This window comes from Nocardia seriolae NBRC 15557 (genome assembly GCF_007990715.1).
In the GTDB taxonomy this organism is placed as follows: Bacteria; Actinomycetota; Actinomycetes; order Mycobacteriales; family Mycobacteriaceae; genus Nocardia; species Nocardia seriolae.
On the sequence record NZ_BJWY01000008.1, the window covers coordinates 1 to 56,464 of the forward strand.

53 protein-coding genes, 1 tRNA gene and 2 pseudogenes (1 of these 56 cut by a window edge) are annotated in these 56,464 nt (G+C 67.3%); 36 read left to right on the top strand and 20 right to left on the bottom strand.

All coding sequences use genetic code 11. The features are described from left to right. Nucleotides 1–492: 492 nt before the first annotated feature. Nucleotides 493–1,371 (bottom strand): helix-turn-helix domain-containing protein, encoded by an 879-nt coding sequence (locus NS2_RS04000; protein ID WP_033091669.1) that lies wholly within the window; start codon nt 1,369–1,371, stop codon nt 493–495. 285 nt (nt 1,372–1,656) lie between these two features. On the opposite strand from NS2_RS04000, the gene cysD reads away from it, so the two are divergent. From cysD to NS2_RS04025, 5 genes and pseudogenes are all read left to right on the top strand, one after another. After that, complete coding sequence (gene cysD / locus NS2_RS04005; protein WP_036547746.1) at nt 1,657–2,562, top strand: sulfate adenylyltransferase subunit CysD; 906 nt, start codon at nt 1,657–1,659, stop codon at nt 2,560–2,562. Further along, on the top strand, nt 2,562–4,424 hold the full coding sequence (gene cysC, locus NS2_RS04010; protein WP_036547749.1) for an adenylyl-sulfate kinase: 1,863 nt from the start codon (nt 2,562–2,564) through the stop codon (nt 4,422–4,424). The genes cysD and cysC overlap by 1 nt, the downstream gene beginning before the upstream one ends. Then, nucleotides 4,424–5,619: pseudogene (locus NS2_RS04015) on the top strand (hypothetical protein). The gene cysC and the pseudogene NS2_RS04015 overlap by 1 nt, the downstream one beginning before the upstream one ends. Then, entirely contained in the window at nt 5,616–6,461 is an 846-nt protein-coding gene (locus NS2_RS04020; protein WP_082062709.1) for an SDR family oxidoreductase, read from the top strand. The pseudogene NS2_RS04015 and the gene NS2_RS04020 overlap by 4 nt, the downstream one beginning before the upstream one ends. 19 nt (nt 6,462–6,480) lie before the next feature. Further along, nucleotides 6,481–7,614, top strand: a pseudogene (locus NS2_RS04025) (sulfotransferase family protein). A 365-nt stretch (nt 7,615–7,979) separates the two neighbouring features. Here the strand turns inward: NS2_RS04025 and NS2_RS04030 are convergent. After that, nucleotides 7,980–8,234, bottom strand: coding sequence for a hypothetical protein (locus NS2_RS04030; protein WP_143161380.1), 255 nt, complete (start codon nt 8,232–8,234; stop codon nt 7,980–7,982). 118 nt (nt 8,235–8,352) lie between these two features. Beyond that, on the bottom strand, nt 8,353–9,099 hold the full coding sequence (locus NS2_RS04035; protein WP_033085851.1) for a GntR family transcriptional regulator: 747 nt from the start codon (nt 9,097–9,099) through the stop codon (nt 8,353–8,355). A 71-nt stretch (nt 9,100–9,170) separates the two neighbouring features. Here NS2_RS04035 and NS2_RS04040 point away from each other — a divergent pair, with 71 nt between their 5' ends. After that, on the top strand, nt 9,171–10,259 hold the full coding sequence (locus NS2_RS04040) for a DUF1152 domain-containing protein (protein WP_081985649.1): 1,089 nt from the start codon (nt 9,171–9,173) through the stop codon (nt 10,257–10,259). 57 nt (nt 10,260–10,316) lie between these two features. On the opposite strand, the gene NS2_RS04045 is transcribed toward NS2_RS04040, so the two are convergent. The 4 genes from NS2_RS04045 to NS2_RS04060 all read right to left on the bottom strand — a co-directional run bounded on the left by NS2_RS04045 (nt 10,317) and on the right by NS2_RS04060 (nt 14,939). Then, nucleotides 10,317–10,685: a hypothetical protein gene (locus NS2_RS04045; RefSeq protein ID WP_147207076.1), complete on the bottom strand. Its 369-nt coding sequence runs from the start codon at nt 10,683–10,685 to the stop codon at nt 10,317–10,319. A 10-nt stretch (nt 10,686–10,695) separates the two neighbouring features. Further along, entirely contained in the window at nt 10,696–13,176 is a 2,481-nt protein-coding gene (locus tag NS2_RS04050; protein ID WP_096490478.1) for a hypothetical protein, read from the bottom strand. Nucleotides 13,177–13,976: 800 nt separating this feature from the next. Then, entirely contained in the window at nt 13,977–14,489 is a 513-nt protein-coding gene (locus NS2_RS04055) for a hypothetical protein (RefSeq protein WP_143161379.1), read from the bottom strand. A 30-nt stretch (nt 14,490–14,519) separates the two neighbouring features. Beyond that, complete coding sequence (locus NS2_RS04060) at nt 14,520–14,939, bottom strand: pyridoxamine 5'-phosphate oxidase family protein (protein WP_172416790.1); 420 nt, start codon at nt 14,937–14,939, stop codon at nt 14,520–14,522. 177 nt (nt 14,940–15,116) lie between these two features. On the opposite strand from NS2_RS04060, the gene NS2_RS04065 reads away from it, so the two are divergent. From NS2_RS04065 to NS2_RS04075, 3 genes are all read left to right on the top strand, one after another. Continuing rightward, the gene (locus tag NS2_RS04065; RefSeq protein ID WP_033085846.1) at nt 15,117–16,472 is read left to right on the top strand and encodes a TIGR03118 family protein; all 1,356 of its coding nucleotides are present in this window, start codon (nt 15,117–15,119) and stop codon (nt 16,470–16,472) included. A gap of 165 nt (nt 16,473–16,637) precedes the next feature. Beyond that, on the top strand, nt 16,638–17,174 hold the full coding sequence (locus NS2_RS04070) for an HAD family hydrolase (protein WP_033085845.1): 537 nt from the start codon (nt 16,638–16,640) through the stop codon (nt 17,172–17,174). Nucleotides 17,175–17,445: 271 nt separating this feature from the next. Next, complete coding sequence (locus tag NS2_RS04075) at nt 17,446–18,048, top strand: dihydrofolate reductase family protein (protein ID WP_033085844.1); 603 nt, start codon at nt 17,446–17,448, stop codon at nt 18,046–18,048. Here the strand turns inward: NS2_RS04075 and NS2_RS04080 are convergent. After that, on the bottom strand, nt 18,045–18,722 hold the full coding sequence (locus tag NS2_RS04080) for a TetR/AcrR family transcriptional regulator (RefSeq protein WP_033085843.1): 678 nt from the start codon (nt 18,720–18,722) through the stop codon (nt 18,045–18,047). The two genes, NS2_RS04075 and NS2_RS04080, sit on opposite strands and share 4 nt — an antisense overlap. 247 nt (nt 18,723–18,969) lie before the next feature. Between NS2_RS04080 and NS2_RS04085 the strand changes: the two genes are divergently transcribed. From NS2_RS04085 to NS2_RS04105, 5 genes are all read left to right on the top strand, one after another. Further along, entirely contained in the window at nt 18,970–20,013 is a 1,044-nt protein-coding gene (locus NS2_RS04085) for an acyl-CoA dehydrogenase family protein (protein WP_231993006.1), read from the top strand. A gap of 29 nt (nt 20,014–20,042) precedes the next feature. Continuing rightward, the gene (fabG, locus tag NS2_RS04090; RefSeq protein WP_033085842.1) at nt 20,043–20,792 is read left to right on the top strand and encodes a 3-oxoacyl-ACP reductase FabG; all 750 of its coding nucleotides are present in this window, start codon (nt 20,043–20,045) and stop codon (nt 20,790–20,792) included. Nucleotides 20,793–20,861: 69 nt separating this feature from the next. Next, entirely contained in the window at nt 20,862–22,019 is a 1,158-nt protein-coding gene (locus tag NS2_RS04095) for an acyl-CoA dehydrogenase family protein (protein ID WP_033085841.1), read from the top strand. A 25-nt stretch (nt 22,020–22,044) separates the two neighbouring features. Next, complete coding sequence (locus NS2_RS04100) at nt 22,045–23,529, top strand: long-chain-fatty-acid--CoA ligase (protein WP_147207077.1); 1,485 nt, start codon at nt 22,045–22,047, stop codon at nt 23,527–23,529. 17 nt (nt 23,530–23,546) lie between these two features. Then, nucleotides 23,547–23,999: a MaoC family dehydratase gene (locus NS2_RS04105; RefSeq protein WP_033085839.1), complete on the top strand. Its 453-nt coding sequence runs from the start codon at nt 23,547–23,549 to the stop codon at nt 23,997–23,999. An 87-nt stretch (nt 24,000–24,086) separates the two neighbouring features. On the opposite strand, the gene NS2_RS04110 is transcribed toward NS2_RS04105, so the two are convergent. Then, a complete protein-coding gene (locus tag NS2_RS04110; RefSeq protein WP_081985648.1) occupies nt 24,087–24,941 on the bottom strand; it encodes a YdcF family protein in 855 nt (284 codons plus the stop codon). 224 nt (nt 24,942–25,165) lie between these two features. On the opposite strand from NS2_RS04110, the gene NS2_RS04115 reads away from it, so the two are divergent. The 3 genes from NS2_RS04115 (at nt 25,166) to NS2_RS04125 (ending at nt 26,219) form a co-directional block, all read left to right on the top strand. Then, on the top strand, nt 25,166–25,633 hold the full coding sequence (locus NS2_RS04115; protein WP_033085837.1) for a carboxymuconolactone decarboxylase family protein: 468 nt from the start codon (nt 25,166–25,168) through the stop codon (nt 25,631–25,633). A 113-nt stretch (nt 25,634–25,746) separates the two neighbouring features. Beyond that, a tRNA-Asp gene (locus NS2_RS04120) sits at nt 25,747–25,821 on the top strand. A 122-nt stretch (nt 25,822–25,943) separates the two neighbouring features. Next, on the top strand, nt 25,944–26,219 hold the full coding sequence (locus NS2_RS04125; protein ID WP_033085836.1) for an Lrp/AsnC family transcriptional regulator: 276 nt from the start codon (nt 25,944–25,946) through the stop codon (nt 26,217–26,219). Between the two features lie 9 nt (nt 26,220–26,228). Here NS2_RS04125 and NS2_RS04130 read toward each other — a convergent pair whose 3' ends face one another. Beyond that, nucleotides 26,229–26,537: a hypothetical protein gene (locus NS2_RS04130; protein ID WP_033085835.1), complete on the bottom strand. Its 309-nt coding sequence runs from the start codon at nt 26,535–26,537 to the stop codon at nt 26,229–26,231. Nucleotides 26,538–26,597: 60 nt separating this feature from the next. Here NS2_RS04130 and trpF point away from each other — a divergent pair, with 60 nt between their 5' ends. Beyond that, nucleotides 26,598–27,137 carry a phosphoribosylanthranilate isomerase gene (gene trpF, locus NS2_RS04135; protein WP_052085991.1) on the top strand — a complete coding sequence of 180 codons (540 nt, stop codon included), beginning with the start codon at nt 26,598–26,600 and terminating at the stop codon, nt 27,135–27,137. Here the strand turns inward: trpF and trpD are convergent. Together trpD and NS2_RS04145 are read right to left on the bottom strand one after the other, a co-directional pair. Continuing rightward, the gene (trpD, locus tag NS2_RS04140) at nt 27,134–28,189 is read right to left on the bottom strand and encodes an anthranilate phosphoribosyltransferase (RefSeq protein WP_033085834.1); all 1,056 of its coding nucleotides are present in this window, start codon (nt 28,187–28,189) and stop codon (nt 27,134–27,136) included. The genes trpF and trpD overlap by 4 nt on opposite strands. 68 nt (nt 28,190–28,257) lie before the next feature. Then, a complete protein-coding gene (locus NS2_RS04145) occupies nt 28,258–28,671 on the bottom strand; it encodes a hypothetical protein (protein WP_071811997.1) in 414 nt (137 codons plus the stop codon). A gap of 170 nt (nt 28,672–28,841) precedes the next feature. Here NS2_RS04145 and ctaE point away from each other — a divergent pair, with 170 nt between their 5' ends. The 4 genes from ctaE to qcrB all read left to right on the top strand — a co-directional run bounded on the left by ctaE (nt 28,842) and on the right by qcrB (nt 33,236). Continuing rightward, nucleotides 28,842–29,453, top strand: a complete 612-nt coding sequence (ctaE, locus tag NS2_RS04150; RefSeq protein WP_033085832.1) for an aa3-type cytochrome oxidase subunit III — start codon at nt 28,842–28,844, stop codon at nt 29,451–29,453. Between the two features lie 81 nt (nt 29,454–29,534). After that, a complete protein-coding gene (gene qcrC, locus NS2_RS04155) occupies nt 29,535–30,395 on the top strand; it encodes a cytochrome bc1 complex diheme cytochrome c subunit (protein WP_045436685.1) in 861 nt (286 codons plus the stop codon). Between the two features lie 73 nt (nt 30,396–30,468). Continuing rightward, complete coding sequence (qcrA, locus tag NS2_RS04160) at nt 30,469–31,617, top strand: cytochrome bc1 complex Rieske iron-sulfur subunit (protein WP_033085831.1); 1,149 nt, start codon at nt 30,469–30,471, stop codon at nt 31,615–31,617. Further along, nucleotides 31,614–33,236 carry a cytochrome bc1 complex cytochrome b subunit gene (gene qcrB / locus NS2_RS04165; protein WP_033085830.1) on the top strand — a complete coding sequence of 541 codons (1,623 nt, stop codon included), beginning with the start codon at nt 31,614–31,616 and terminating at the stop codon, nt 33,234–33,236. Before qcrA ends, qcrB begins: the two co-directional genes overlap by 4 nt. A gap of 58 nt (nt 33,237–33,294) precedes the next feature. On the opposite strand, the gene NS2_RS04170 is transcribed toward qcrB, so the two are convergent. Then, nucleotides 33,295–34,416: an oxygenase MpaB family protein gene (locus NS2_RS04170; protein WP_033085829.1), complete on the bottom strand. Its 1,122-nt coding sequence runs from the start codon at nt 34,414–34,416 to the stop codon at nt 33,295–33,297. 65 nt (nt 34,417–34,481) lie between these two features. Between NS2_RS04170 and NS2_RS04175 the strand changes: the two genes are divergently transcribed. Beyond that, the gene (locus NS2_RS04175; RefSeq protein WP_036551731.1) at nt 34,482–34,784 is read left to right on the top strand and encodes a helix-turn-helix transcriptional regulator; all 303 of its coding nucleotides are present in this window, start codon (nt 34,482–34,484) and stop codon (nt 34,782–34,784) included. Here NS2_RS04175 and NS2_RS04180 read toward each other — a convergent pair. After that, nucleotides 34,781–35,407, bottom strand: coding sequence for a class I SAM-dependent methyltransferase (locus NS2_RS04180; RefSeq protein WP_033085872.1), 627 nt, complete (start codon nt 35,405–35,407; stop codon nt 34,781–34,783). The two genes, NS2_RS04175 and NS2_RS04180, sit on opposite strands and share 4 nt — an antisense overlap. Nucleotides 35,408–35,433: 26 nt before the next feature. Next, nucleotides 35,434–37,182: a DEDD exonuclease domain-containing protein gene (locus NS2_RS04185; protein WP_033085827.1), complete on the bottom strand. Its 1,749-nt coding sequence runs from the start codon at nt 37,180–37,182 to the stop codon at nt 35,434–35,436. Nucleotides 37,183–38,255: 1,073 nt separating this feature from the next. Here NS2_RS04185 and NS2_RS38700 point away from each other — a divergent pair. From NS2_RS38700 to NS2_RS04205, 4 genes are all read left to right on the top strand, one after another. Further along, nucleotides 38,256–38,567: a C40 family peptidase gene (locus NS2_RS38700; protein ID WP_083608365.1), complete on the top strand. Its 312-nt coding sequence runs from the start codon at nt 38,256–38,258 to the stop codon at nt 38,565–38,567. 229 nt (nt 38,568–38,796) lie between these two features. Then, nucleotides 38,797–39,801, top strand: a complete 1,005-nt coding sequence (locus tag NS2_RS04195; protein WP_045436706.1) for an NlpC/P60 family protein — start codon at nt 38,797–38,799, stop codon at nt 39,799–39,801. 33 nt (nt 39,802–39,834) lie between these two features. Further along, on the top strand, nt 39,835–40,845 hold the full coding sequence (locus tag NS2_RS04200; RefSeq protein ID WP_033085826.1) for a hypothetical protein: 1,011 nt from the start codon (nt 39,835–39,837) through the stop codon (nt 40,843–40,845). An 88-nt stretch (nt 40,846–40,933) separates the two neighbouring features. Further along, a complete protein-coding gene (locus tag NS2_RS04205; RefSeq protein WP_033085825.1) occupies nt 40,934–41,323 on the top strand; it encodes a PPOX class F420-dependent oxidoreductase in 390 nt (129 codons plus the stop codon). A gap of 13 nt (nt 41,324–41,336) precedes the next feature. Here NS2_RS04205 and NS2_RS04210 read toward each other — a convergent pair whose 3' ends face one another. Continuing rightward, nucleotides 41,337–42,956, bottom strand: coding sequence for a WD40 repeat domain-containing protein (locus tag NS2_RS04210; RefSeq protein WP_143161378.1), 1,620 nt, complete (start codon nt 42,954–42,956; stop codon nt 41,337–41,339). A gap of 255 nt (nt 42,957–43,211) precedes the next feature. Here NS2_RS04210 and NS2_RS04215 point away from each other — a divergent pair, with 255 nt between their 5' ends. The 7 genes from NS2_RS04215 (at nt 43,212) to NS2_RS04250 (ending at nt 49,646) form a co-directional block, all read left to right on the top strand. After that, a complete protein-coding gene (locus tag NS2_RS04215; protein ID WP_033085823.1) occupies nt 43,212–44,366 on the top strand; it encodes a glycosyltransferase family 4 protein in 1,155 nt (384 codons plus the stop codon). Nucleotides 44,367–44,462: 96 nt separating this feature from the next. Further along, nucleotides 44,463–44,855: a polyketide cyclase / dehydrase and lipid transport gene (locus NS2_RS04220; protein WP_033085822.1), complete on the top strand. Its 393-nt coding sequence runs from the start codon at nt 44,463–44,465 to the stop codon at nt 44,853–44,855. Nucleotides 44,856–44,890: 35 nt separating this feature from the next. Next, nucleotides 44,891–45,328, top strand: coding sequence for an SRPBCC family protein (locus NS2_RS04225; RefSeq protein WP_033085821.1), 438 nt, complete (start codon nt 44,891–44,893; stop codon nt 45,326–45,328). 41 nt (nt 45,329–45,369) lie between these two features. Further along, a complete protein-coding gene (locus NS2_RS04235) occupies nt 45,370–46,764 on the top strand; it encodes an ArsA family ATPase (RefSeq protein WP_261772260.1) in 1,395 nt (464 codons plus the stop codon). Continuing rightward, nucleotides 46,761–47,756, top strand: a complete 996-nt coding sequence (locus NS2_RS37135; protein ID WP_228102718.1) for a hypothetical protein — start codon at nt 46,761–46,763, stop codon at nt 47,754–47,756. Before NS2_RS04235 ends, NS2_RS37135 begins: the two co-directional genes overlap by 4 nt. Continuing rightward, a complete protein-coding gene (locus NS2_RS04245) occupies nt 47,753–48,757 on the top strand; it encodes an ROK family glucokinase (protein WP_033085819.1) in 1,005 nt (334 codons plus the stop codon). Before NS2_RS37135 ends, NS2_RS04245 begins: the two co-directional genes overlap by 4 nt. Nucleotides 48,758–48,920: 163 nt before the next feature. Then, nucleotides 48,921–49,646 (top strand): lysophospholipid acyltransferase family protein, encoded by a 726-nt coding sequence (locus NS2_RS04250; protein WP_033085818.1) that lies wholly within the window; start codon nt 48,921–48,923, stop codon nt 49,644–49,646. 71 nt (nt 49,647–49,717) lie between these two features. On the opposite strand, the gene NS2_RS04255 is transcribed toward NS2_RS04250, so the two are convergent. Further along, nucleotides 49,718–50,215 (bottom strand): polyadenylate-specific 3'-exoribonuclease AS, encoded by a 498-nt coding sequence (locus NS2_RS04255; RefSeq protein ID WP_033085817.1) that lies wholly within the window; start codon nt 50,213–50,215, stop codon nt 49,718–49,720. 127 nt (nt 50,216–50,342) lie between these two features. On the opposite strand from NS2_RS04255, the gene NS2_RS04260 reads away from it, so the two are divergent. Further along, a complete protein-coding gene (locus NS2_RS04260; protein ID WP_033085869.1) occupies nt 50,343–51,731 on the top strand; it encodes a class II 3-deoxy-7-phosphoheptulonate synthase in 1,389 nt (462 codons plus the stop codon). A gap of 219 nt (nt 51,732–51,950) precedes the next feature. Here NS2_RS04260 and NS2_RS04265 read toward each other — a convergent pair whose 3' ends face one another. Further along, the gene (locus NS2_RS04265; RefSeq protein WP_033085816.1) at nt 51,951–53,960 is read right to left on the bottom strand and encodes a Stk1 family PASTA domain-containing Ser/Thr kinase; all 2,010 of its coding nucleotides are present in this window, start codon (nt 53,958–53,960) and stop codon (nt 51,951–51,953) included. Nucleotides 53,961–54,067: 107 nt separating this feature from the next. On the opposite strand from NS2_RS04265, the gene NS2_RS04270 reads away from it, so the two are divergent. Then, complete coding sequence (locus NS2_RS04270; RefSeq protein WP_033085868.1) at nt 54,068–54,436, top strand: Rv2175c family DNA-binding protein; 369 nt, start codon at nt 54,068–54,070, stop codon at nt 54,434–54,436. 22 nt (nt 54,437–54,458) lie between these two features. Here NS2_RS04270 and NS2_RS04275 read toward each other — a convergent pair whose 3' ends face one another. Together NS2_RS04275 and NS2_RS04280 are read right to left on the bottom strand one after the other, a co-directional pair. Next, nucleotides 54,459–55,379: a phytoene/squalene synthase family protein gene (locus tag NS2_RS04275; protein WP_033085867.1), complete on the bottom strand. Its 921-nt coding sequence runs from the start codon at nt 55,377–55,379 to the stop codon at nt 54,459–54,461. A gap of 8 nt (nt 55,380–55,387) precedes the next feature. Continuing rightward, a protein-coding gene (locus tag NS2_RS04280) for an alpha-(1->6)-mannopyranosyltransferase A (protein WP_045436675.1) crosses the window boundary here: on the bottom strand, nt 55,388–56,464 show its 3' portion. It continues 570 nt past the right edge of the window; 1,077 of the gene's 1,647 nt are visible here — the last part of the coding sequence; its start codon lies off the right edge, out of view; it ends in the stop codon at nt 55,388–55,390.

Consider the following 56,464-nt stretch of genomic DNA (forward strand, 5'->3'; position numbering starts at 1 on the left):
AGTACTAACGGATCTGGATATCGCCTTCGTCACCGAGCAGCACGGCCGATGGCAGGTCTGTGAAGTCGCTAGGGGCAACGGGGCCTTCGGTCCATTGCCGGGCCCCTTCAAGTAAGGGTTCGCCACATCGACTGCTCGGTCATCGGTGCGGCGGACACTGCGACGGCTCATCGGGGTAGTGCCATTCGAAGGATGCTGAAACCGGCAGATCGGCGCGTTTCAAAGCTGAGATAGCCTGGGCGCATCGACCTTCCGGGGATGCGGTCGACTCGGCGTGGGGGCAGGAACGTTGAGGTGGGCGGGTGGGTGGTGGTGCCGAAGATCCTGGCTGAGGTCGTCGGGGCGGCGATGCTCGGGCTGATGGTTCTCACCTTGCCCGCGTTGGTGCTTTCGCCTGGACGCCGCTGGTGGTGGCGGATGTGGCGGGGGTCGGTGCGGGAGGTGGCGGCTGCCTCGCTGGGGATGGGTGAAGGCTTGCCGGGGATGGGCGGGTCAGCCGCGCAGGGTGGCGGTTACCGCGGTGGCGGCGGTGATGGTGGCGGTGGCCAGGTCGCGGAGGCCGGAGGCGGAGAGGTTGGTGTCGGGGCAGGTGACGATGGAGGCGATGACCGAGCCCTCGGGGGAGAAGATGGGGGCGGCGATGGAGACGACGGCGTTGTGGTCGGTCAGTTCGTCGGGGAGGTAGTCGATGGTGATGAGGTCGGCGATCATTGCCGAGAGGCGGTGGCGCAGCGGGTCGGTGACGGGGGAGCGGCGCAGGCCCGCCAGGGCCTCGAGCATGGGCGCTGATTCGTCGGCGAGGCGTTCGACGGAGTAGCCGCGGTCGCGGATGGCGTCGAGGACCGCGGTGAGGCGGGGGCGGTGCAGGGGGTCGGCGGCGGCCAGCCAGGCGGCGCGCTCGGATTCCGGTGCCCAGGCGATGAATTCGCGGCACACCGGCGGGGCGAAGGGCATGCGGCGGGCGGGGCGGATCCAGGGGACCGAGGGGGTGCCGATGACCTCGGTGATGACGATGGCGTCGATCCCGGCGTGGCCACTCGCGGGCTTTGCGGAGGTGGCGGGCAGTGGACCTCCCGAATGCTCCAATTCGGCGAGAAATACCGGGACGCGCTGTGTGCCGGCGAGGGATTCCATGGGCTCGCGGGCCAGGCGGCGCAGCGGGAAAGCGGTGTCGGCGCGACGAGCGACGGTCAGCAAACCCAGTCCGAGACTGTAGTTTCCGTCGCCGTCGCGCACGGTCCAGCCGTCCGTGGTGAGCTGGGTCAGGACCGCATGCGCGGTGGCGCGGGACATGCCGGTGGCGCGGACGATGCGCGCCAGGGAGAGCCGCTCGCCGGGGTGGCGGGAGAGCAGTTCGACGGCCGCGACCACGCGATGGGTGGGCGGCGAGGCGGGGGCTGGAGCTGGTTCGGCCGCCGTACCCGGTTCGGAAGCGACTGGGGCGGTGGTGGATTCAGGCAACTCGATCCCTGCTGGTGTCGGTCCCGGCGGCGCGGGAGGGTCGCGCCCGATCGTATCGGTCGGCGCACAGGTATTGACGGTCACCCGGGTACCGACCTATCGTCGGTGTCACATTATCGAACAATAGCGGCGAATATTCGACACCGCAAGTCTCGGGTGCGGAACGGATCGACGCGACGGACGGGTTGAGAAGAGATGCGCGCGGGATATGAGCTGTCGCACCTGAACGCCTTGGAGGCGGAATCGGTGCACATCATCCGGGAGGTGGCGGCCACCTTCGAGCGGCCGGTGCTGCTGTTCTCCGGTGGTAAGGATTCGGCGGTCATGCTGGAGCTGGCGCGGCGGGCGTTCTGGCCCGCGCCGCTGCCGTTCCCGTTGCTGCACATCGATACCGGGCGCAATTTCGACGAGGTCATCGACTTCCGGGATCGGACCGTGGCGCGGCTGGGCGCGCAGCTGCTGGTCGGCAGCGTGCAGGACGATATCGACGCGGGCCGGGTGACCGAGCGGGCGGGCGAGACCCGAAACCGGTTGCAGACCACCACCCTGCTGCGCACCATCCGCGAGCACCGCTTCGACGCGGTGTTCGGCGGGGCGCGCCGCGATGAGGAGAAGGCGCGCGCCAAGGAGCGGGTCTTCAGCTTCCGCGACGAGTACGGCGCGTGGGATCCGCGGGCGCAGCGGCCGGAGGTGTGGAACCTCTACAACGGCCGCCACGCCAAGGGCGAGCACATCCGGGTGTTCCCGCTGTCCAACTGGACCGAACTCGACATCTGGGAGTACATCGACCAGGCCGAGGTGGAGCTGCCGCCTCTGTACTACGCGCACCGCCGCACCGTCGTCGAGCGCGACGGAATGCTGCTGGCGGACAACAGGTTCCTGAGCTTCGGCGCGGAGGAGCGGAAGTTCGAGGCCACCGTGCGCTTCCGCACCCTCGGCGACGCCGACTGCACCGGCTGCGTGGAATCCGCGGCCGCCAACCCGTCCGAGGTGATCGCCGAGACCGCGGTCACCCGCCTCACCGAGCGCGGCGCCACCCGCGCCGACGACCGAATCTCCGAGTCCGGCATGGAAGATCGCAAGCGAGAGGGTTACTTCTGATGCGCCGCAACCTCTTACGGCTCGCCACCGCCGGCAGTGTCGACGACGGCAAGTCGACGCTGATCGGGCGGCTGCTGTTCGATTCCAAGAGCCTGTTCAGCGATCAGCTCGACGCCATCGAGCGCGCGAGTCTTTCGCGCGGCGGCGATGGCCCGGACCTGTCGCTGGTGACCGACGGCCTGCGGGCCGAGCGGGAGCAGGGCATCACCATCGATGTCGCCTACCGGTACTTCACCACGCCGCGACGGAAATTCATCATCGCCGACACCCCGGGGCATGTGCAGTACACCCGGAACATGGTGACCGGCGCGTCCACCGCGGACCTGGCGCTCATCCTGGTCGATGCCCGCAAGGGTGTGTCCGAGCAGACCCGCCGCCACGCCTTCCTGTCCTCGCTGCTGGGCGTCGGGCACCTGGTGTTGTGCGTGAACAAGATGGACCTGGTCGACTGGTCTGAGCAGCGGTTCGAGGAAATCCGCTCGGAATTCGCGGATTTCGCCACCAAGCTCGATGTCGGCGACCTCAGCTTCATCCCGGTCTCGGCGCTGCACGGCGACAATGTGGTGGACCCCTCGGCGCACACCGCCGACTGGTATCCGGGCCCGCCGCTGCTGCGCCACCTCGAAGAGGTGCACGTGGCCTCCGACCGCAATCTCATCGACAACCGGCTGCCCGTGCAGTACGTCATCCGCCCGCACGGCGAGAACCAGCGCAGCTACGCGGGCACGGTGGCGGGCGGCATCTTCAAGCCGGGCGACGAGGTCGTGGTGCTGCCCTCGGGCCGCACCAGCCGGGTGAATCAGATCTGGGCCCCGGGCGGCGGCAAGGTGGACGAGGCGTTCACCGGCATGGCCGTCTCGCTCACCCTCGACGACGAAATCGATATCGGCCGTGGCGATATGCTCGCTCGCCCCGGCAACCAGCCGCACACCGATCGTGAACTCGACGCCATGGTGTGCTGGTTCTCCGACGACACCGAACTGCGCGCCGGGAACTCCTATTCCATCCGCACCGCCACCCAGACCTCCAAGGTCGAGGTGAGCGAGCTGGACTACCGGCTCGACGTGAACACCCTGCACCGGCAGTCCGACGCGGATTGCCTGGGGCTCAACGACATCGGACGCGTGACGCTGAAGAGCCGCCAGGCGCTGCTGTTCGACCCGTACCGGGAGAACCGCGCCACGGGCAGCTTCATCCTCATCGACGAGGCCACCAATCAGACGGTGGCCGCGGGCATGATCACCGGACGCTCCACGGGCGCACCGCGAGTCGAGCACAAGGCGTCGAATGTGGTGTGGCACAGCTCCGCCGTGGAGCGCGGGCAGCGGCTCAGCACCGGCGCGACCGTCTGGCTGACCGGGCTGTCCGGGTCCGGAAAGTCCACCATCGCAGTGGAATTGGAGCGGCAGCTGATCGAATCCGGGCAGCCCGCCTACCTGCTCGACGGCGACAATCTGCGCCACGGGCTGAACAAGAACCTGGGCTTCACCGACGAGGACCGGCGCGAGAACATCCGTCGCGTCTCCGAGGTGGCGGCGCTGTTCGCGGACGCGGGCGTGGTCGCCATCGTCTCGCTCATCAGCCCGTTCCGTGCCGAGCGGCGTGAAGCGCGAAAGCTGCACGACACCAGGAACCTGCGGTTCCGCGAGATCTTCGTCGACACCCCCCTCGAGGAGTGCGAGCTGCGCGACCCGAAGGGCCTGTACCGCAAGGCTCGCGCCGGGGAGCTGCGCGAATTCACCGGCATCAGCTCGCCCTACGAGCGGCCGGAATTCGCCGACCTGACCATCACCCCCTCGGACGGGACGCCGTCCGAGATCGCCCGTCGAATTCGAGAAACCCTAGGAACAACGGATATCTGATGACCGACATCGAGAAGGCTGAGCTGCCGCTCACCGACCCGTTCATCGCGGCGGTGACCGAGGCCGAGAAGCTCATCGCCGCAGCGGATTTCATCCGCGACCCGCACGACCTCGCCGAAGGTTACGACTATCTGCAGGGCAGCATTGCCGCGGTGTTGCAGCTGTCGCGGGCGCACGGCACCTCGCACCCGTACTTCGTGTCCTCCACCGGCCCGTACACCAAGATGGGCCTGGACAATCCGGACACGCTCTACTACCACGCCACCATCGAGCCGGGCGCGGAATACCTGCTCACCGGCGTGCGCGGCAGCACCGTGGACCTGAGTTTCCAGGTGCTCAAGGGCGATTACACCGCCACCGATGTCCCGAACGGTGACGACGCGTTCGACGACCGGCGGCTCGAGATCAATGCCGACGGCAGCTACCAGCTGCCGTCGGGCCGCCCAAGGAGAACCCGGGGCCGAACTACTTCGTGCTCGGCGAGGGCGCGTCGATGCTGGCCGTGCGCGAGGTGTACGGCGACTGGAATGCCGAGCGCAAGGGCAGCATTCGCATCGAGCGGGTGGACACCATCGGCACGCCGCCGGTCGAGGCCGGGACCGAGCAGCTGCGCAAGCGCTACCGGGCGGCCGGGCGGATGCTGCTGACCCGGGTGCACACGTGGTTCAACTTCCCCAAGTGGTTCTACCTGAACCTGCCGGTCAACACGCTGACCGAACCCCGGCTCACCCCGGGCGGATTGAGCACCCAGTACTCGTCGGTCGGGCATTTCGAGCTCGACGACGATCAGGCGCTGATCATCACCGTGCCGAAATCCGATGCGCCGTATCAGGGTTTCCAGCTGGGTAGCCGCTGGTACATCTCCCTCGATTACGTCAACCACCAGACCTCGCTGAATCATCGGCAGGCGCAGGTGGATCCGGACGGCATGATCCGCATGGTCGTGTCGGCGCGAAACCCGGGCGTCACCAACTGGATCGAGACCACCGGGCGCAAGCTGGGCATCCTCCAGTTCCGCTGGCAGCGCGTGGGCCGGGAGATCACCCCCGCGGACGGCCCGACCATCGAACTGGTGCCTTTCGACAAAGTGGCTGAACGCCTGCCCAACTACGAACACAATCGAATCGACGAGGCCGGATGGCGCGAGCGAATCGCCGCCCGCCAGCGCGCCTTCGCGGAAAGGATGCTCGGATGAGTATCGACAACTCTGGTAACTCTCAGGGGCAAGCCCCTGAAACCCCCAACCGGCTCCGGACGGGTCTGCTGGCGGGCAAGGTCGTGGTTGTCAGCGGCATCGGGCCGGGCCTGGGTCGTTCGATCGCACTCGAGGCCGCCGCGGCTGGGGCGAATGTCGTGTTGGCGGCGCGCACGGAATCCCGCCTCAAAGAAGTTGCCGAGGAGATCGCGGCCGAGGGGGGCGCGAAAACGCTGTGCGTGGCAACCGATATCACCGATGACGCCACCGTCGCCAACCTGGCGAAGCGCACCGTCGAGACCTTCGGCCGGGTGGATGCACTCGTGAACAACGCGTTCAAGGTCCCGTCCATGAAGCCGTTGGCGCGCACCGACTTCGAGCAGATCCGCGAGAGCGTGGACCTCACCGTGCTCGGCAATCTGCGCATGACCCAGGCGTTCACCGACGCGCTCGCCGAGACCAAGGGCTCGGTCGTCACGGTCAACTCCATGGTGCTGCGCCACTCCGAACCCCGCTACGGCAGCTACAAGATCGCCAAGGCGGCCTTGCTCGCCATGTCCCAGACGCTGGCGACCGAGCTGGGGGAGAAGGGGATTCGCGTCAACAGCGTGCTCCCCGGCTACATCTGGACCGACCAGCTCAAGTGGTACTTCGGCGAGATCGCCAAGAAGTACGGCATCACCGAGGAACAGGTCTACCAGCAGACCGCCTCCAAATCCGACCTGAAGCGGCTGCCGCTACCCGACGAGATCGCCCAGACCATCGTCTTCCTGATGTCACCGTGGGCCAATGCCATCACCGGGCAGACCATCGACGTCAACTGCGGCGAATACCACGTCTGAGCAAGGAGTTTCACCCACCCTGACCGGACGTACCAACGTCGGCACCGTCGAAGACCTGCACCACTCGGCGTCGAAAGTCTGCGGCCTCACCGATTTCGGCTCCGACGACTACCTCGAGGCACTCGGCGTCCTACTGGACTCCTACCAGCGCGACGCCGGCCTCACCGAACTCGGCTCCAAAATGAGCCGCTTCTTCCTCCGCGGCGCGCTGGTCGCCCGCGCCCTGAGCGAGGCCTCCTGGGCAGCGCACCCGACCCACACCGAAACCCAGATCACCAGACCGATTTTCGTAACCGGCCTACCCCGCACCGGCACCACCGCCCTCCACCGCCTCCTCGCCGCCGACCCGCAGCACCAGGCCCTGGAAATGTGGCTCGCCGACTTCCCCCAGCCCCGCCCCCCGCGCGACACCTAGGCTGACAACCCCGTCTACCAGGCCGTCGACCAGGGCTTCGCCCAGCACCGGATCGAAAACCCGGAATACATGGGCCTGCACTACATGACCGCCGCCGAGCCCGAGGAATGCTGGCAACTCCTGCGCCAGACGGTGAAATCCATCTCCTACGAATCGCTGGCCTACCTGCCCACCTATTCGGAGTGGCTGCGCAAACAGGACTGGACCGACGCCTACGCGCGGCACAAGAAGAACCTCCAACTGATCGGCCTGGGCGATGAGCGCCGCTGGATCCTCAAAAACCCCAGCCACCTCTTCGCCCTCGACGCGCTGATGGCGGTCTACCCGGACGCGCTGATCATCCAGACCCACCGTGACCCGGTCACCATCGTGGGCTCCTCGTGCAGCCTCTCCGAGGCCACCACCCAGGGCTGGTCCACCACCTTCGTAGGCGACAAGATCGGCTTCTCCCAGCTCGAGCTCTGGTCCCGCGGCCTACGCGAATTCACCGCCGCCCGCGCCCGCTACAACCCGGACCAGTTCCTGGACATCGAATTCGACGAACTGCGGGCCGATCCGTTCGCCACGATCGAGAAGATCTACACCACCTTCGGCCTCGACTACACCGACTCGGCGCGCGAGGCCATGACCACCCTCGACGAGGAGAGCAAGTCCGGAGATCGCAAACCGACTCACCGGTACTCGCTTTCCGACTACGGCCTGACCGAAGACCAGGTCCGAGCCGAATTCCGCCTCTGACCAACAAAGCCCAACGGCCGGGTGCGCAACGCGCACCCGGCCGCTGCTGCGGACGTTGCCGACTGCTCACGTCGTCAGCCCGTAGCCGTCGATCCGTTGCCTGCTTCGCTCTCCCTGAGTCGCTGGCTGCGTAGTTCGAGCAGATACCGCCGAAATTCGCCGCCAGCGGCTCGGCAGGCATCGTTGTCGTGGGCGTCCGGAAGAGCGTCGATGTCCCGTCCCGAAAACACCGCATGCACAGGCGGTTTCGCATGCCAGGCCGGATGCTGGCGGATTGAATCCCAAGGATCCTGTTCAGGAGGGTCGCCGGGGGCGACGTATGGATGGTCATCCTCATCTCCAGCGATCGGGCACGCCGGAAGGCCTTACGGCATCCGTACGTATTCGATGTAAGGGGGCTTGTTGATCACCAACCGGCCGCGCTCGGTCGGTCGCCAGTTGGCTGGGCGTTGCTGCGTGCTCAGTGCCAAGCCGGTGCGAGCCAGGCGTAGCAGCGCGCGGCGGACCGACCCTTCGCTCAGCCGGGTAGTCAGTCGGATCCGCTGGACCGTGAGGACCTGCATCCCGTTCGAATAGAACAGGGCACCAAGAACTTTCGCTTCCGGTTCGGACAATGCCATCGCCGCACCTCGTAGTCACTCGCCGACTTCATCGCTAAGTGGTCTATGCCACTGTAGCTCAAAGTGGCATAGACCACTCGAAGAATCGGAGAATATCTGGGTTGGCGATCGTCGCTGGTTAGACGTCCACGGGGTATTCCTGCTTGAAGGCCCACCGCTCGGGCGGATAGACAGCTTCGTCGAATTGGATTGCGGTGTCGGCGGAGTCGTATGCAACCAGCCAGTACACCAGTACCGGGGAGGGGGTCGGCAGATCCAGCGCGGCACGCTCGTGCTCGGTCGCGAACCGGGAGCATCCGCGATCGCGGGCCGATGTGGCGCGGATTCCAGCAGCTTTCGCGAGGTAGCCGAGTGTGCCGCCGCCGACGCGTTCGGCAAGTAGCAGCCTCGGCGCGGCATCGGCCAGAGTTGCGGGGAACCATGATGTCGACAGTTCGACGAGGCCGCTGATCTCGCTGGTGATGATCCGCTGACGCTGGATCACCGGACTGCCGGCGAGGAGGCCGAGGGCTTCCGTCACGTAATCAGGGCCGTCGACGATGCCGACGAATGGGAACTCCACGCTTTCCGAGTCGGAATACGCGGTTCCCAGTGCGGCGGCGCGCGCGAGGCGCTCGCGCGCCCGCGGCGCGGCATGCGGCTCACGTACGAATGTTCCTGCGCCCTGCCGTGATTCGACGAGACCGTCTTGACGTAGTGCTTGCAGTGCTTTCGCCGCGGTCGGTCGGGCAACGCTCCATGCGGCAGCCAGTTCCCGCTCGGAAGGCACCTCCGCACCGGGAGGCAGATCGCCTCGAATGATCTGGTCCTTCAGATAGCCGAAGATCTGCTTGTACTTCGGCAGCACCTCTTGGATCTCGGGCAACCCGACACCTCCGTCAACTACCATATGCCACTAGCCACTATACGGACTGCGGAACAGGCGTCAGGGGAGTTATGCGCACTGCGATAGCGATAGCTGCCGGTGGTGGGGGTGACGCTGTCACCGCTGCCATGATCGCATCCGCCATGCCGGAGCTGGGGATTGCGGCAATCATGAGTTACTCGTGGGACCGATTCATGATCGACCCCACGCCCGGCCCTCGGATTCGCACGGATTTCGTTGGACTCGTTGATCGCGGGGGAGTCGCCGAGGTCCGTCGAACTGCCGCGTTGCGGCACGGTACTTCCACGTTGCCTCGGCTGTCGGATTGCGTAGCGCAGCCGCTGCTGTTGCTCGAGGCCGCGGGCGGCGCGAAGGGGATGGCGGATCTGATGCGCTGTGCGGCAGCGGCATTCGACGCTGACGAGCTGATTGTGGTCGACGTTGGAGGCGATATCGTCGCCGAAGGACACGAGAGCGGCCTCCGCAGCCCGCTGGCCGACTCACTGGCCCTGGCGGCCGCCGTGCGATCCGGAATTCCGACCCGTGTCCTGATCGCCGGGCCGGGTCTCGACGGCGCGCTGTCGTCCACCGAGGTTCACGCTCGAATCGACACCCTCGGCGGCCGCCAGGTTGCCAACCTCACGTCGGCTGATGCCATGCCATTCGAAGCCGTCTGGTCCTGGCATCCATCGGAGGCCACAGCCCTTCTCGCTGCGGCAGCCCTCGGCTGGCGCGGTGTCGTAGAGACTCAGCGTGACGCAATTGTGAATCTCACCGACGCCTCGACTCGGGTATACGAGGTGAACGCCCAGGGTCTGATGAATTCATCACTGGCCGTACCGCTTTCGTCGACCAACAGTCTGGACCAAGCCGAACAGACGCTGCGGGATCGCCGTGGTGGTCGCAGCGAACTCGACGTCGAACGACACAGGGCCGCAGGCGAACGCGCCGAAGTCCGCATGCCCACCCTGGAATCACTCAGCACCATCGACCAATACGCAGATCGAGCGCAAGGTCGTGGCATCGACGCGCTCACGCTACGACGAGTCGCCGAAATGCTCCAAGCCATAGACCCATCCACCACCGCCGCATTGCGGGCGCTACTCGCGAAGCAACGCCCAGACAACTTCCGGCCCCCGCTGTACCAAGTGGCCCGCTGACGCCCATGGCAGGATCAGGGGCCAAACGGCGACCGGCCTTCGGTTCCTCTTACACGCTTACGCAGAGGCGTCCATTATGGTGATAGTCACTTCTTCTCCTATCGGATCACCCTCATCATCAACCGGCGTGTAGTCGATGATGCACTCGAGACCTTTTCCTGCGCAGACCCGAACAAGCTCCTTCAATTTGTTAATCGAATCCGACTCTTTACCTTTGATCGAACCCTCGAACAGGAAGAAAGGATTGACTCCAGCCGGGACGGTCGCTTCGTAGCAGAAGACGTAGGTGTCTTCATCCTCGTAAGTCAATTCAAATCCAGACATGCGCTCCTTGACGCTAATCCTGTTAGTGTCCAGCCATTCTTCAAAAGCGCTTCTAACAAGTCGGCTGTCCGTCATCTTGATATCGCCGCTGAAGGAAATCATTTTTTTCTCCTCATCTTAATTGAAGGTTCGGTTGCGTGTCGAAGGCGCCATCGCGCAACTGGATCGAGATAGATTCGACATTCTGCCCTGGATAATTCGAACTGATCGACTTTCGCGCATCCTTGAGTGGTTTCAAGATGTCCAGCTTCGAGCTGATAGTTCCATTTGTTATTGCGTTTCCGAAGGTTTTTGCCTGGGCAGTATAGGCGTCCTCGTTGCTTGTAATCCTCTTGCCGAGATCGACTAGTTGCTCATGCGTGAGCCCGGCGAGCGAGATTCGTTCGCCGGGCGCGTCGCCGCTGGGTCTGGTAGCGATCCTTCCGTCGTATCTCGCGATGAGGATGCTATCGAACTTGTCTCTGTCGACCAATGTGGCTATGTCGACGTCGGCGGCCGCCGGCTTGCGGAGTGCGGATCCTTGAATGACTACATCATCCGCTGGCAGCCCGCGGCCCTCCAGCGCTGCCTTGAGGTCATTGCCGAACTGATGGAACTCTTGCGCACTGTCGAATCGGTATGGATATCCGCGAGGCTTGACAACATTCACCCAGTTTGCCATCTGTTCCTTTAACTCGGTTGCACTTATAGGCTTGAGTTTTCTCGAACCTGTGGTGATCAAGTCGTGCACTTCTCGATCATTCAGACCCAAGCGTCGGCCTTCTTTGAGAATTTCATTCAAATCCGGCGTTGAATAACTCAGGTCAAATTTTCCGGGGCGTTCAGCAATCCATGCTTTCGCATCGGCGATTATCTGAGCATCTCCACCCGTCGCCATGCTCTCCGCTGCTGCGCTGTTCTTGCTCGCGAATATTCTCTGTGCCTGATTGAGTCCGAGTTGTGCATATGCTTTGATCTGACTACCCAGTGCATACGCTGTGTCATGAATGCCTGCAGTTATAGCCCGCGCGATTTGCGCGGACGAGCTGGTCATTACTTCGATTTTGCTCCGGGCTGTTGTCGCTGCGTCTCGGATACCGGCTGACGCGGTGGAGATCGCATCGCTTATCGGCGCCGATGATGTGTTCCGGTACCTCGTTGCAAACTGCCACCATCCTGAGCTCGCGCCTGTGCCGAATGGGGATGTTGTGCCACCGAATTCGCTGGCAGCCCCGGCGATACCAGTGAAACTCGTTCCGCCTCGTGTTATGAGTTGGCTGGTGGCGAGTTGGATTCCGGTTTCGGAGACGCCTTTCGCGGCGAGTTCGCGGGCGATGAGGCGGGTGCCGATCATGACGCCGGCTCGGTAGCCGAGTTCGGGTAGGCCGCTGACGGTGAGGATGGCGTCCCAGTACAGCCGTGAGTCGTCTGTGACGTTTCCGGCGTCGGCGTGGCCCGTCGACACGGGCACGGTGATGCTGTCGACAGTGCGGAAGTCGGTGGTGTCGAAGCCGGTGTAGTCGCCACTCCGCAGGGAGGACAAATTCCCGTCTGCGCTGAAAGTGGCCGTGGCGGTGAGTTCTTCGCCCTTGCGGTTGCGGTAGGTCCATTGCTGGGTGCTGGTGCCGTCGGGGCCGGTGACCATGGGCCCGCGGGCGGTGACGGGGTCGGTACGCCAGGTGCCGGTGAGGGGGTCGAACTGGTTGCCGTAGTTCGGGCCGCCGATCATGTCGTTGTAGCGGTCGATCGGGATCGTGGTGCCGTCAGGCTGATAGACCATGCGGGTGTGGTCGGGGCTGGTGAGGATGCTGTAGGGCACGCCGTTGGTGTGTCCGGGCACGGTGACGACCTGAATCTGGCTGCCGTCGGGGTTGGTGACGAGGGTGACCGGTGCGCCGAGGACGCCGGGGCGGAAGTCGGCTTGGGTGGTGGTGCCGTCGCGGTTGTACTCGGTGACGTGCCCGCCGAGTCCGTCGGGGTCGAGGTGCACCACTTCGTCGGGGGTGCTGGAGCCGGGGGCGTGTTCTTTGATGACGGTGCCGTCGGCATAGCGCACGGAGTGGGAGCCGTCGGGGTTGGCGGTCCAGGAGGTGATGTGTCCGTGGCCGTCGTCGACGGAGCGGACCTGGGTGATGGTGCCGCCGATGCTGGTGATGGTGGTGTCGCGGCTCAGGCCGCCGGTGCCGAGGACGATGTCGGATTCGGCGGTCGCGATCAGCAGACCGTTGCTGTCGTAGACGTTGGTCTTGTTGTGACCGGTGGTTGGATCGGTGGTGCCGATGATGGTCGAGTTGTCGGCCCCGGTGGTGACGGTGGTGTTGCCGCTGGGCAGGGTGACGGTCTGGCCCGGCACGGGTGTGCCGCCAGCCAGGACCGCGGTCACGTCCTCGACACCGCCCTGGGCCGGCGGCGCGGTTTGTCCTGGGGCACCGAGGCCGAGCTGTGGCAGCGTGGTGGCGGGATCGCCGGTGCCGGAGGGTTTTTGGTCTGGGACCGACGCTGGCTGCTGCGGTTGCGGCTCGGGCTGGGGTGCTGCGGGTGCGAGGTCGGCCGGAGCGGGGTTGGTCTTCTGGTCGATCTTCTCCGGTAGGTGTGGGGAAAGTCGGAGGGACATAATTGGTTTCGGCGGCGATCTGCTCAGTCATGTCTTGCACTGCATGAATACGCCGGAGCTTGGCAGCTGCGTCGGCAGCGCTGCGGACACTGAAGTTGAAGACCTGGCCCTCCCTCTGAGGGTCGGCGTGATCAGTCGGTGTGTTCTGGAGTGCGACTGGGCCGGGTCTCCACTGGCTGGGTGGTCTGAAGATTTCGGGCACAACTCACCTCGCGCATGAAAAAACCGCCACGCGCGAGGCGGTGGCGGTTTTCGATGGATTGGGATCGAGCGCTCAGCTTGGGCAGAACTCCAGCCCCTATCGGTCACTCAGCTGATCCACATGCTTCAAACAGCCGCAGCGATCACATCCCCTCTCCATGGGCAACAGCAAGCCGCCTGATCTCTGTAGGGGTGGGCTCAGCTCGGGCAAGAGCGAGGATTGCGAGATACCAACCGAACGGTGGCAGACACACAGCAGGGATGGACACAGCTGTAGCGCTGCAGTTACTTTCACCTAAGCTGCCACGACTTGTCAATCCCTTGGACACACTGGGATTCGTGCGCTCACGCTACCAGCACATATGCGGCCGCAGACTGTTCGAAAGCATGCCACGAAGACCACCGACTACACGATCGGCTGGGCCCGTTGATCTTTGGCCAGCCGCGTGCTGGCTGGTTCGGGATTCGGGGAGCGGCAAAATAGGCGTTCTGCAGGCTGTTGATGCCGCCCGTTCACGGTCTGGTCAGTCCGAACAGCCTTGTAAGCCGCAAAGTACCGCGCTCTCCGGTGTAGTGCGACCGGCCGTTCTTCCGCTTTGTCACAGACTCTGCACTTGTTCGGTGAAGCGCAGGTTCATGTTGGCGGCCGCCAGTTTGGCGCGTTGCCTCGCGTGCTCGGGGGTCGAGGTGGTGAGGTCGAACTCGTCGGTGGTCGTCAAGACCAGGGTTCGATCTCCGCCAGTCAGCAGGATGGCGAACGTGTCGACCCATGGGCCGAGGCCGAACCAGCCGGTCACTGTGTCGACGGCCAGCGGCAAGGTGGTGGTGTGGGGCCGGTCCTCGATTGCGATCAGCTCGAGCCACTCCTCGGCGGCGGCTTGGTGATCCATCGTCAGGTCGGGCTCGGTTGTCCAGCGAATCTCGCTTCGCTGCTCCGGGCCACGGACTGAAAGACCTTGCTGTGTATAGGACAGCGTTATGAATCCGCGGTTGGTTTCGAGAACCAGCGTGCCTGTCACGGGAATCGAGCCGTTGTGGGATACGGCGGCGAGCCGCCCGAGCCCGATCACCGATGTGGCCAAGAGTCGATCGCTGATCCGGGTCAGTTCCACAGGTCCGGATTGTTCCACGCGCTGGCGGGCTCACTCCTTCGAATAGTCCGTGCTCAGCCAGCGGTCGGGGCGCATGCGGATGAGAACTGATGTGGGGGAGAGGTTTTGGGTGGTGAAGGCGGTGCCCTCGGCTTCGCCCAGGTAGCGGGTGGCGATTGGGAGGGCTGTTTCGGGGGTGAGGGGCTCGATGGCGGTGACCGGGCCTTCCGCGGTGACGTATTTGTACGGTGGGTGCTCCACTTGGGCCGTCAAGGAGAATCGGCCCGCGGCGCGGATCTCCTTCCCCTTCGCCGAGCCGGTTTCGGTCCAGATGTGGATCTCGCCGCCGGGCTCGTAGGCGTACCAGATCGGCACTGCGAGGGGTGCGCGGTTCGGGCGTTCTACGGCGATCACGCCGACGTGGAGTTCGGCCAGGAACTTTTCGCGTTCTTCGGCGGTCATCTTCGCCATGGGGGGTCCTTTCGGTCGGGCCGGAAAGAACTGACATCTGGGCAACCCCGGAGAACCTGGTCCGAATTCCCTTCCGATTGGAAATGAGGGTCCCCTAACACTCTGCTCCTTCTTGCAGCTATGGTTAGCATCACCTAACGCCGCACCTGGGCGTTTTGTTGGAAGAAGGACCTGAAGATGAACGGACGCTCGAGCGGCATTCCGCCGGTGCGCAAGACCCTGCTGCGCGTCTCGGCGCTGGGGGCCGCGCTGGTGATGGCGGCGGCATGCGGCAATACGAAGTCGAACAGTGACGACGTGAAGGCGCTCGACGGCAACCATTACGCCCAGGTCAATATCGCCTCCAACAAGGAGTCGGACAAGGCGCAGTTCACCGATCCCCGGTTCATCAACGCCTGGGGTATCGCGGATCGGCCCAAGGGTGCGGGCGGGCACTTCTGGGTCGGTGCGGGCGGGTTCTCGTTCCAGTTCGTCGGGGACGTGACCAAGTCGCCGGATGCCAAGTACCAGAAGATGTTCCAGGATCCGCTGAAGCTGGTCACCATTCCCGGCGCGGACTCCATTCCGGACGACGACGGCGACGACTCCGAGGGCAAGACCACCGGTGTGGTGTTCAACCCGGCCCCGCTGGCCTCCGACATCTTCGCGGTGAAGGATCAGCCGGTCAGCTACGACGGCAAGGACGAGAAGCTCACCGGCTCGGCGCGCTTCATCTTCGCCACCGACTCCGGCAAAATCTCGGGCTGGACCGAGCAGGGCGCGGGCGGCGCGATCGTGCGCCACGACGGCCCGGCCATCGTCGAATTCGACGGCACCGCACAGGGTATGGGCTTCAAGGGCATCGCCCTGGATCCGTCGGGCACCAAGCTGCTGGCCGCCGACTTCGGCAAGGACCCGCAGATCCGCACCTTCGACAAGGATTGGAAGCTGGTGCCCACCACCGGTTTCGCCAACCCCTTCGCCACCGGTGACGCCATCGACCCGGCCGACGCGTCCAAGGGCAAGAAGCTCAAGATCGGCGACCCGGCTCCGTGGAACGTCGCCACCATCGGCGACCGCGTGTTCGTCGCCTACGCAATGACTCAGCCCAAGGACGGCGACCCCACCCAGTTGAAGAAGGGTGAAGAGGACTCGCTGGACAAAGACAAGGAGAAGGACGCGGGTTACAAGGCCAAGAAGGGGCAGATCGCCGAGTTCGACAAGAACGGCAAGCTGGTCCGCACCCTCGACGCCGACGGCCGCCTCAACGCGCCCTGGGCCGTGACCGTGGCCCCGCAGGGCTTCGGCCCGCTCTCGGGCAAGCTGCTGATCGGCAACTTCGGTGGCACGGGCCGCATCCTGGCCCTGGACGACCAGTCCGGCAAGTTCGTCGACTACCTGCGTGACGCCGACGGAAAGCCCGCCGAGATCGAGGGCCTGTGGGGCCTGATGTTCGGCAACGGTGAATCCCTCGGCGACGCCGACGCCCTGTACTTCACCGCGGGCCCCAATGAAGAGAAGGAAGGCCTCTTCGGCAGCCTCCGCCTGAAGTAACCCGAAACTCCGTGGCCCCGAGCTGATTCCGGCTCGGGGCCACGTGTTTTTTGTGCCGGGACCCGGCGTCGGAAGGATATATCCTTCCGACGCCGCGCCCATGCCTGTGCTTTTCGACCTAGGCTGGTGATCGAATTGTCGCTATCTCGAGGTGAGGAGTTCGGCATGATCGCTGCGGTCGTCATGGATCTGGACGGGACCCTGATCGAGTCGGACGAGCTGGGTGCCGATGATCCGCGGCAGGTTCGTGTGGTCGACGGGGCGGAGGCGATGGTGCGCGCGCTCGCGGGTTACGTTCCGGTCGCCGTCGCCACCACCGCACCGGCCCGCTACGTCGCGGCGCTGACCGATCTGCTGCCGGAGCTGTTCGAGCAGGTGTCCAGCATTGTCGTCGGTGATCCGGTCGAGGGTTCCATGTCTGCCGAGCTGCTGGAGATCTCGCTCGAATCGCTGGGCATGGCACCGGGAAACGTGGTGGCGCTGCTCAATTCGGTCGACGGGCTGATGGAGGCCCGCGCGCTCGGCATGCGGGCGATGGCGCTACCGGACCCGAGGCGTCCGCTGCCGTGGCAGTTGGCCGCGGCGGGGATCCCGATCAGTCCGACCCCGCACCACGCGGCGGTATCGCTGCTGCGGGCCTTCCGGACCGAGGGCGTGATCCCGCTACGCTGGAAGCTCATCCGGCAGCTGCTGCCGGTCTGATCCGAAGCCCCCGGAATCGCCTGATCGTCCCCGAGGAAGAAGGTGTCCCCGAGGCCGGGCGGCTGGACGATCCGGCGCTCGATCTCCTCCGCATACGGTCGCCCGGTGACCCGCGCGATGGGCATTCCGGCCAGTTCGGTCTCCGCTACCGCAGGGGCAGCCGCATCTCACCCGTGGGAGGTACGGCACCGATGAATTTCCGGTCGAGGCGTCGTCATATCGGTAACCGCGCGGCCGACATTCACAACGCACTGGTAAGGAGCACACCGAAATGCGCAAGATCACCGCTGGCATGTTCATCTCCCTCGACGGCGTCATCGCCGACCCGCAGGACTGGCACTTCCCGTACTTCAGCGAGGAGATGGGCGAGGCCGTTTCGACGCTGGTCGCGTCCGCCGACACCATGCTGTTCGGGCGGGTCACCTATGAGGGATTCGCGGGTGCCTGGCCCGATCGGGAAGCCGAGGGCGGGGAGGACGCCGGGTTCGCCAAGGCGCTCGGCGATATGCGCAAGATCGTCTTCTCGCACGGCGCGGTCGACCTCACCTGGCGCAATTCCGAACAGCCGCAAGGGGATCTGGTGGAGACCGCGGCGCTGCTGAAGGCCGAGGAAGGCGGCGACATCACGCTGAGCGGATCCACCTCGATCGTGCGGCAGCTGCTCGCGGCGGAACTCATCGACGAACTGCACCTGCTGGTGCACCCGGTCGTGCTGCGCAACGGCGCGATGCGGCTCTTCGATGAGGGAACGCCGATTCCGCTGCGGCTGCTGTCGGCCACGCCGTTCGAGACCGGGGTCGTGCACCTGGTCTACGGTCCGGCCGCCGCGCCCGCCGCGGCCGGCTACGACGAGGCGAAAACGCATATCTCCTAATCGGATTCGGATCCGGTGAGGCGGGCCCGCTGCCGGCGGGCCCGCCTCTTGCCGATGGCGTCGTAGCGCAGCTGCAACCCGTCGGTGAATGCGGACAGCGCCAATTCGAAACTCTCGGAGTCGATTTCGTCGGCCTTGGCGCGCAGCAGATGCGCCTGCTCCAGGTGCGGATAGCGGTCCCGATAGACCTGGACGTCGTCGATGAAGCCGCGGGAGAACGAGCCCATGGTGGCTCCCATCACCAGGTAGCGGGTGGCCGCGCCGATCATCGTCGCTTCGCGCGGGGGCCAGCCCGCCGAGACCAGGCCGCCGTGGACGGCGTCGGCGTGGCGGAGATTCTCGTCGCGGGTGCCGGGACCGGCTGCCAGGTAGGCGACGAAATTGGGGTGCCGCACCAGCGCGTCACGGTAGGAGTGGGCCCAAGCCGTCAGGCCGGTGCGCCAGTCGCCCGAATCGAAGGCGGAGGTGTCGACGCGGGCCATGATGCCGCCCGCGATGTCGTCGAGCAGTGCGTCCTTGGTGCGGTAGTGGGTGTAGAGCGAGGCGGCCTGCACGCCCAGCTCGGCGGCGAGCTTGCGCATGGACAGCTCGGCGAGACCGTCGCGGTCGATCAGGGTGAGCGCCGCCTCGCTGATGCGTTCGCGGCTCAGCAGCGGCACTTTCGGCCTGGCCATCCGGCTCACCTCCTTGTGGCGGACCCCAGTGATCCCCCGGCGGAGGTCGAATTTATCACCCGGTCCTTGATTAACCGAACACTGTTAGGATAGCTTCGAGTCATAAACCTAACAACGTTCGGTTAGGAGCTTTCGCAACCATGGACTTCGAACTCGGCGAGTCGCAGCGCGAACTGCGCGACCTGGCACGCGCCTGGGGGACAAAGAGGTCGTCCCGCACGCGGCGGCCTGGGACCGGGCCGAGGCGGTGGATACCGCGATCGTCGGAAAGCTCGGTGAGATGGGCTTTCTCGGCATCGAGATCCCCGAGGAGTACGGCGGGTCCGGCGGCACCGCCACCGACTACTGCCTGCTGCTCGAGGAGCTCGGGCGCGGGGACAGCTCGGTGCGCGGCATCGTGTCGGTCTCGCTCGGGCTGGTTTCCAAGACCATCAAGACCTACGGCACCGAGGCGCAGAAGCGGGAGTGGCTGCCGCGGCTGTGCGCCGGGCAGGCGCTGGGCTGCTTCGGGCTCACCGAACCGGGCACCGGCTCGGACGCGGGCAGCCTGACCACCAAAGCCGTTGCGGACGGCGATGATTGGCTGCTGTCGGGCACCAAGATCTTCATCACCAATGGCACCTGGGCCGAAGTCGCGATCATCTTCGCGCGCACCGGCGGGCCCGGGCCCAAGGGCGTGACCGCGTTCCTGGTGCCCACCGACGCGCCCGGGTTCGCGCGCACCGAGATCAAGGGCAAGCTCGGCCTGCGCGGGCAGGCCACCGCGGAGCTGGTGCTCGACGGGGTCCGGGTGCCCGACGCCAACCGGCTCGGCGAGCTCGGTCAGGGCTTCAAGATCGCCATGGCGGCCCTGGACAAGGGGCGCATGGGCGTGGCCGCCGGGTGCGTCGGCGTCGCCAAGGGCTGCCTGGAGGCCGCCGTGAAATACGCTGGGGAGCGCGAACAGTTCGGCAAGCCGATCGCCTCCTACCAGCTGGTTCAGGAACTCATCGCCGATATCGCCGTCGATGTCGAGGCGGCGCGGCTGCTCACCTGGCGGGTCGCCGACCTCGTCGAGAAGGGCAAGCCGTTCGGCACCGAGGCCTCGGTGGCCAAGCTGTTCGCCAGCGAGGCCGCGGTGAAGGCCGCCAACAATGCCATCCAGGTGTTCGGCGGATACGGCTACATCGACGAGTACCCGGTGTCGAAGTACCTGCGCGATTCCCGGGTGCTCACCCTCTACGAGGGCACCAGCCAGATTCAGAAGCTGCTCATCGGGCGCGCCCTCACCGGCGTGAACGCCTTCCTCTGACCATCCTCACAGACAGGGAGATTCACCTCATGTCGAAAGTCGCAGTCGTGACCGGCGCCGCCCGCGGCATCGGCGCGGGCACCGCCGCCCGCCTGGCCGCCGACGGATTCGCCGTCGCCATCGTCGATCTCGACGAGGCGGCCTGCAAGGACGCGGTGGACGCCATTGTCGCCAAGGGCGGCAAGGCCATCGCGGTGGGCTGCAATGTCACCGACGAGACGCAGGTCGCGGCCGCGTTCGAACGCGTTGCGGCGGAACTGGGTTCGGTCGACGTACTGGTCAACAATGCCGGCGTGCTGCGCGACAACCTGCTGTTCAAGATGTCGGTGGACGACTGGGACATCGTGATGTCGGTGCACCTCAAGGGCGCGTTCCTGTGCTCGCGCGAGGCGCAGAAGTACATGGTGAAGCAGAAGTCCGGCAAGATCGTGAACACCTCCAGCGTGTCGGCGCTGGGTGCGCGCGGGCAGGCCAACTACTCGGCCGCCAAGATGGGTATCCAGGGGCTGACCCGTACGCTGGCAATGGAATTGGGGCCGTTCGGCATCAATGTCAATGCCGTCGCGCCCGGGTTCATCGTCACCGAGATGACCGATGCCACCGCCGCCCGGGTGGGAGTCTCGCCCGAGGAATTCCGCGCCGAGGCCGCCAAGATCACCCCGCTGCGTCGCGTCGGCGAACCGGCCGACATCGCGAACGTCGTTTCCTTCCTGGTCTCCGACGATGCCTCCTTCGTCACCGGCCAGACCATTTACGTCGACGGCGGACGCCGTCTCTGACCAGGCCCAACTCTCGGGAGCTCTCAGGGGCTTCCCCTGAAACCCCTTTCGCCAGAACAAGAGAGCACTATGCAGAGAACAATTTTCGACAAGGACCACGAAGCCGTCCGCGAGACCGTGCGGGCTTTCCTCGAAGCCGAGGTCGTGCCGGTCTACGAGGAGTGGTACGCCGCCGGTATCGCGCCGCGCGAGTTCTATTACAAGCTGGGCGAACTCGGTGTCTTCGGCATCGAGGTGCCCGAGGAGTTCGGTGGCGCGGGCATCGAATCCTTCAAGTTCCAGGCCATTCTCCTCGAGGAGTGCGCGCGGGCCGCGGTGTCGCTGGGCGGCTCGGGCGTGCACGTAGGGCTGTGCCTGCCCTACATCCTGAACCTGGCCACCCAGGAGCAGAAGGAGCGCTGGCTGCCCGGCTTCGTGTCCGGCGAGACCATGTTCGCCATCGCCATGACCGAGCCCGGCACCGGCTCGGACCTGGCCGGAATGCGCACCACCGCAAAGCTTTCCGCGGACGGCACGCACTACGTGCTGAACGGGTCCAAGACCTTCCTCACCGGCGGCGTGCTCGCCGACCGCGTCATCGTGTGCGCCCGCACCGCCGCGCCCGCCGAAGGCGATCGCCGCCACGGGATTTCGCTGTTCGCGGTGGACACCAAGTCGGCGGGCTACACCGTCGGCCGCAAGCTCGACAAGCTGGGCCTCAAGGTCTCCGACACCGCCGAACTCAACTTCACCGACGTCAAGGTGCCGGTCGAGGACTTGCTCGGTGAGGAGCACAAGGGCTTCTCCTACCTGGGTCAGAACCTGCCCCAGGAGCGGGCGTCCATCGCCGTCGGCGCGTACGCGCAGGCCAAGGCCGCCATCCGGTTCGCCAAGGATTACACGCAGCAGCGCAACGTCTTCGGCCAGCCGGTCGCCAGCTTCCAGAACACCAAGTTCGAACTCGCCGCCTGCCAGGCCGAGGTCGACGCCGCCGAAGCCGTCGTCGACCGCGCCCTCGAGGCCCTCGACAACGGCACCTTGACGGCCGCCGACGCCGCCTCGGCCAAGCTGTTCTGCACCGAGGTCGCCCACCGCGTCATCGACCGCTGCCTCCAGTTGCACGGCGGCTACGGCTTCATCAACGAATACCCGATCGCCCGCCTGTACGCCGACAACCGGGTCAACCGGATCTACGGCGGCACAAGCGAAGTCATGAAAATGATCATCGCCAAGAACATGGGTCTCTGATCCCGTCTCGAAACCCGAGGTATCGATGAACGCGACTCTCTCCCTGGCCAGCATCCTCGCCGAACCGGCGTGGCGGCGGCCCGACCATATCGCCCTGATCGAGGGCGAGCAGCGCATCAGCTTCCGGGATCTGTGGCGGCAGGCCCGCGAACAGGCCGGGGCGCTCATCGAACTCGGGGTGCGGCCGGGGGACCGGGTCGCGCTCATGGGGCCCAATACCGCGGATTTCCCGCGCGCCTACTTCGCCATTCTGGCGGCGGGGGCGACCGTGGTGCCGGTACACCTGCTGCTCACCGCGGACGAGGCCGAATACGTGCTGCGCGACAGCGGGGCCAAGGTCATGATCTGCCATCCGATGGTGGAGGCGGTCGGCAAGGAAGCCGCGAGCCGGGTCGGGATCGACTGCCTGGGTCCGAAAGAGCTTACAGGCGAGGCGATTCCGACCTACGTGGCGCGCAGCCCGCTGGATACGGCGGTGGTGTTCTACACCAGCGGCACCACCGGGCGGCCCAAGGGCGCGGAGCTCAGCCACCTCAATATGGTCATGTGCGCCACCGTGAACGCCTTCGACGCCAACGAGGTCCAGCGCGAGGACATCGCGCTCGGGGCGCTGCCGCTGTTCCACGTGTTCGGGCAGACCGTATCCATGAACTCGCACTGGCGGCTGGGCGCGACCCTGGTGCTGCTGCCGAGATTCGATGCGGCACAGGCGCTCGAGCTCATGGTGCGGGAGAACATCAACACCTTCCACGGTGTCCCGACCATGTACCACGGCCTGCTCGAGGCGGCCGAGGCCGCGACGGAGCTGCCGAAGCTGCGGCTGTGCATCAGCGGCGGCGCGGCCATGCCGCCGGTCATCATCGAGGAATTCGAGAAGGTCTTCGGCTCGCACATCCTCGAGGGCTACGGCCTGTCCGAAACCTCGCCCACCGCAACGGTGAACCAACCGCTGCTCGGCCCCAAGGTCGGGACCGTCGGGCATCCGGTGTGGGGCGTCGAGGTGGAGATCGCCGACGCCGAGCACCGCGACCGCATCGACCTGCTGCCCACCGGCACCATCGGCGAGTTCGTGGTGCGCGGCCACAATGTGTTCAGCGGCTACACCGGCAATCCCGAGGCCACCGCGGAGGTCATGGTGGACGGCTGGTTCCGCACCGGCGACCTCGGCATCAAGGACGAGCAGGGCTACCTGCGCATCGTCGACCGGATCAAGGAGATGATCATCCGCGGCGGGTTCAACGTGTACCCGACCGAGGTCGAAGCGGCACTGCTGCGGCATCCGAACATCGCGCAGGTGGCGATCATCGGTGTGCCGGACGAGAACTACGGCGAAGAGATCCTCGCGGTCGTGGTGCCGTCGGGACCGCTGTCGGCCGAGGAAGTCATCGACTACGCGAAAGAGCATGTGGCACGGTACAAGTACCCGCGCCGCGTCGAGTTCGTCACCGAATTGCCCATGGGGCCAACCCACAAGATCCTCAAGCGCGAACTGAAGCAGCGCTACGCCTGAGCGGAGGAAACCTCACCATGATCGACTTCAACGACTTCGACCGGCTACGGGCCGCCGTCGGCACCGAGCTCGGGGTCAGCGACTGGATCACCGTGGACCAGAAGCGCATCGACACCTTCGCCGACGCCACCGACGACCACCAGTGGATCCACGTCGACGCCGAACGCGCCGCCGCCGGACCCTACGGGCGCACCATCGCGCACGGATTCCTCACCCTGTCGCTGGTGGTGCCGATGACCGCGCAGGTCATGACCGTCAGCGCGGCGAATATGGCGATCAACTACGGGCTCAACAAGGTTCGCTTCATCAACCCGGTCCGGGTGGACAGCCGCATCCGCGGGCGGTTCACCCTCGACGCCGTCACCGACATCCCCGGCGGCGTGCAGGCCGTGCGCACGGTGACCGTCGAGATCGAGGGCCAGGACAAGCCCGCCTGCGTCGCGGAGAGCATCGCACGCTACCTCTCCTGAGGTTCGGGGGATGATGGCCCGCCGATCGAATCGATCGGCGGGCCATCGTTTTCCGTGCGTGGGCCTGGTTGTTCTTCGCGCGTGGGCCTAGGCGTGCGGCCCGAACGGCACCGCCGACAGCGGGGCGGCATCCGGCGTCATGGTCGCCACCACGGAGATCCCCGCCGCCTGGAAATTCGTCAGCGCCCGCGCGATATGGTCCGCCGAGGTGATCAGGATGGCCGCGTGCGCGCCGATGACGTCCATGAGCTGCGCCGAGAACGCCGCGTTCTGCACCGTCGAATTCGCCTTGGTCTCGGTGTGAATGCGGTCGCGGTCGATGCCGTGCTCGACCAGCCAATCGGCCATGGCATCGGCCTCGGTCACCCCGTTCTGCGGATTGCCGCCGGTCACGATGACCGGGGCCCGCGGGGACAACAGGGCCGAGACGTACCCGGCGTAGAGGCGGGACATGAGCTCGGGGCGCATCTGGCCGTCGGGCAGCAGACCGTACCCGAGCACCACGATGGCGGTGTCGGGGGTGAACAGGGCGGGCAGATTCACCCCGGGTAGGTCGACGCCCGGGAAGTTCAGCGTCGAGAAGGCGTCGATGCTGGCCAGCACATCACTGGACAACCCCGCCAGTGGATCGACCCGGTCCGGCACCTGGCCCGCGACGGGCTCGGCGGCGGGCGTCGTGGAATCCGCCTCGGCCGCCAGGGGGTCCGGGGTGATGGGGTCCGGGTCCAGGTACGCCGGTGCCGCGTCGGCGAAGGCCGGGGCGGCACCGGTGGCCAGCGCGATGACGGTCGCGCCCGGCAGCAGCGCCTGCAATGTCCGGATGCGAATGGTGTTGGGAATCGGCCGATGATGGCGGCCGGGACTGCGTCGTCGCAGCTCCGGGCGGACGCCCTGCCATTGACCGCTGGATGTGATCTTCCGATGTCTGCCTGCGTCGAGCATCGCAACCCCCTAGGTAGCCGGAGTGTGACTACCGGTCGGTTCACAATCTTCCGAATCATGATCTCGCCGGATTCACTTCCGTGGAGGCGATTTCGCGAAATCAAGATCCGAAAAATGGGGGCAGTGCGCCATGGTGACCGGTGTCACAGCCGAGCTGATGTCACACCCGTGCGCGCCGCGTCGTCAACCCGACGAAGCCAACAGCACACGGAATCGAGAGAACAATGACCCGCTTCGCCATGTTCGAGAACGAGATCACCACCAAGTTCGTCAAGCGCCTCAACAACGCGGGCCGCATCGCCGAGGAGTCGACGCTGCCCAAGGCCGTCCAGGAACTGGTGAAAATCCGTGCCTCCCAGATCAACCGCTGCGGCATGTGCCTGGACATGCACACCAAGGACGCCGCCCATGCCGGCGAAACCCCCGTCCGCCTGGCCATGATCGCCGCGTGGAAGGAATCCACCGTCTTCACCGACGCCGAACGCGCCGCCCTGGCACTGACCGAGGAGGGCACCCGCCTCGCCGACGCGTCACCCGGCATCACCGAGGACACCTGGGCCCAGGTCCGCAAGCACTACGACGACGACCAGATCGGTGCCCTGATCTCCCTGATCGCCACCATCAACGCCTGGAACCGCCTGAACGTCATCTCCGGCAACGTCGGCGGCGACTACGTCCCCGGCCAGTGGTGACCGGCACCCATCGAACGGCGGCCCCTCCGGAAATTCGGTTTCGGATTTCGGGAGGGGTCGTTACTGTCATCGGCGCCACCGACGCCCTGGCGCGCAGGACGTGGGGTGGTCCAGCCGGTGTGGAGGAGTTCGGAGTCCTCGCTTCTCTGTCGAGGAAGAAATCGCGGGTTCGAATCCCGTCACTGGCGCAAGACAATTCACGCCGGGTGCCTCCCCTCAGCCGGTGAACACCGCGCGATGGTCTGCACACCACTCGGCCCGCTCGACCACACCGGTTCCATCGCGGACGGACGCGGCTAGAGTTGGGCGCATGATTACCGCGATTGTGCTGATCTCCGCCGAGCCGGATCGGATTCCCGAGACCGCGCAGGAGCTCGCCGACATCAAGGGTGTGGCCGAGGTCTATTCGTGTGCGGGGGATGTGGATCTGATCGCCGTGGTCCGGGTGCGCGATCACGAGGAGATCGCCGAGGTGGTCACCGGGCGCGTCAACAAGACGCCGGGCGTGCTGCGCACCGCCACCCACATCGCGTTCAAGTCCTACTCGCGCGCCGATGTGGAGGCCGGGTTCTCGATCGGCGAATAGCCGCCGGGATCAGCGGGTCTGGATCGACGCCCCGAGGGCGGTACCGGTGTGACCCGGTTCGATGACGTGCGTGACCCCGCCCTTGCAACCGGGGAACAGGTACACGTTGGCCCGCAACGCGGTTTCGTTGTCGATGTTCAGGCGACGCGGGACACTGCGGACGGTCACGCAGTCGCCGGGCGTTCCATAGTTACGTCCGTCCACGGTCAGGGTGCCGGAATCGGTGGCCTCCGCGCGGGCCCAGTGCGCCGAGCTCACCGGGACGCCGACGCCCAGGAACACGACCACCAGGCCGGATAGCACCACTGCGTATCGCATGTCGAAACTGTAACGCCGTTGTGACCCGATCCCAACGGTGAACACGAGAGGGAACCAGCCATGTTCGTGAAGGTGTGCGGACTGACCACCGAGGAACAGATCGACTGGGCCGTCGAGCTCGGCTACTCCGCCATCGGGGTGATGGGCACGCGCAAGAGCAAGCGCTATCGCACCCCCGAGCAGGCCCGCGCGCTGGCCGCGTACGCGCGCGGCCGGATCGCCACCTTCGTGGTGGCGCTCGACCGGAGCGAGATCGCCGACGTGCTGGACGAGTTCGACGTCGTGCAGCTCTACAACTGGACCGACCTGCCGAATCTCGCCTACTGCTCGGCAAATGAGCCCGCCCCCCAGCAGGCTTACGAGTACTTCTTCTACGACGCCAGCGTCGGATCGGGCACCTTCTCCGAATTCCCGGACTGGCTCGCGAAGGTGCCCGGCAAGGTTGTGCTGGCCGGTGGCCTGGACGCCGACAATGTCGCGGGCGTCATCGAGGCGCACCGGCCCTACGGTGTCGACGTGTCCAGCTCCGTCGAACTCGCCCCGGGCGTCAAGAGTTTCGACGCCATGCGCGAGTTCATCGAGGCCACCAAGCGCGGTTAGTCCGCGCCGAGCTCGTTGGAGACGGTGACCCAGCGATCCAGCAGGTTCGCGGCGGCACCGGAATCGACGGTCTCGGCCACCCGCTTCAGGGCCACGGCCAGCTTGGGATGCAGGTCGAGTTCGACCTCCTCCGGACGCAGGTCGTAGGCCACCAGCGCGGCCGCCGAATTCAGCAGCACGGCATCGCGCACCGGGCCGGGATCGCCCGCGAGCATATTGCGGGCGATGACCGCGTTCATCTCCGCGTCGCCGCCGCGCAGCGCCGAGGGATCCACCCGCTCAATGCCCAATTGCGTTGGGTCGATGGTGGTTTCGTGCCGAAATCCGCCCGCGACCACCCACGCGTCGGTGGTGTCGGCGGTGGTGATCTCGTCCAGGCCGTCATTGCCGCGCACCACCAGCGCCGAGGCCCCGCGCTCGGCGAACACGCCCGCGATCACCGGCACCAGATCCGGGAAGGCGCAGCCGATCAGGCCCGCGCCGGGCTGGGCCGGATTGGTCAGCGGGCCCAGGATATTGAAGACCGTCGGAATGCCGATCTCGCCGCGCGCCTTGCTGGCGAAGCGCAGCGAGGGATGGAACACCGGCGCGAAGCAGAAGCCGATACCGGTCTGACGCACGCATTCGGCCACCGATTCCGGGCCCAGCGCGATCTTCACGCCCAGCGCCTCGAGCACGTCCGCGCCGCCGCTCTTGGACGACGCCGCCCGGTTGCCGTGCTTGATCACCGGAATTCCGCTGGCGGCCACCACGATCGAGGACATGGTGGAGATGTTCACGCTGCCCGAACGGTCACCGCCGGTGCCGACGATATCGACCGCCCCGCCCTCGTGGCGGACCCGGCGCGCGTGCGAGAGCATGCCGCTGGCCAGGCCTTTCAGCTCGGTCGGGGTCGGGCCCTTCATCTTCAGGGCCACGCCGAAGGCCGCGATCTGCGCGGACGTGGCGTTGTCGGTGAAGATCTCGTTCATCGCCCACGCGGCCTCGTCCGAGGACAGATCGTTGCCATCGGTGAGGATGCCGAGAACTTCTCGCCAGGTGCGCGCGCTCATGGGAACAAGCCTAGTGCGGAGAACCCAACTCTCGGGACTCTCAGGGGTCTTCGACCCCCGAACCCCCGCTACCGGCCCGGCTTCGCGGGCTGCAACGCATCCCAGCCCAGCACGTCCCCGTCGTGGCGGTGGGCGATCGCGGCAATGCGGGAACGCTCTTGCGAACAGTGCAGGGCGTCGAGCACCTGCACGCGCCGCAGCACCAGGTTCGCCGGGCCGGTCGTGTCGGCCGAGGCTGTGTCATAGCCGATTTGCGCGGCGATGACTTGCACCTCATTCACCCGGTCGGCGGGAATTCGAAGGTGGTGCCGGAGGACTACCGGAGCATCGGTGGTCCACTCCAGGGCCTTGCCCAGGGCCGCTGAACAGGCTTCGGTGTCATCGAAACTCGATGCGACCACCACCAGATCGGGGCGCGCCGGGTCCAGTTCCGTTGCCGCGCTCCGGCCGACCATCCGCTGCCACCACGATTTCACGCTCATAGCACCCTCTCTGCACAGCTCAGCTTCCTCTTACCTGCGCAATCTAGGCTCCACCGTGACACGCCGAGAGGCCCCGCGAGACGCTCGCTCGCCCTGGGCTTTCCGACACGTACGACGAAGTTTCGTACCCCGCTATGTCTGTCGTACTACGACAAGTCATACTTACCGGCGTGACGACCGCAGTAGGGACCCCAGGATCGGCCATTACCCAGCGTGTGCATTCGCTGAACCGGCCCAACATGGTCAGCGTCGGTACCATCATCTGGCTGTCGAGCGAGCTGATGTTCTTCGCCGGCCTGTTCGCCATGTACTTCGTTGCTCGCGCGCAGGCGCACGGAAACTGGCCGCCGGAGCCGACCGAGCTGAACCTGAAGCTCGCCGTGCCGGTCACGCTGGTGCTCGTGCTGTCCTCCTTCACCTGCCAGATGGGCGTCTTCGCCGCCGAGCGCGGTGACGTGTTCGGCCTGCGCCGCTGGTACGTGCTGACCTTCCTGATGGGCGCGTTCTTCGTCGGCGGTCAGGGCTACGAGTACACCAACCTCGTGCGCGAGGGCACCTCGATCTCCAGCTCGGTGTACGGCGCGGTGTTCTACATCACCACCGGCTTCCACGGTCTGCACGTCATCGGCGGTCTCATCGCGTTCATCTTCCTGCTGGTGCGCACCAAGCTCAGCAAGTTCACCCCGGCGCAGGCCACCGCGGCGATCGTCGTCTCGTACTACTGGCACTTCGTCGACATCGTCTGGATCGCACTCTTCGCGACGATCTACTTCGTCCGCTAACCCCGGACACGGCCGATGCCCAGCCCGCGTCGGCGAAAACAGCTTGTACAAGTCGGTTCCGTCTACTCCAAAGGGACACAGATGAGTTCATCTCCCCCGTCAGCGCCAGATCCCGAGGGGATCGGCCAGGCCACCAAGATCCGCAAGCAGCGCCGGACGCGTCGGCGGCTGGTGGGCGGTCTGGTTCTCCTGATGGGCCTCGTCGGAGCCGGCTTCGCGGCGTCGGCCCTGACCCCGCAGGCTCAGGTCGCGACGGCTAAAGAGGACCAGTCCGCGCTGATCCGCGAGGGCAAGCAGATCTACGACACCTCCTGCGTCACCTGCCACGGTGTCAACCTGCAGGGCGTCCAGGATCGCGGCCCCAGCCTGATCGGCGTCGGTGAGGCCGCGGTCTACTTCCAGGTCTCCTCCGGCCGCATGCCCGCGGCCCGCAACGAGGCGCAGATCGTGCGCAAGCCCGCCAAGTTCGACGCGCACCAGACCGACGCGCTCGGCGCCTACGTCCAGTCCCAGGGCGGCGGTCCGACCGTGCGACGCGACGGCGACGGCTCGGTCTCGCAGGAATCCCTCATCGCGGACCGCGATCTGGGCCGCGGTGGCGAGCTGTTCCGCATGAACTGCGCGTCCTGCCACAACTTCACCGGCAAGGGTGGCGCGCTGTCCTCGGGCAAGTTCGCGCCCCCGCTGGTAGAGGCCTCCGAGCAGCAGATCTACCTGGCCATGCTCACCGGCCCGCAGAACATGCCCAAGTTCTCCGACCGGCAGCTGACGCCGGAGGAGAAGCAGGACATCGTCGCCTACATCAAGGACCGCATGGAGACCAAGTCCGAGGGCGGCTACGGGCTCGGCGGCTTCGGTCCCGCGACCGAGGGCCTGGCGATCTGGGTCGTCGGCATCGTGGTCCTGGTCGGATCCGCGATGTGGATCGGTTCCCGGTCATGACCGCGTCAGGCCCGGAGGCGGCAGCGCAGCGTAACCATGGAGGGCCCGCGGCCATGACCGATCGGACACAGCCATGAGCGAACAGGAGCGAAACAGCATGGGGGACATCCCCACCGACCCCACCGACGAGCAGCTCGACACGATGTCGCGCGACGAGCTGGTCGAGCTCGGTACGAAGCTCGACGGCGTCGACGTCGCCTACCGTGCGCCGCGCTGGCCCGTCGAGGGCACTCGCGCGGAGAAGCGCGCCGAGCGCAAGGTCGCGATGTGGTTCGGCATCTCGGCCATCTCGGCCGCGGCGCTCATCGGCATCTACCTGTTCTGGCCCTGGGAGTACAAGGGGCGTCACCAGGACGGGAACGGCGCCTACACGCTGACCACCCCGCTCTACGGCCTCACCCTCGGTATCGCGGTGCTGGCCATCGGTATTGCCGTGGTGCTGATCCGCAAGCACTTCATCCCGGCCGAGATCTCCATCCAGGATCGCCACGACGGCACCTCCAAGGAGGTCGACCGCCGCACCCTGGTCGCGCAGCTGGTGGACGCGGGCGAGACCTCGACCCTGGGCCGCCGCAAGCTCATCACCCGCACCGCGGGCCTGGGCGCGGGCCTGCTGGGCGTGGGCGCGCTGCTGGTCTTCGTCGGCGGCATGATCAAGAACCCGTGGGCCAAGGGCGACAAGTCGCCGCTGTGGGTCTCGGGCTGGACCCCGGACTACCCGGGCGAGACCATCTTCCTGCGTCGTGACACCGGCCGTCCCGAGGACATCGTTCTCGTGAAGCCGGAGGATCTGGACGCGGGCGCCATGGAGACCGTCTTCCCCTGGAAGGAATCCTGGCGCGGCAACGAGAAGGAAACGCTGGAGTCGCTGCGCGGAATCCGCAACGCGGTCATGCTGATCCGCCTGCGCACCCACGACGCCGAGCACGCCATCAAGCGCAAGGGCCAGGAGAGCTTCAACTACGGCGACTACTTCGCCTACTCGAAGATCTGCACCCACCTCGGCTGCCCCACCTCGCTGTTCGAGCAGCAGACCAACCGCATTCTGTGCCCGTGCCACCAGTCGCAGTTCTCCGCGACCGAGTGGGGTAAGCCGGTCTTCGGTCCGGCCGCGCGTGCGCTGCCGCAGTTGCCGATCACCGTCAATGCCGATGGCTACCTGGTCGCCCAGCACGACTTCATCGAGCCCCTCGGCCCGGCCTACTGGGAGCGTCGTTCATGAGCCCGAGCAAAGCGGCCGTGCAGGCCAACGAAATCGACGAACGGTACCGCGTCGCGGCCTTCGCCAAGCGCTCGATCACCAAGGTCTTCCCGACCCACTGGTCGTTCCTGCTCGGTGAGATCGCGCTGTACGCGTTCATCATCCTGCTGCTGTCGGGTATCTACCTGACGCTGTACTTCGACCCGTCCATGAGCGAGGTCACCTACCAGGGCATCTACCAGCCCCTGCGCGGTGTCACCATGTCGCGGGCATATGAGACCGCGCTGAACATCTCCTTCGAGGTGCGCGGCGGTCTGTTCGTGCGCCAGGTGCACCACTGGGCGGCACTGCTTTTCGCGTCGTCGATCATCATCCACCTGTTCCGCATCTTCTTCACCGGCGCGTTCCGCAAGCCGCGTGAGGCGAACTGGGTGATCGGCTCGCTGCTGCTGATCCTGGCCATGTTCGAGGGCTTCTTCGGCTACTCGATCCCGGACGACCTGCTCTCCGGTACCGGTCTGCGCGCCGCCTTCGGTGGTATCACCATGGGTGTGCCGGTCATCGGCACCTGGATGCACTGGCTGATCTTCGGCGGTGACTTCCCGGGCACCATCATCATTCCGCGTCTGTACATCGCGCACGTGCTGCTGCTGCCGGGCATCATCCTGGCGCTCATCGCCGCGCACGTGGCGCTGGTGTGGTACCAGAAGCACACCCAGTTCCCCGGACCGGGCCGCACCGAGAAGAACGTCGTCGGCGCCCGGATCATCCCGGTGTTCGCCGCCGACCAGGGCGCGTTCTTCGCCTTCACCCTGGGCGTCGTCGCCATCATGGGTGGCGTCTTCCAGATCAACCCGATCTGGAACCTGGGTCCCTACAACCCGTCTCAGGTCTCTGCGGGTTCGCAGCCGGACTTCTACATGATGTGGACCGACGGTATGGCGCGTCTCATGCCTCCGTGGGAGCTGTACCTGGGCCGCTACACGGTCCCGGCGCCGTTCTGGGTCGCCCTGATCATGGGCCTGGTGTTCACCGTGCTGATCGCCTACCCGTGGATCGAGAAGCGCCTCACCGGCGACACCGCCCGCCACAACCTGCTGCAGCGTCCGCGCGACGTGCCGGTCCGCACCGCCATCGGTGCCATGGCCATCGCGTTCTACATGGTGCTGACCCTGGCGTGTGTGAACGACATCCTGTCGCTCAAGTTCGACATCTCGCTGAACGCGACGACCTGGTTCTTCCGCATCGCCCTGCTGCTGGCCCCGCCGCTCGCCTACTTCGTGGCGTACCGGTTCTGCATCGGCCTGCAGCGCAGCGACCGCGCGGTGCTCGAGCACGGCATCGAAACCGGTGTCATCAAGCGCCTTCCGCACGGTGAGTACATCGAGGTGCACCAGCCCCTGGGCCCGGTCGACTCGCACGGCCACCCCATCCCGCTGGATTACCAGGGCGCCCCGGTGCCCAAGCGGATGTCCAAGCTGGGCTCCGCCGGCAAGCCCGGCACCGGCTCGTTCCTCCGCGCCGACCCCGCGTCGGAGCAGGAGCAGAACGTCGCCCTCGCCCACGAGGAAGAGCACGACATGCTCACCGCCCTGGAGTCGGCCCAGAACGCCGCCTCCGGCAAGCAGTCCGATCACTGATCACCGCTCGTCACAAGGGAAGGCCCCGAGTCGATTTCGACTCGGGGCCTTCCCCGTTTCAGGCGCGACGGGTGACGGCATGGGCGGGATCGAGAGGGGCGGAGGCGGCCTTCATGGCGTCGAGGGCGGTGGTCAGGACTCGGCGCTGGGTCGCGGCGATGTGGTGGTCGGGGCCGAGTTTGCCGGAGCGGCGGAGGTATTCGCGGGTGCGGGCCAGTTGGCGGAGGGTGAGGATCAGGGGGTGGTTTCGGGGTGGGGTGCCGTCGGGGGTGGAGTAGGCGGTGACTATGCGGCCGGTGCCGCCCCAGACGAGGGTGGAGATGAGGGGGCGGAGGATGGGGGCGGAGAGGCGGCGGAGGGGTTGGGGGAGGATCTGGTCGGGGCGGAGACCGGTGCGGAGGAGGGCTCGGGTGAGGATTTCGGTGTCCTCGTCGGGCGGGGCGAAGATGATGGTGGCGGCTCGGGTGATGTGCTGGGCGTCTTCGATGGAGTGGGCTCGGAGGTCGTGGGGGACCCCCATGAGATAGGCGATCCAGCACCATAATTGGCGGATGGCGTCCAGTTCGTCGGGGGTCAGGGGCATGTCGAAGAGGTCGTACATGGCCAGGGGCATGAGCAGGAAGCCGTGGGCGGTGATGGCCATGCCGGTGGTGTGGATGGGGTCGCCCCAGGCGGTGCGCTGCCAGTTGCCGCTCAGCCGCAGGTGGTGGCGGACCATGGCGTGCACGAAGCGGATTCGGACGGTGGCGTCGAAACCGGTGCCGCCGGGGGCGAGGGTGCCGGGGTCGGTGGCGGACAGGACCCAGCGGGCGGTCTCCTCGTAGCGGCGGGCGGCCATGGTTTCGGAGCGGGAGTTCATGGCCTGGGGTTTGTTGAGGTCGCCGAAGGCGTAGGCGGTCATGAGGGTGCCGCCGAGGCCGATGATCACGGCGGGGGCGAAGCGCCACCAGAGTTCGGCGCCGCGGCGGACCTGATCGGGGTCGAACCAGTCGGGCGGGGTCAGCAGGGGAGTGAGGAGTTCGCGCAGCGAGTCCGGGGCGCCGGGTGGGTTCGGGTCGCGATCACGCAGGGCGTTGGCGAGCAGGCGCCAGCCGGTGCCCCGGCCCAGGGTCGCGAAATCCTCGACGGCCGTGTCGATCACGGTGTCGGTGCGGAACATGCCGCGGACGACTCGGTCCACGGCGTCGTCGGGTACGTAGGAGCGGGCCCGATCGATGCGTTGCGCGCGGGGGCCGATTCACCGGGGTGGCCGCCCAGGTGCGGCATCTGCTGCTGCGCAATCCCGCCGACATGCTGTCCCTGACCGAGGTGGCCCGCGAACTGGCCGTGTCCGAGCGGACCCTGCACCGTCGGCTCGCCGCGGAACACACCAGCTTTCGCGGAGTCCTCGACCAGGTCCGGCAGTTGCTCGCCACCGAACTCCTCGAACAGGGCCTCACCGTCGAGGCCGTGGGCCGCCGCCTCGGCTATTCAGATTCCGCCGCCTTCAGCCATGCCTACCGCCGCTGGCGGGGCCACCCGCCCGGTCGCGCCCAGCTTCCGGGCTAGCGACTAGCCCTGCGGGGCGGGCGATTCGGCTCGGTCCAGATCAGGGAGTAGCGCCAGAGGCGGTGGCGGCGGTAGTGGACGCCGGGTAGCAGGTCCGCGGCTGTGCGCCGGACCTCGGCGTAGGTTTCCGGTGGCGGCCAGACGACCGGGGAAGGGTGCGCCCACTGGGCGCGGAACAGGCGTTTCTCGAGGCTGGTGAGCAGGGCTGCGGCTTCCCAGGGGAGGTCGGCGGGAAAGTCGTTGCGGGCCATGCCGATCACCGCGAGGGTGCCGCCCGGTCGCAGCAGCTCGCGCATGCGGGTCAGCGCCGCGACGGTGTCCATGTAGTGCAGGGCCGCGATGGAGACGATGCCGTCGAAGGAGCGCGGTTCGAACGGGTACCGGAGGAAATCGGCCTGGAGATAGGTGATGTCGTTCTCGGGGGACTGGTCGCGGGCGAGTTCGATGCTGGTGGGGTCGGGGTCGATGCCGGTGACCTCGGCGCCGGTGCGGCGAATTCGGCGCGCCAGCATGCCTTCTCCGCAGCCGACGTCGAGGACGGTGCGGGCCTTCGCGACCGCCGATGCCAGCAGGGAGTGGTACTCGATGTTGTGGTTCCAGCGGTCGACATCGGGGACGTACATCCCGCCATTCTCGCCAATGTTCGGGTTCATCGGTCGGGCTCGGCTCGGATTGCGTGTGCGGCTTCGGCGCGCGCCACCCAGTCGAGCCAGGGGCCCGCGCCCAGGCGGGGTTCGCCGTAGCCGTCGGTGGTACGGACGATACGGGTGCCGGGTTGCTCGAGCCAGCGCACGAGCAGACCGGCTTCCTCCGGGAGGGCGCCGCGCAGCGGGGGATGAACGGGGTCCTCGCCGGGGGCGGAAAGACTGGGCGGGATGACGGTTTCGGCGGAGGCGGCGAGGCGGTCGACGACGGCCATGGGGGAGACGCCGCGGACCGCGGTACCGGCGGCGGCCAGGCGGGCGTGGCGGATGATCGCGAACTCCCAGCCGCCCGAGCCGTCGGGGTGGGCGGCGATCAGTTCGGGGATGGCGGCGAGGGCGGCCAGGCGCTGGGTGCGGCGCAGGGCCCGGACCACCGCCACGGTGCGGTCACGGAGGCGGGCCGCGGCCTCGAAATGCTCTGCGGTGGAGAGGGTTTCGAGCTTTGCGGCGATGGCGTGCAGGAGGGTGTCATCGGCGCCGGTGAACAGGGCGCGGACGGCGGCGGGGGCTCGTTCGTATTCCTTTATATATAGGGGGCTGTTTTGAGCGCTCGCGGGGCAACCTCCGATCACGGCGGGCCGGCAATCGTGACGCCCGTTCCGGGGGATGCGCGTCGTGCAGGTGCGCAGGCCCGCCTGCTCGGCGAGGGTGGCGGCGATCTCCTGGGCGTCGGTGCGATTGGTGAACGGGCCCAGGGCGTCCCGGGTGGGGGTGCGGGAGACGGCGAAGCGGGGGAAGGGCTCGTCGGTCAGGGTCAGCCACCAGGCGCGCTGCGGGAATTTGGATCTTCGGTTGTAGGGCGGAGTGTGCGCCAGCAGCAGGCGCAGCTCCCGGACACCGGCTTCCAGGCCGTGTGCGCACTCCACGTGATCGACCCGGGTGGCCAGCTGGACCATCTCGCGCATGCGCGGGCGGGTGTCGGAACCGGTGAAGTAGTTGCGGACGCGGCGGCGCAGATTCACCGCGGTTCCTATGTAGAGGACTTCGTCGGACGGCCCGCGGAACAGATAGACGCCGGGCGTGGCCGGAAGGTCCGCCGCCATCGTGCGTTTGGCGCGCTGGCGTCGTGTCACCTCGGGCAGGTAGTCGAGCAGCTCGGTGAGGCTGTGCACGCCCTGATTGCCCACCCGCGCGATGAGCGCGTGCAGCACGTCCACGGTGGCCTTGGCGTCATCGAGCGCCCGGTGCGTCGGCCGGGTCTCCGCGCCCAGCAGCTGCGCGAGGTACCAGAGCTTGGCCGAGGGCGCCTCCTCGCGCGGCAGCACCCGCCGCGCCAGCAGCACCGTGCACACCGTTTGGACAGCGGGCCACGGCAATTCGCAGCGCGCCGCCGCGGCCTTCAGGAAACCCACGTCGAAGCGGGCATTGTGAGCGACCAGCACCGCGCCGCGCGCGAACTCCAGAAATCCGGGCAGCACCTGCTCGATGCGCGGCGCGTCCACCACCATGGCCGTGGTGATCCCGGTGATCTGCACGATCTGCGGCGGGATCGCGCAGCCGGGATTCACCAGCGTCGCGAACTCGCCGAGCACCTCGCCGCCGCGCACCTTCACGGCCCCGATCTCGGTGATCGAGTCACCCTCCGGGCTGGTCCCGGTGGTCTCGAGGTCGACCACCACGAACGTCGTGTCGTAGAGCGGGGTTTCGAGCTCGTCGAAGGCCAGCTGCGCGGCCGGATCCGATCTCGAAGACACGGACGGCAAGCCTAGGCCCAGGGTCCGACAAGCCGGGCCGGTTCGCGTGCGCGGGGCCCAATCCCGGTCTCCGGGCGCGGATTCGCGTTGCTCGAGGTCGCCGATCGGGTGCCCGCCGGGCTCCGAGCGTGGCGGAAAAACGCTGGTCGAGCGGCGGCGCTATGGCGATCGTGACCGTCTGATCAGGGGTTTTTCGTGATGTGGGTGGGAACCCGGGGACGGGTCGGGGAGTTGATCTTCGCGACCTGGGGAAATGTCTGAATATGTAGTCGAGATTCTCGAGCTGCAATCCTCGAATTGCTGAAATATGCAGGATTGTGACCAGGGTCACTTTAATTCGAATTATGGATCAGTTTTGAGTAAGCGGTCGTTCGGTTCGGATCGGCTTGCGGCGTGTGCTGCCCCGCTGTCCTGCGGTCGGGCGTGTCGCCCTAGCGTGTCGCAGACTCCCAGGTCGCGGGCCATGGCTCTGACCTTGTGTTATGCGGAATTCGTCGAGTTCGGGAGGGTCTCGAGCGTGCTTGGTCTACCCGTCGGTAGCCATCGGGACGCTCCCTCGTAAACGCTCGTTGTTATTGTTTCGTGATTGCTGTGACGTTTGTCGCACCGAAATGGGCCCGCGTAACAATTTCGAGTCACGTACCGACCGCCTCGGCTTTACAAAGCACCGTTATGTCCTCGTAATCTTCCTGAGACCTCGCGGAGTCCGACGCACCACCGGGTGTGGCGTCGCGGGGCAGATTGGAAGTACCTCATCATGGCGACCACCACCGTCAAGCGACAGGTCCGGGGCATGCAGCGCACTGCGCGTCGTGCCGCTGCGGCCGGTGCCGTCGGCGCTGCCACGCTGAGCGCGCTGCTGCTGCCCGCCACTCCCGCCTCGGCTCAGCCGGTGACCACGCCGATCGGCACCTTCGACGTGCCCGACCAGATCCAGCTCCCGGCCATCCCGGGCGCCCCGGCGTCCATCCCGGTGAACATCCCGGCCATTCCGGGCATCGTCACCCCCCCAGGGCCCGGCCCCGGCTCCGGCCCAGCAGAACAACTTCCACCAGGCCGCGGTCGACGCCGCCATGAGCCGCCTGGGCGACCCGTACGTGTACGGCGCCGCGGGCCCGAACGCCTTCGACTGCTCCGGCCTGGTGCAGTGGTCCTACGCGCAGGCCGGTGTCAGCCTCCCGCGCACCAGCTACGAGCAGGCCGGCGCCGGCGCTCCGGTCTCGTTCGACGAGCTGCAGCCGGGCGACGTGGTGTCGTTCTACGGCGGCGGCCACTCCGGCATCTACATCGGCGACGGCAATGTGGTGCACGCGTCCACCTCCGGTCAGCCGGTGAAGGTCGCGCCGATCTCCTCCATGCCGTTCGCGGGCGCCGTCCGCATCTGATCCTGCGTCGGATTTCGAGGCGGGGACCGTAATGGTTCCGTGGCCTGCTGGACACAACCGGTCGCCGTTTCGTAATCTTATCGAGACCTTCTTGACCAGCTCGGGGTAAGAGAACGGGACGACACCAGCGGTGGCAGCGCAAAAGCGACATCATCGGACACACGGTCAGCGAACACTGAGTCATCGAAGTACGCGACTGGTGGGTGGAGCCCTCGCGGTAGGCGCCCTCATGATCGGCTCCTACGGCACCCTTGGCATCGGACCCGCGACGGCCGATCCAGTCTCCGCACCGGCATCTGCTGGGGAAGCGGTGCAGCGGCTCATCGACCTGTCGCGGCAATCCGAGCAGCTCAATCAGCAGGCACTCAATGCGCAGGCCGATCTGGACACCAAGCTCGCCGCCGCCAACGCCGCCGACCAGAAGGCCGGCGCGGCCGCCGCGGCGCTGGACGCGGCCAAGGCCGAGATCGCCCGCTACCGGCCGGTCATCGATCGCGCCGCCACCTCCGCGCTGCTCGGCAGCCGCACCAATCGGCTGACCTCGCTACTGGTCAGCAATTCACCGCAGCAGCTGCTCGACCAGATGTCCATCGTGGATTTCGTCGGTGCGCGCACGAATGATCAACTGGGCCAGTACGAGAAGGCCACCGACGCGGCCGCCGCCGCCGACGGTGCCGCTCGCACCGCCGCCGAGGCCGCCCGCGCGGCCAGCGCCGCGGCCGACACGGTCCGCTCCGACCTGGAGTCCAAACGCGCTGCGCTGCAAGGCTCCATGGCCGGGGTGATCGCGGCGTGGGGTCAGCTCTCCGCCGGTGACAAGTCCGCGCTCGCGGGCTCCATGTTCCCGCCCGGCTTCGACCGCGACAGCATGCTGCGCGGCCTGGTCCCCGGTTCCGGCACCAGTGCGCTGGCCGCCGGGCTCACCCGCGTCGGCGACCCGTACGTCTGGGGTGCCACCGGGCCCGACCAATTCGACTGCTCCGGTCTCGTGCAGTGGGCCTTCCACCAGGTCGGCAAGAACGTGCCGCGCACCAGTCAGCAGCAATCCGGCTTCGGCACGCCGGTCGACGAGAAGGACCTGCAGCCCGGCGATGTGGTCTTCTTCTACTCTGACATCTCGCACGTGGGCATCTACGCGGGCAATGGCTTGATGCTGCACGCTTCGACATTCGGCATACCGGTCCAGGTCGCGCCGATGGGTTCCACACCGTTCCATTCGGCACGCCGGTTCTGACCCCGAACCGCGCATGAGCACGACGAGGTGGCGATGAGCGCTCTGCGGCAGGTCCGCGGCTGGTTGTCGGCCCGACGGCGATTCCAGTTCGTCGCCACCCTGATCATGGTCACCGCCCTGACCGCCGCCTGCGGCGCCCTGCTCATGCTCCCGAACTCGGTGCTGCCCACCCTGCGCGCGGTCGCCCCGAGCCCGGACACCGGCGGCCTCACCGCGACCGATCCGCAGGTGCCGCAACTGAAGCGCACCATGTCCTACTACGGCAAACTGGTCGCCGAACCGGTGACCACCGCCTCCGGCCGCGTCGGCATCATCCTCGGCCACCCCGCCCAGCGCGCCGACATCGACGTCCTCGCAAGCGAACTCGCCGCCTCCACCACCGCGGTCACCGCCCTGTGGGGCCCGCAATGGAATCAGGCCCCCGTGGTAGCGGTCGCCTCCACTCCCGCCGAATTCGCCGCCCTCACCCACGCGGTCGGCGACGTCCCCGCCGAGGTAGCCGCCTCCACCGTCGCCGACCCCACCCGCCCCGGCGCCGAATTGACCGGCCAGCGCGTAGTTTTCGGCCCCGAAGCCGGTCACCGCCTGGGCCCCGACACCCTGCGCTCGGTCCTCCGCCACGAACTGACCCACATGGCCACCCGCGCGACCACGGTCGACGGTTCCCCCCTCTGGATGCTCGAAGGCGCAGCCGAGTACACCGCCTACCGCGGCATGCACCGCCCCGCCACCGACATCGCCCCCACCCTCACCACCAAGGCCCGCGCCGGCGACCTCCCCGCCGAGCTGCCCGCCGACGCCATGTTCACCCCTACCAGCGGCCAAGCCTCCCTGGCCTACGAACAAGGCTGGTCCGCCTGCGCTTTCATCGCCGACCACTACGGCGACCCGAAGCTGGTAGCCCTCTACCACGCCCTCGCCTCCGGCCCGAAGGACCGCGCCGCCACCGCCACCGCCCTCCGCGACAACCTCGGCACCACCTACACCGACTTCGTCACCGACTGGCGCTCCTGGATCACCACCCGCACCACCGCGGGCGCATAACCGATATCGACCGTACGGCTGCAGGCGTACTCGCGTTCGCGCGTCCAGGCCGATGCCCGCCCTCGTCCGGCTGCCTAGCGTTGACGGCATGACCTGGAACGATGTAGCCCAAGCCAAATACGCCCTCCTCACTACCTACAAGAAGGACGGCTCACCCGTCTCCACGCCGGTATGGATCGCCCCCGACGGCGACCGAATCGTCGTCTGGACAACGCCGGACACGGGCAAGGTGAAGAGAATTCGCCGCAATCCCCGGATCGCCCTCCAACCCTGTGACGGGCGCGGCAAGCCCCGCAGCGACGAAATCATCACGGGCCTCGCACGAATCCTCGACGCGGCGGGCACCGAGGAGGTACGCGCGGCGGTATCGCGCAAATACCGCTATGCCGGAGCCCTGGCGATCAAGGTGCACAAGGCTTTTCGGGGCGCGGACGCATCCATAGGCGTCGCCGTCACCCCGAATGCCTCCGAGGGGTGAGACATTTCGGCAGTCACAGGGTGTTTCGGAGGCGTGGCGGGCGGGGGATGGTCCACAGGCGGACCAGGCCGCTGTCCTCGTCCGCGGTGGCCAGGAAGGTGCCGTCCGGGCTGAACGCGATTGCGTCGGCGGGGGTGTTCAGCTCGCCGATCATGGACCCGGTTGTCGAGTTCCACAGTCGGACTGCGGCATTGAGAAAGTGGTAGCGGCGGGCGGTGGCGAGCAGTCGGCCGTCGGGATGGAAGGTGACCGCGTCGGCGCCGTGGTCGCCGAGGGGGCGGATGTGGGTGCCGGTGAGGTCCGACAGCCACATACCCTTGTCTGACGCGACGGCCAGCAACCTGTTGTCGGGACCGAGAGCGAGGCTTCGGACGGGTGGTTGTCCGGCGATGTCGAGATCGCGGACGTGTCGGCCCGTGGTGGGGTTCCAGAGCTGGACGGTGGGATTCCAGTCCTGTGTCCGATTGCGGTGGCTGGTCACGGTGCTGGTGGCCAGAGTCTGCCTGTCCGGACTCAGTGCGATGGCCGTGACCCGCTCGTCGTGACGGATCGCAGCCTCGCTGCGCAGGACGAGCAAGCGGTCGCCGGTGGCGGTGTTCCACAGTGTCCGGCCGGAGACCAGAGTGTGGTCGGCGATGAAAGCGACCCCGTCGGCGTAGTCGATGTCGGCACCCAGGTCGCGCAGGGGCTCACCGGTAGCCGTGTTCCACAGCCCTGCTCGACCCCATCCGTTGCCTGCCAGCATCGTGCCGTCATCGCTGAAGGCGATGTCGGCGGTCAGTCCGGGCGTGTGCAGCGTGTGTAAGTGCTTGCCGGTGTCGAGGTTCCATACGACGATGCGGTGGCCGTTGCCGTCGCAGGTGGCGAGCATGGCGCCGTCCGGGCTGAACGCGACCGAGCGCAGGTTTCCGGTGCAGTGCTCGAATGCCCGCAGTTCACGAGCGGGTTTCTCGGCGCGGAGCACCAGGTCCAGCTTCTCGTCGGCAGCACGGTCGCCCTGGGTGGCCAGCGACCGGAGTTCGGTGATGGCCTCGTCGTAGCGTCCCTGCGCGAGCAGCAACCCGGCCCGCGCCCGCCGCCCCACCGGGTTGGTCATGGTGCCCAACAGATCGATGGCTTCATCACGCAGCCGGGTTCGGCCCGCGCGCCAGCGACTCGCGATGTTCACCAGGCGAATGTCGAGGTTGTCGAAGCGTGCGTAACTCGAATCGATGTCAGCGAGCAGGTCGATGGCGGCTGTAAGACGGGTGGTTGCCCACAATCTCAGGACCGTGTATTCGAGTTCCGTTCTCGCAGTGAAGTTTCCGGTGGACGCCAGCTGTCGGAGCAGATCGAAGCGATCTTGGCTCGCCATCCAGCCGGGCACGTTCACGTGTCGGTCGAACCCGGGCAGCCGCCGCAGCTGCGCGATGGCTTCCCCTACCCGCCCTTGCCCGGCGAGAAGGCGGGCCAAACGCCTGCGGGCGCCCGCGTTCCCGGTCTCGGCCAGCTCCCGCATCTGGTCGATGGCCTCGTCGATTCGTCCGTTGCGCACCATCCAATCCGCCAGCGCGCGGCGGGCGAACCGATCCCCACCGGCTGCCCGCGCCGCCACCTCGGGAATCCGGCCCGCCCGGACCAGCGCGACGGCCAACTGGCGGCACCCCTGTGGGTCGCCGGCGTCGGCGAGGCTCCGCAATTCTTCGAGACGGCCCGCACGTGCCAGATGGATCGCCGTTTGCCGTGCGATCGGGGCCGAGCCCGGCACGGGCGCCGCGGAGTTCGGAGCAAACGAGTCCACGTCCAACTCCTAGCACGCAATGCGCGAAGTGGCATGCTGCACTCCGCGCTGACCGAAGCGCCGCTGGGGGTGGGGGTGGGGGTGGGGGTGGTGCAGTAGGTTTGGGGTATGGGGCGAACCTTGCTGGTTACCAATGATTTCCCGCCGCGGCCCGGGGGGATTCAGTCGTATCTGCATGCGCTTGCCTTGCAGTTGCCCGCTGATGAGCTGGTGGTTTATGCGCCGCGGTGGCGGGGGGACAGTCATTGGAAGTTCGATGCGGAGCAGCCGTTTCAGGTGGTGCGGCATCCGACGACGCTGATGTTGCCTACGCCGTTGGTGGCTCGGCGGGCCAAGAAGCTGATGCGGGATGAGAAGTGTGATCGGGTGTGGTTCGGGGCGGCTGCGCCGTTGGCGTTGATGTCGCCGGTGCTGCGGGAGGCGGGGGCCGAGCGGATTATCGCGTCCACGCACGGGCACGAGGTGGGGTGGTCGATGTTGCCGGGGGCGCGGCAGGCGTTGCGGGTGATCGGGGATCACACCGATGTCGTCACCTATGTCAGTAAGTACACGCGGCGGCGGTTCGCTTCGGCGTTCGGGGCGCAGTCGGCGCTCGAATACCTGCCGCCCGCGGTGGATTCCGAGGTGTTCAAGCCGGATCCGGCGGCTCGGGCCGAGTTGCGGGAGCGGTACGGGCTGGGGGAGCGGCCGACGATTCTGTGCCTGTCGCGGCTGGTGCCGCGCAAGGGGCAGGACATGTTGATCACGGCCATGCCCGAGATCAAGAAGCGGGTCGACGGGGCCGTGCTGGTGATCGCGGGCAGCGGGCCGTACGAGCAGAAGTTGCGGGCGTTCGTGGACGCCATGGGGCTGCGCGACGATGTGGTGTTCACCGGGCGGGTGCCGTCCAAGGAACTGGCCGCGCATCACACCATCGCCGATGTGTTCGCCATGCCCTGCCGGACACGCGGGTTCGGCCTGGACGTCGAGGGCCTCGGCATCGTCTTCCTGGAGGCATCCGCCTCGGGAGTGCCGGTGGTGGCGGGTGATTCGGGCGGAGCGCCGGAGACCGTGCGCGAGGGCGAGACCGGTCGGGTGGTCGGCGGTCGCGATATCGCCGCGCTGACCGACGCCATCGTCGACATCCTGTCCGACCGCGATGCCGCCGCCGCCATGGGCGCGGCCGGTCGCGCCTGGGTGCAGCAGCAGTGGCGCTGGGATCTGATGGGAGCGCGACTGCGGGAACTGCTGGACCCGAGCCTGCGGCCCCGTCACGTGGCCTGAACTGGGTCACGTGGCCGGATCCCGCCAGCTGGCTCGCGCGGGGCCGCCGGTCGGCGCGGGTCTGAGTCGATCGACGTCCTGTACTAGGCTCAGCCCGTGAGCAGTATCCAGGTTGCTGATCAGACCTTCGTTGCCGCGCCGGGCTCGGCCGTGGGCGAGGTGCTGGCCGATCGTGCCCGCTGGCGCAAGTGGTGGCCCGACCTACAGTTGCAGGTGCGGGAAGACCGGGGCGACAAGGGGATTCGCTGGACGGTCAGCGGTGGCGCGGACGGCACCATGGAGGTGTGGCTGGAGCCCATGCTGGACGGCGTCATCATGCATTACTTCATGCACGCCGAACCGCGCGGCGGCATTGCCGGTATGTCCGGACGTGAGCTGCTGGCGCTGAACCGCGCCCGGCGCGTCGCGGGCAAGGTGATGTCCTTCGAGATCAAGGCCCGCCTCGAGGCGGGACGCAAGGCCGGGGTCGCGCCCGCCGCCGTCAAATAGAGCTGCCGCTCACTAGAAAGGAAGCGTTGCCGCCCATGGCCGATCGAACTCAGCGGTCGCTCGTGATCGATGCCCCCTCGGCCCGAGTGATGGCCGTCATCGCCGACCTGGAGTCGTATCCGGAATGGGTCGCCGCGGCCCGCTCGGTCGAGGTGCTGGAAAAGTTCCCGGACGGTCGTGCCCGCACCGCCCGCTTCGTGCTGGACGCCGGGGTCGTGAAGGACACCTACACCCTGTCCTACACCTGGCGTCCCGACGGCCGCGCCGTGAGCTGGAGCCTGGTCGCCGGTGACCTGCAGAAAGCGCAGGACGGCACCTATGAGCTGATCGCCCTGCCCGACGGCAACACCCAGGTGGTCTACGAGCTGACCGTGGACCTGAACATCCCCATGATCGGCATGTTCAAACGCAAAGCGGAGAAGGTCATCACCGACACCGCCCTCAAGGAACTCAAGAAACGGGTCGAAGGCTGACCACCGACGGTACCGAACGCTCGCCGCGGCCCGCCACCCGCGTGGAGCTCTTCATCGGCAAGGGCGGGGTCGGCAAGACGACATTGGCGTGCGCCACCGCCCTCGCCTACGCCCGATCCGGCCGGCGGGTCCTGCTCGCCTCCCTCGACCAGGCCCACTCCCTCGGCGACGCCCTGGGCTACCGCCTGCGCCACTCCGCGACCCCGGCGGTGGCCAGCCTGCCACTGCCGATGTTCGCCACCCCCGCGTCGCAATTCCGGCACAGCCAGGAATCTGCTTCCGCCACAGCTGGATTCGGGGCATCCCCGGCGTCGGTCGCGCCGGAATTCGGTGCCGTGCAGACGGTTCCCGGCGCCGGTCCACCAGCACTCGATGTCATAGAGGTGGATTCGCTTGCGCTGCTGGAGGATCGGTTCCGGCAGGTGCTGGTCATGGCGTCGGGGACCGGGCACGAGCACGGATTCGATCTGGGCGCACTGGATCCCGCCGAGCTGACCGGACTGCCCGGGGTGCAGGAACTGCTGGCGATGCTGGAGATCACGCGGTTCGCCGGGGAGCGTCGCTGGGATGTGATCGTGGTCGATTGCCCGCCCTCGGCGGACATGCTGCGCATCGTGACCGCACCCGACACCCTGCTCGGCTATCTGGAACGGGTTTGGCCCGCGCACAACCGGACCATGGAGGCCATCGGTCTCGATTTCCGTAAGGCCGTGCTGGCGGTGACCGTCGAGCAGATCGTGTCGGCGGTGACCGAAGCCCGTGCCCTGCTGGTGGATCGGACCCGCACCGGCGCACGCCTGGTGACCGCGGCCGAACAGGTGGCCGTCGCGGAATCGGCGCGGGTGCGGTCGGCGGCCGCGCTGCTCGGCATCCGGCTGGACGCGGTGCTGGTCAACAAGGTGCTCCAGGAGATGCCCGGAACCGATCCGAGCGCTGCGCCGCATCCGGCGGTGCAGTGGTATTTCAACCGGCGCGGTGAGCAACTCGACGTGGTGACCGAACTCCGCAAACGTTTGCGCGGTATTCCCGTGCAGGTGGTGGGTCATGCGGGCGCGGAGCCGGTGGGCCTGGGCTCGCTGGCGGCGCTGTCCTACGCGGTGGACGCGAGTGGTAACTGGGTGGGATGGCGTCCGATCCCTATGCTTGGCACAGATGCGGACGGTGTGCTACCCGTCCCCGCCGAGCCGGTCGTCCGGCTGGAGTCGGGCGCGGGCGTGCACTCGGTGTTCGCGATGCGCATGCATCTGCCCGTGGTCGATCCGTCGACCCTGCGGCTGGGACGAGTGGAGGACGATTTGATCGTGGGAGCGGACGGGGTCCGGCGGCGCTTGCGCCTGGCCCCGGTATTGCGGCGGTGCACGGTCGAGACCGCCGAACTCGACGGCGACCAGCTGGTCGTCCGTTTCCGGCCCGATCCGCAGGTCTGGCCGAAATGACCACGACCCACCCGCGTCCCGGCCACCGCGGTCCCGGCCACTCCGAAGAGAACCTCGGCGAATTCGCCGAGGAACTGCGCCTGCTCGCCGAGGCCGTGCTCGAACGCGTCGAACCGGTGCTGCGCCGCACCGCCTCCGACGGCCGCACCGAATGGTCCAGCTGCAGTTGGTGTCCGGTGTGCGCGGCCGCGGCCATCGTGCGCGGCGAGCACCACGACGTGGTGGCCGCCGTCGCCGAACACGGCACCGCCATCGTGACCGTGCTGCGCGAGGCCCTCGCGGGCGTGCCCGTGGACCCGGTCATCCCGCCGGAACTCGACCCGGACTCCCCGGAATACCAAGCCTGGCACCATTTCTCGCAGACCTCCGGAACCGATTCCGGCGCAACGGATCTGCCCTTCGCCGACGCGTACGCCACCGCCCGCGGCGAGGACGGCTCGGCGACCGGCGAGGGTGAACCCGCCTGGGCCGGTGATCAATCCGCACGCCCCGGGCACCCGCACGGTCCCGGCGCGAATCTCGCGGCGGTATTCGCCCGCTTCCTCGCCGGTGCGCAGGGCCGATCCGCCGCGCGAAACCAGGATGCCGCCGCACGAAATCAGGCCGGTGCGAACGACTTCGGCGCACCGGAGACCACCGGGGATCCGCTGGGCCATGGCCCGGGCGCGGCTCGCCGTCCCGGCGCGGACCGCGCGGATGCCGTGCCGCACAGTGCCTACGGTGGGACCGCCGCGGGCAGCGGGTCGGCCGATCCCCGGACCTCCGGCGTAGGCGACGCGCGTGGCGACGGCGGCCCCTTCGGACCGCCGGTCGCACGTCCGGCCGATGCTGGCGGTGCCGCAGCCGGTTCCGTGCCCGCTCCGGGTGCGGCGCCCACGGCCGGTTCGTCCGGTGCGGCCCGCGAGTCCGGATCCGCGCGCGGCGCGGCGCAGCCGGGCAGGCGGCCCAAGCGCGGTAAGTATGTGCCCATCGACGTGACCATCAAGGCATGAGGGAAGGTGAGGACGTGCCGCTGACCGTGGGTATAGATGTGGGCGGCACGAATATTCGGGCGTCCGTGGTGGACGGTGCGGGCGAGGTGCTCGATACCGTGACCGCGCCGACCCCGCATTCGGCCCGTGCCCTCGAAGACGGACTGGCCCGCGCGGTGCGGGAGCTGTGCGGGCGGCACGCCATCGGCGCCGTCGGTCTGGCGGTGGCCGGGTTCGTGGACGAGGATCGCGCGACCGTGCGGTTCGCACCGCATCTGCCCTGGGAGGACGCGCCGGTCGCGCGGCGGCTCACCGACCGGCTGGGGTTGCCGGTCATTCTCGAGCACGACGCCAATGCGGCGCTGTGGGCGGAGTACCGCTTCGGCGCGGCGGCGGGCGGGCGCAATGTGGTGCTGGTGGCCATCGGCACCGGCATCGGCGCGGCACTGCTGATCAATGGCCAGCTGTATCGCGGAAGTTTCGGTGTCGCACCGGAACTCGGGCACCTACAGGTGGTGCCGAACGGCCGCGCCTGCCCGTGCGGCAAGCGCGGCTGCTGGGAAAGGTATTGCAGCGGAACGGCTCTGGTGGACACCGCGCTGGAACTGCTGGCCACCGACCCGCAGCGCTCCACCCTGCTGGCCCGCGAGTCCGGCCGTGATCCGGGCTCGCTGACCGGCCGCCGGGTGGCGGGCGCGGCCCAGGACGGCGACCCGGTCGCGCTGGACGTGATGGCCGACTTCGCGCGCTGGCTGGGTCTGGGCCTGGCCTTCGTGAGCGACATCTTCGACCCGGACCTGATCGTGGTCGCGGGCGGCGTGAGCAGTTCGTCCCCGCTGTTCCTCGACGACGCCCGCGAGCACTACGCCGCCTCGATCACCGGCGCCCGCCACCGCCGCCTGGCCCGCATCCGCACCGCCCAATTGGGTGAGGCCGCGGGCATGATCGGCGCGGCCGAACTGGCTCGCGCGGCAGTGCTCGCCGAGCAGAACGGTCACCAGGTGGCGCAGGCGCGGCGCTGATCGTTTCCGCGCCGTATTCCAAGGGGCGGGACCAAAGTCCCGACATCGGAGAATCCCGTCACCGCCGGTTGGTTACTCTCAGGTCTCGGCGGTAGGGTAGGCAAGCAGTGGTGGTGCCCGCAACGAGGCCGGTCCCGGGTATCGAAACAGGGGAAAGGACGCAATGTTCTACTGGCTGCTGAAGTTCGTCTTGGTGGGCCCGCTGATGCATCTGATCAACCGGCCGACGGTCGAGGGCGTCGAGAACATCCCCCCGAAGGGCACCGCGATTCTGGCCGGCAACCATCTGTCGTTCACCGACTGGCTGTTCACCCCGTTGATGAGCCCGCGCCGGATCACCTATCTGGCCAAGGCCGAATACTTCACCACCCCGGGTCTCAAGGGTCGGCTGCAGAAGTTCTTCTTCTCCGGCACCGGCCAGTACCCGATCGACCGGTCCGGTGCGGACGCGGCCGAATCCGCTCTCAACACCGCGCGCAAGCTGCTCGGTGAGGGCCGCCTGGTCGGGCTCTACCCCGAAGGCACTCGCTCCCCGGACGGTCGCCTCTACAAGGGCAAGACCGGTGTGGCACGCCTCGCCCTGGAGACCGGAGTGCCGGTGATCCCGGTAGCCCTGATCGGCACCGACGAGGTGTGCCCGCCCGGCCCCTTCCGCTGGCGCCCCCGCAAGGTCACCGTGAAATTCGGTGCCCCCATCGACTTCTCGCGCTACGAGGGAATGGGCGGCAACCGCTTCGTCGAGCGCGCGGTGACCGACGAAATCATGTACGAGCTCATGCAAATGGGCGACCAGGAGTACGTGGACGTCTACGCCGCCAGCCTGAAGAAGGGCGTCCCGTCGGGCAGCCGCCCCGACGCCGACCGCGTCCCCCAGACCATGGCGGGCTGACCCACCCCACGAAGGCTACGAAAAGGCCCCGGGAGACCAAGTCTCCCGGGGCCTTTCGCATGCGTAGAGCCTCACATGGCCCGGATCCGGCGGGCCGCCTCGATGGCCTCGAACTTGGCCAGATTGTGGCGGGCGTCGGCGAGCGCGTCGTGCGCGTCCTTGGGCACCGGCGGCAGTGCGGGCCGCCCGTGCTGGTCCCAATGCTGACGCAGCTCATTGGTATAGCGCGGCAGCGCATTGGGCAGATCGACCATCGAACCCCACAGCTGACACAGCGCCACATGGTCATAGGCCCCGACCCAGGCCCACAGTTCGGGCTCCACACCGGGCCGCGGCACCAGGAACTTGTAGAGATCGTCGCGAATCCGCTGGCGGGACCGCCACAGCGGCGAGGACGGCGGCGGTAGCTTGGGCAGGACGTTGCGGCGGACGAACGGCCCGGCCTTCTCGGGGTCGAATTCGGTTGAGACCGCGTAGAATTCGCGTCCGTCCTCGCACACCACCGCGATGGATACGAGGTCGATGACGGTCCCGTCCTCGATGAATTCAGAATCATAAAAGTACCGCAATGAGATGGGTCTCTCCTGACCTCGAGCTCGGGGAATGGGTCCGGGCCGATCATACGACCACCTGGTGTCGGCAATCTCAGCCCTGGGGGTGGTCCACCTCACCAAGGTCGATCCGTATTCTGAACGGGTGAACTGGACCGTCGACGTACCGATCGATCGCTTGCCGGAACTTCCTCCGCTGCCCGCCGAGCTCCGTCGGCGCCTCGACGACGCACTCGCTCGCCCGGCGCTGCAGCAGCCGTCCTGGGATCCCGAGCAGGCCGCCAAGATGCGCACCGTGCTGGAGTCCGTGCCACCCATCTGCGTGCCCGCCGAGGTCGAGGAGCTACGGCTCCGGCTGGCCGAGGTGGCCCGCGGGGAAGCCTTCCTCATGCAGGGCGGGGACTGCGCGGAGACCTTCGCCGATAACACCGAGCCGCATATTCGCGGCAATATCCGCACGCTGTTGCAGATGGCGGTGGTGCTGACCTACGGCGCGAGCCTGCCGGTGGTGAAGGTGGCCCGGATCGCGGGCCAGTACGCCAAACCCCGCTCGGCCGACACCGATTCGCTGGGGCTCAAGTCCTACCGCGGCGACATGGTGAACTCCCTCGTCGCCGAGGCCGCCGTGCGTGAGCACGATCCGTCGCGCCTGGTCCGCGCCTACGCCAATGCGTCCGCGGCCATGAATCTGGTGCGCGCGCTCACCTCCGCGGGCATGGCCGACCTGCACAAGGTGCACGACTGGAACCGCGAGTTCGTGGCCCAGTCCCCGGCCGGGGCCCGCTACGAGCAGATGGCCACCGAGATCGACCGCGCGCTGGCGTTCATGAAGGCCTGCCGCGTCAACGATCCCAACCTGTCCAGCGCCCGCCTCTACGCCAGCCACGAGGCGCTGGTGCTCGACTACGAGCGCGCCATGCTGCGCCTGAGCGAGCACCCGGTCACGGGTGAGCCGGTGCTCTACGACCTTTCGGCCCACTTCCTGTGGATCGGCGAGCGCACCCGTCAGCTCGACGGCGCGCATGTCGCCTTGGCCGGCCTGATCGCCAACCCGATCGGTCTCAAGATCGGCCCGACCACCACGCCCGAGCAGGCCGTGGAATACGTCGAGCGCCTGGACCCCAACAACGAGCCCGGCCGCCTGACCCTGGTCGCCCGCATGGGCAACGGCAAGGTCCGCGACGTGCTGCCCGCCATCATCGAGAAGGTACAGGCCACCGGCCACCAGGTGATCTGGCAGTGCGACCCCATGCACGGCAACACCCACGAGGCCACCACCGGCTACAAGACCCGCCACTTCGACCGCATCGTCGACGAGGTGCAGGGCTTCTTCGAGGTGCACCACGCGCTGGGCACCCACCCGGGCGGCCTGCACATCGAGCTCACCGGCGAGAACGTCACCGAATGCCTCGGTGGCGCGCAGGACATCTCGGACCTCAACCTCGAGGAGCGCTACGAGACGGCGTGCGACCCGCGCCTGAACACCCAGCAGTCCCTCGAACTGGCCTTCCTGGTCGCGGAGATGCTGCGCTAGGGCTCCCCCGCCTCTCCGGGACTTCGGCGGGCGACTGGGAGCCGTGGCCGGTTCGCCGTCCGTGCCGGCGGTCGGGTGCCGAACCGACTCTGGACGTACCCGATGAGTTACCCCGGTCGGCGCGAAATCAGTTGTCGCCCTTGGCGACGAAGCGGCGAAAATGGAGAGCCCGGACCGCGATCGCGGTCCGGGCTCTGGTTTTCCGAGGCGCTATGAGTGCTAGGGGATCGCTACCAGGGTGATCGTCGAGCCGGGTTCGACCGCGTCGCCGGGGGCGGTGCTCTGGGAGATGACGATCGAGGAGTCGTTGCTGGCCAACTGGCGGACGGTGACCGAGAGGCCCAGGGCCTGGAGTTTGCTGCGGGCGGTGGAGACGTTGGCCCCGAGCAGGTTCGGCATCTCGATGGCGCTGTTCACGATCAGCACCACGCCGGTACCGGATTCGGTGCTGGTGCCCGCGGCGGGATCGGTGCCGATCACCTGCCCGGATTTGATCTTGGTGTCGAACTGGTCCCGGGTGGAGCTGACGGTCAGCCCGGCCTTCTGCAATGCGGTCTTGGCCTCGTCCTCGGTCTTGCCCCGCACATCGGGCACCTTGACCGGCTGGGATCCCTTGCTGCGGTAGACCTTCACCTGGGCATTGGCCGGGAGCACGGTGCCGGGGGCCGGATCCACCTTGGCGAGCGTGCCTTTGGCGGCCGTACTGCCGACCTCGCCCGCATCCACCGGCGTGAGCCCCGCGTCCCTGATGGCCTTGTTCACCGACTGGATGTCCTGTCCGGCCTGCACGTTCGGCACCTTCGGTTTCCCGCTGGACACCAGCACCGCCACCAGCGAGCCCTTGGTGACCCGGGTCCCGGCCGGCGGATCGGTCCCGACCACATTGCCGACCGGCACGGTATCGGAGGCCTTGTCGCGGGTCTCGGTCCGGAACCCCGCGTCCTTCAGAGCGGTGACCGCCTTGTCGGTGTTCATGCCCGCGATGGAGGGCACCGCCGAATATCTGCCGACTCCGAGCCACCAGCCGCCGATCCCGAGCAGCACCGCCAGCGCGAGCACGATGCTCAACCAGATGATGACCTTGCGCCGCGATTTACCCCGGTCCTCGATCAGATCCGATTGATAGCCATGGTTGTTCGGCGGTCCGGGCGGCTGCTGCGCGTAGTCGGGCCGGTACTCCGGCGGTATCTCGCGCGCCGCGGTCATGACTCTGGTGTGCTGGGTCTGCGGCTGCACCTGCATGGTCGGCGGATCCGCGGGCAGGCGGGTGGTCAGATCCGCCGCGCCCGGTATGGGCCGCGAGGGCGGGGACACCGGCATGTGCGGTGCGGGCGTCGGCCCGACCCGGTACTTGGCGCTGAGGTGTTCCGCCGATTCGGCGGGCGCGGGCACCCGGTACTCGGGCAGCTGCAATTCCCGTGCGATGCGCCGCAGTTCGCCCGCCATCTCGGTGGCATTGGCGAAGCGGTGCATGGGTTCGCGGGCGGTGGCGTGCGCGACCAGCTCGTCGATCTCGGGCGGGATGCCGGTAATGAACCGGCTCGGCGCGGGCACATCCTTCTCGACCCGCTGCAACGCGATGGACAGCGAGTTGTCGCCGGTGAACGGCGTTCGCCCGGTGAGCATTTCGAAGATCAGCACACCCGCGGAGTACACGTCGCTGCGGGCGTCGGCGGTGCCGCTGGTGACCTGTTCGGGGGAGAGGTAGGCGGCGGTGCCGAGAATCACGCTGTCGGAGGTGATCTTGGCCTCGGCGACCGCGCGCACCAGCCCGAAGTCGGCGATCTTCACCTCGCCCGAATCGGAGATGAGCACGTTCTCGGGCTTGATGTCGCGGTGCACCAGACCGGCCTGGTGCGCCACGCCGATGGCGGCCAGCACCGGCTCGGCCACGGCGCGCACCGCGTGCGGCGGCATGGGCCCGCGCTCGCGCAGCAGTTCGCGCAGGGTGCCGCCCTCGACCAATTCCATGATGAGGAAGGGATGATCGCCGTCCACGCCCTGGTCGTACACCGCGACCAGCGACGGATGTTTGAGCTTGGCCACCGCCCGCGCCTCGAGTTCGAAGCGGGTGAGGAATTGCGGATCGGATGCGAACTTCGGATCCATCACCTTGATGGCGACCGGTCGATCCAATCTGGTGTCCACCCCCCGGAACACCATGGACATTCCGCCACGCGCGATCGGCGCGTCGATGCGGTAGCGCCCTTCCAGCATCTGGCCGATCAACTGCAACCCTTCCGATTTTCTCGAAGCCGCCCGGCGCGGCTCACCCGATGGTAGTCGCGTCGGGGTGTGATGCGACGGTGGCGACGCGACAGACTACCGTGGTCCGGGTGAGTGCCTTTCCTTGCAGCGAAGACGTCCTGCCGGATTCGGTGACCCTGATCCCGCTGCCCGACGTGGCCGAGCAGCTGGGCATGGTGGTTACGCGGGTGCATCAGATGCTGCGCGACCATCAGATAATCGCGGTTCGCCGCGACGGTGTTGCCGGTATCCCGAAGGAGTTCTTCGATTCCACCGGCGCGGTCGCCAAGCATGTGACCGGTCTGATCACGGTCATGCGTGACGGCAAATACACCGACGAGGAAATCCTCGAGTGGATCTACACCGAGGACGAATCCCTTCCCGGCCGCCCCATCGACGCCATCCACGGGCCGCTGGCCCGCGAGGTGATCCGTCGCGCCGCGGCGGATCCGTTCTGAAATAGGTCGACCGGTGTCGCGGTCAGTTCCGCAGTGGACTGGCCGCGACGAATTCCCGTGCCGCTACACGTAACCGACGGTGTTGCGGCACGACCGCGCGGCGGGTGAAAACCGCGTAATCGGCGCGTTCGATCTCGTCGAGAATGCCGTGGTAGAGGGTGGCGGCAGTGCGAATGGCGGGGCGCACCCGGGGCGTCAGCAGATCGATGCCGGGGATCGCCCGGCGGTAGATGCCGCGATTGATCGCGATCAGATGCGTCAAGGCCCGTCGCACCCGCGGGTCGGTGCGGCCGGATTCCCGGCAGTGGAACAGCAGTTCGGCGTCAACACCGAACGCGGCCAGTTCGTCAGCGGGCAGGTACACGCGCCCGCGATCCAGGTCCTCGCCGATGTCGCGCAGGAAGTTGGTGAGCTGGAACGCCTCTCCCAGCGCGGCCGCCGCCGGTTCGGCATCGGCGATCGGGACCACGGTGCCCAGCACCGGCAGCAGTTGCAGTCCGATGGCGGCCGCGGAGCCGCGCATATAGGCGCGCAGCTCGGCCATGGTGGGGTAGCGGTCGCGGTACTGCGGCCCGCCCGGGATGTCCATCCGCATGGAGTCGAGGAACACCCAGAAGTGTTCGGCGGCAATCGAATACCGGCGGATGGTGTCCGACACCGCCAGCAGCACCCGCTCCTGCCGGTCGCCGGAGCCCTCGATGGGTGCGTCGACCAGCCGGGCCCGCAGTTCGTGCTCGATCAGATCCAGCCGGGCCGCGGACTCCGCCCCGCGGCTGGGCGCGTCGCCGGCGTCCACGATGTCGTCGACCAGGCGCGCGAACGCGTACAGCGCGTGCACGGCCGGTCTTCGCTCGGGTTCGAGCAGGCGGGTGGCCAGGAAATAGGTGCGCCCGTGGGCGGCGGCGATCCGGCGGCAGTCGCGGTAGGCGCGATCCAGTGGCACGGCGGGTTTCACGCCGGGCCGGGCACGGGCGTGCCGAGCTGTTCGGTGCGCGGATGGGCCGCACGCAGTTTCAGCGGATCCACCTTGTACAGCGACAGCGCCGCCGCCACCGCGGCGAAGATCGCCAGCGCGCCGTGCACATAGCTGGTGACGGGCGCGCCGTCCGGCTGGAAGATCAGCATCAGCCAGGTGCCCAGACCGACCAGCACCTGAAGGGTCCGGGTCGACAGCGCGAACCCGGCGGCCAGTGCCAGTGGCCACGAGTAGTACCAGGGCAGCGCGGCGGGCGAGAGGATCACGATGGCAACGAACGCGACGAGAATGCCGAGCACGGCCTCCCTCTCGCTGTTCTTGAACCGCCACCAGGCCCACACCAGGATGGCCACCATCGCGATCATGCACAGCAGTCGCGTCCACGGCAGCACCGCTTCCAGCGTCAGCGGCGACACCCAGGTCACCATGTGCGCCATGATGGTCGGCAGCGAGAGCCAGTTGATGATCTTCTTGGAGCCCGAGAGCGCGGTGAGCCAGCCGATCTGGTGATCACGCAGCCCGGTCGCCCAGGTGGCCACCGCGAACACCGCCGCGAACACGGCCACGCCGAGGGCGCCGATCTTGGCGAAGGTCCGCACCGGATGCGGCAGCTCGCCCTCCTGCTGCGACGCTCGTCGCTCGCGTTCGTGAATCATCCAGATCCACACCAGGAATGGCAGCGCCACGCCCGCGGTCGCCTTGACCGCCACGCCGACCGCCACCACCACGATGCCCGCCGCGTGATGGTGTTCGAGCACCAGCGCGATGCCCGCGGCCATCAGCCCCACCATGAGCATCTCGTTGTGCACGCCGCCGATCAGGTGGATGAGCACCAGCGGGTTGAGCACCGCCAGCCACAGCGCGGTGGTCGGCTTGCCGCCCAGATGTTTGGTCAGATGCGGGACCGCCCACACCATGAGCGCCAGTCCGGGCAGCATGACCAGCCGCAGCGCGATCGTCCCGGCCACCACATTGTCACCGGTCACCGAGATGATGGCGCGCCCGATGAGCAGGAAGATGGGCCCGTAGGGCGCGGTGGTGTAGAGCCAGAC

Excerpts from the sequence above, each read along its gene's own strand:
- cysD (WP_036547746.1), top strand. The coding sequence starts at position 1,657 with ATGCGCGCGGGATATGAGCTGTCGCACCTGAACGCCTTGGAGGCGGAA.
- cysC (WP_036547749.1), top strand. The coding sequence starts at position 2,562 with ATGCGCCGCAACCTCTTACGGCTCGCCACCGCCGGCAGTGTCGACGAC.
- NS2_RS04020 (WP_082062709.1), top strand. The coding sequence starts at position 5,616 with ATGAGTATCGACAACTCTGGTAACTCTCAGGGGCAAGCCCCTGAAACC.
- NS2_RS04030 (WP_143161380.1), bottom strand. The coding sequence starts at position 8,234 with ATGGCATTGTCCGAACCGGAAGCGAAAGTTCTTGGTGCCCTGTTCTAT.
- NS2_RS04040 (WP_081985649.1), top strand. The coding sequence starts at position 9,171 with ATGCGCACTGCGATAGCGATAGCTGCCGGTGGTGGGGGTGACGCTGTC.
- NS2_RS04045 (WP_147207076.1), bottom strand. The coding sequence starts at position 10,685 with ATGATTTCCTTCAGCGGCGATATCAAGATGACGGACAGCCGACTTGTT.
- NS2_RS04050 (WP_096490478.1), bottom strand. The coding sequence starts at position 13,176 with ATGTCCCTCCGACTTTCCCCACACCTACCGGAGAAGATCGACCAGAAG.
- NS2_RS04060 (WP_172416790.1), bottom strand. The coding sequence starts at position 14,939 with ATGGCGAAGATGACCGCCGAAGAACGCGAAAAGTTCCTGGCCGAACTC.
- NS2_RS04065 (WP_033085846.1), top strand. The coding sequence starts at position 15,117 with ATGAACGGACGCTCGAGCGGCATTCCGCCGGTGCGCAAGACCCTGCTG.
- NS2_RS04070 (WP_033085845.1), top strand. The coding sequence starts at position 16,638 with ATGATCGCTGCGGTCGTCATGGATCTGGACGGGACCCTGATCGAGTCG.
- NS2_RS04075 (WP_033085844.1), top strand. The coding sequence starts at position 17,446 with ATGCGCAAGATCACCGCTGGCATGTTCATCTCCCTCGACGGCGTCATC.
- NS2_RS04080 (WP_033085843.1), bottom strand. The coding sequence starts at position 18,722 with ATGGCCAGGCCGAAAGTGCCGCTGCTGAGCCGCGAACGCATCAGCGAG.
- fabG (WP_033085842.1), top strand. The coding sequence starts at position 20,043 with ATGTCGAAAGTCGCAGTCGTGACCGGCGCCGCCCGCGGCATCGGCGCG.
- NS2_RS04095 (WP_033085841.1), top strand. The coding sequence starts at position 20,862 with ATGCAGAGAACAATTTTCGACAAGGACCACGAAGCCGTCCGCGAGACC.
- NS2_RS04100 (WP_147207077.1), top strand. The coding sequence starts at position 22,045 with ATGAACGCGACTCTCTCCCTGGCCAGCATCCTCGCCGAACCGGCGTGG.
- NS2_RS04105 (WP_033085839.1), top strand. The coding sequence starts at position 23,547 with ATGATCGACTTCAACGACTTCGACCGGCTACGGGCCGCCGTCGGCACC.
- NS2_RS04110 (WP_081985648.1), bottom strand. The coding sequence starts at position 24,941 with ATGCTCGACGCAGGCAGACATCGGAAGATCACATCCAGCGGTCAATGG.
- NS2_RS04115 (WP_033085837.1), top strand. The coding sequence starts at position 25,166 with ATGACCCGCTTCGCCATGTTCGAGAACGAGATCACCACCAAGTTCGTC.
- NS2_RS04125 (WP_033085836.1), top strand. The coding sequence starts at position 25,944 with ATGATTACCGCGATTGTGCTGATCTCCGCCGAGCCGGATCGGATTCCC.
- NS2_RS04130 (WP_033085835.1), bottom strand. The coding sequence starts at position 26,537 with ATGCGATACGCAGTGGTGCTATCCGGCCTGGTGGTCGTGTTCCTGGGC.
- trpF (WP_052085991.1), top strand. The coding sequence starts at position 26,598 with ATGTTCGTGAAGGTGTGCGGACTGACCACCGAGGAACAGATCGACTGG.
- trpD (WP_033085834.1), bottom strand. The coding sequence starts at position 28,189 with ATGAGCGCGCGCACCTGGCGAGAAGTTCTCGGCATCCTCACCGATGGC.
- NS2_RS04145 (WP_071811997.1), bottom strand. The coding sequence starts at position 28,671 with ATGAGCGTGAAATCGTGGTGGCAGCGGATGGTCGGCCGGAGCGCGGCA.
- qcrC (WP_045436685.1), top strand. The coding sequence starts at position 29,535 with ATGAGTTCATCTCCCCCGTCAGCGCCAGATCCCGAGGGGATCGGCCAG.
- qcrA (WP_033085831.1), top strand. The coding sequence starts at position 30,469 with ATGAGCGAACAGGAGCGAAACAGCATGGGGGACATCCCCACCGACCCC.
- qcrB (WP_033085830.1), top strand. The coding sequence starts at position 31,614 with ATGAGCCCGAGCAAAGCGGCCGTGCAGGCCAACGAAATCGACGAACGG.
- NS2_RS04180 (WP_033085872.1), bottom strand. The coding sequence starts at position 35,407 with ATGTACGTCCCCGATGTCGACCGCTGGAACCACAACATCGAGTACCAC.
- NS2_RS38700 (WP_083608365.1), top strand. The coding sequence starts at position 38,256 with ATGAGCCGCCTGGGCGACCCGTACGTGTACGGCGCCGCGGGCCCGAAC.
- NS2_RS04195 (WP_045436706.1), top strand. The coding sequence starts at position 38,797 with ATGATCGGCTCCTACGGCACCCTTGGCATCGGACCCGCGACGGCCGAT.
- NS2_RS04200 (WP_033085826.1), top strand. The coding sequence starts at position 39,835 with ATGAGCGCTCTGCGGCAGGTCCGCGGCTGGTTGTCGGCCCGACGGCGA.
- NS2_RS04205 (WP_033085825.1), top strand. The coding sequence starts at position 40,934 with ATGACCTGGAACGATGTAGCCCAAGCCAAATACGCCCTCCTCACTACC.
- NS2_RS04215 (WP_033085823.1), top strand. The coding sequence starts at position 43,212 with ATGGGGCGAACCTTGCTGGTTACCAATGATTTCCCGCCGCGGCCCGGG.
- NS2_RS04225 (WP_033085821.1), top strand. The coding sequence starts at position 44,891 with ATGGCCGATCGAACTCAGCGGTCGCTCGTGATCGATGCCCCCTCGGCC.
- NS2_RS37135 (WP_228102718.1), top strand. The coding sequence starts at position 46,761 with ATGACCACGACCCACCCGCGTCCCGGCCACCGCGGTCCCGGCCACTCC.
- NS2_RS04245 (WP_033085819.1), top strand. The coding sequence starts at position 47,753 with ATGAGGGAAGGTGAGGACGTGCCGCTGACCGTGGGTATAGATGTGGGC.
- NS2_RS04250 (WP_033085818.1), top strand. The coding sequence starts at position 48,921 with ATGTTCTACTGGCTGCTGAAGTTCGTCTTGGTGGGCCCGCTGATGCAT.